The following is a 54,645-nucleotide window of genomic DNA, read 5'->3' on the forward strand; positions in this document are numbered from 1 at the left end:
GAAGCCGTGTCGCGCCTGTCGTGCCAGTCCATCGTGGCCGAGGCCGACCTCGTCGTCGAAATCCCGAAATACACGATCAACCAGGTCAGCGAAGGCAGCCACTAACATGAAATGGTCCGACATTCACGTGATCGCCGAGGCGCTGTACGATGCGCATCCGGACATCGATCCCCTGACCGTGCGTTTCACCGACCTGCACAACTGGGTGGTGGAACTGGACGGCTTTGACGATGACCACACGCGCGGCGGCGAAAAAGTGCTCGAAGCGATACAGATGGCGTGGATCGATGAAGCGCGCTAAGGGCGCGGCAGCCGCCGCCACCGCAGTCGCCGCGCCGAAAGACGTCATCACCGCCGCCAGCAACATGCCCGAGATCAAGGATGGCCAGTCGGTCGCCTTGCTGCAGGAATTGCACATCCTGACGCGCGACGGCAAGATGAACCAGGACAGCCGCCGCAAGCTCAAGCAGGTGTACCACCTGACGCAATTCATCGAGCCGCTGCTGCGCGAAGTGCAGCTCGATCACCCCGGCGTGTCGCTGGTCGACCACGGCGCCGGCAAGTCCTACCTGGGCTTCATCTTGTACGACCTGTTCTTCAAGAACGGCAACGACGGTTCGCACATCTATGGCATCGAGACGCGCGAAGAACTGGTGCAGCGTTCGCAGGAGCTGGCGAAGAAATTCAAGTTCCCCGGCATGTCGTTTTTACCGCTGTCCGTGGCCGAATCGACGGAATCGACCTTGCTGCCGCAGCAGATCGATATCGTCACGGCCTTGCACGCGTGCAATACGGCCACCGACGACGCCATCCATTTCGCCTTGAAGAAAAAGGCGAAATTCATGGTGCTGGTGCCATGTTGCCAGGCTGAAGTCGCCTCCGTATTGAAGAAGAACAAGGGCAAGAGCCTGGGCAAGAGTGTTTTGACGGAATTGTGGCGCCACCCGCTGCATACGCGCGAATTCGGCAGCCAGATCACCAACGTGCTGCGCTGTTTGCAGCTGGAAGCCCATGGCTACCAGGTCAGCGTGACGGAACTGGTGGGCTGGGAGCATTCGATGAAGAATGAACTGATCATCGCCAGCTACAAGAACTTGCCGCGTCAGCGTCCGACGGAACGCTTGCAGGAAGTGCTGCAAACCCTGGGCCTGGAAGAGATGGGCCACCGCTTCTTTGCCGAAGAGCTGGCCAAGGCGGGCGCGTAAAGTATCCGCAGGGCAAAGTATCCGCAAGGGCAAACGAGGGGAGGAGCGGGTCGGTTACAATACCGGCTTTCTCCTCCTCTTGCTTTTTGCGCCTCCTCCATGACCACACCTATTGAAATGCCCACCGTCCGCCTGGCCAAGCGCCTGTCTGAAGACGTGCCCTGTTCGCGCCGCGAGGCCGAGCTGTATATCGAGGGCGGCTGGGTGACGGTCGACGGCGTGCTGGTGGAAGAGTCGGGCGCGCGCGTGGCCGACAATCAAGCGGTGGTGCTGTTGCCGAACGCCACCCTGGAAGAAATGCCGCCCGTAACGATTCTGCTGCACAAGCCGGCCGGCATCAATGGCGGCATCGGCAGCGAAGGCAAGCCAGCCTTGAGCTGTTTGCGTCCCGAAGAGATATTCACGCCGGAAAACGTGGCGCCCAGTTCCGTCACGCGCTTCCTCAAGCGCCACCTGATCGGCCTGACGATCACCAATCCGCTCGACACCATGGCGTCCGGCTTGCTGGTATTCACGCAGGATTTCCGCGTCGCCCGCAAGCTGGTCGACGAAGCGAAAACGGTGGAGCAGGAATTCATCGTGGAAGTGGCCGGCGACATCATGGAAAACGGCCTGGCGCTGCTCAATCACGGCTTGCCCTTCAATGGCAAGCCTTTGCCGCCGATCAAGGTCAGCTGGCAAAATGAAACGCGTTTGCGTTTCGCCCTGAAAAACGTGCAGCCGGGCCAGATCGCCCATATGTGCAAGATGGTGGGACTGGACGTCGTCGCCATGAAGCGCTTGCGCATCGGCCGCATCCCGATGGGCGCCATGCCCGTGGGGCAATGGCGCTATCTGCAAGGCTACGAACGCTTCTAAAGCTGCGGCGCCACGATGGAATGGCTTTCTGCAAAGCTTTTCCATAGCCGTTCAGCAATATTCAAGGCGATGGTGTCGGCCTTCTCTTGCAAGGCCGCATTGCCCATGCTCTCGGTCGTGGCGAAGAACAGGGTCAGCCAGCGGCGGAACATGCAGGGCGTGAGGTGTTCCATTTGTGCGTGCTGGGCCAGCGGCTTGCCGTGGTAGCGCATGGTGCCGCGCAGCAAGCCTGACCAGAAATCGACCAGTGTGGCCAGGTGGGCGTCCCAATCCTTGACCTCGGCGGCAAAGATGGGACCCAGCATGGCGTCGTCGCGCGCGGCCGCATAAAAGGTGTGGACGAGATGCTTGACTTCGTCTTCGCTGCAGACTTCCTCGCGGTAGGGAGCGAAGCGTGTGTGGGGGAGGGGGGCGGTAGTATTCATGGCATGCCATGATCGCAGAGCCCCCGTGGCGCTTCAATGACCCAGGTCAAGCCGCGTAAAAACTCAGGCGGCGACTTTCTTCGGCTTCTTCGCCGGCGCTGGCAATTGCACGATGTGCGTGCCTGCCAGCTTGTCGTGCAGAAATTGTCCATTGCCCGTGAACAGGGCCGTGCTGGACCACGCCAGGATGCCGACACCGATGGCGCCCAGGGCCGTCCAGTGCTGCAAGTCCAGCAGATACGACACCAGCAGGGCTGGCAGCAGCCACATCCACGACAGCACATAGCGGTAGGCGGCCACGCGCAGCGGCACGTGGGCGTGGCCCGGCAGCACGACTTTCAGGCGCCACGTCTTCATGGCCAGGGTTTGCCCTTCGCGGCTCCATTGATGGATGAAATACGCACCCATGACGAGGAAGGCCAGGCACTGGCGCATGTGTTCCGTCAACGGCGTATGCGCGCCCTGCACGGCCAGCTCGAACAGCAGGAAGGGCAGGAACAGCACGGCCAGGGCCAGCAGCGACTCGTACACCATGGAAATCAGGCGGCGCTTGATCGTGGGATGGGAAGTGATGCTGGCGGCAGGCGTGCTATTTGGCATTGGTTGGCAGTGGGGCAGGCGTAACAGGTGGCGTGACGGGCACGGTGGCGGGGGCCGCGGCGGGATCGCTCGGCACGGCCGTTGCTGCGGGCGCGGGCGGCAGGACGGGCGCGGCGGCCGCAGGCGCTGCCGGCGTGGCGGGCAGCAGGATCGGGGCCGGCTTGCTCGTATTCGAATTGATCGCGGGCACTTTTTCCAGCGGCTTTTTCGGCACGAGTTCCGTCGCCAGCTTTTTCTTTTGATCTTCCGGCAATTGCTGGTACTGCTCCCATTGCGCGGTTTTTTGACCAGGATCAATCTTCTTCGTGCGCGTATAGTTTTCGCGCACGAGGCGGCGCTGTTCCGGCGTCAGCTTGATCCATTCGCGCATGCGTTCATGCACGCGCGTTTGCTCGTCCGGCGTCATGGAGGCGAAACGGCTGGCAATATCGAGCCATTTCTGCTTGCGCAAGGCTTCCAGCTTGTTCCATTCGCTTGCCAGCGGCTGCAGGGCTTCCTGCTGCGCGCGCGACAACTTGTTCCACGAGGGATTCTCGCCCGTCTTGGGCGGCGTGCCGCCCTTGCCGGCCGTGCGGGGCGAACCGGGCTTGGCTGTCGAGGCCGGCGCGGGCGCCACCACGGGTGCGGCTGCCACGGGAGGAGCGGCGGGCGCGGCATGTTGCTGCGCGCCAACCCAGGCGGCGCCGGCCAGGGCGCATGCACCCAGGCCGATGCCGCCGGCCAGCCAGCCTTTGCGTACGCTCGAGCGTGTCATTATTGCTCGCGTTTCGTCAGGTAGGCGTTGAAGCCATGGTCCATGTAGGCGGAAAGCGGCAATTCGTCCGACAGCACGGCAGCGTCGATTTCTGCCAGTTCGGCAATATGTTGTTCTTGCTCAAACTGATAGATGCCCACCATGCCGCCGACCAGCAGCAGCAGGGGGATGATGACGCTCATGCGGCCCAGCCACGACAGCGGCTCGACAAACAGGCTGCTGGCCACGCCGGCGAACACATTCTGGCGCACGGCGACGGCGGCGGGCGCGTCCGCCTTCTTGCGCGACAGGGCCAGCTTGCGTGCCGCTGCCAGGCGATCGGTGGCCGATGCGGGCAGGTCGTCGAGTTTTTCGTTCAGTGCATGGCGCACTTTGTAAGCGAAATTGAGATCGTCGGTGTTCATAATTTAATTCCCTTGGCTTTCAGCGATTCGGCGAGCGTGTGGGTAGCTCTAGAGCAATGTGTTTTCACGCTACCTTCGGAGCAACCCATCGCTTCCGCTGTTTCAGCCACATCCATGTCCTGCCAATAACGCATGAGGAAGGCTTCGCGTTGACGTGACGGCAGTTTTTGTACTTCTGCATCAATCAAATCAAGGATTTGCGCGCGCTCGACCTGGTCGGCCGAGGATTCGGCGGCGCTGGAGCCCTGTTCCGATTCATAAGTGTCAAGTATATCAAAATCCTCATGCTCGTCGCCCGAGGGCTTCATGCCGGAAAACAGGCTGACCCAGGTGTTGCGGACTTTTTCGCGGCGGAAATAGTCGAGGATGGTGTTTTGCAGGATGCGCTGGAACAGCATCGGCAGTTCGGCGGCCGGCTTGTCGCCGTATTTCTCGGCCAGCTTGATCATGGCGTCCTGCACGATGTCGAGTGCCGATTCTTCCTTGCGGACCGCGTAGGCGGCTTGCTTGAAGGCGCGCCGCTCGACATTTTCTAGAAAGTCGGATAATTCTTTGTCTGTTGCCATGCGGTATGGGGGATCTTAGCGGCTGCGGGTGCGGTGGGCGAAATGGGGGCGGGTATGCTTTTTGCAACCCCGTGCATGCTAGCAAAAAATGTGCGTTTCCGCAGAGTTTTTGCACTCCGTGCGCGCAAAATGGCCTTTCGGCTGACATTTTCCTTGACCATAATGGTGCGACGCGATACCGTATAGGACGCTTTGAACACCCCAAAGCCCTATGGTCAGGTCGCGACCGGCACACAAGGCCATCCGCGGCAAGACGCGCTTTCATTTGTAGGCAGTTTGTTCTAACCCGCGCCACAAGCGCGAGCGGTTCGTACAGGCGCCACAGAAACTCCGGCCAAACGAGTTGCGTTAAGCGTTGTTTTGTAAGGTATCTATGGGTGCCCAAAGAAATTGCGTGACCGCATGAAAAGGGAAGCAGGAGCACTGTCGCGCACAGCGAACTTCGTCAGGAAAGAACATCCGATCAATCTCCAATGGACCTTGAAAGGAATGTTTCATGAATACCGAAGCAGCAGCAGGACCAATTACGGGCGCAGAAATTGTCGTGCGCTGTCTGGCTGAAGAGGGCGTCGAGCACGTCTTTGGATACCCGGGCGGAGCCGTACTCTACATCTACGACGCCATCTTCCAGCAAAACAAATTCCAGCATATCCTGGTACGCCACGAGCAGGCCGCGATCCACGCCGCCGATGCCTATTCGCGCAGCTCGAACAAGGTCGGTGTCGCCATCGTCACGTCCGGTCCGGGCGTCACGAATGCCGTCACGGGCTTGTCCACCGCGTACATGGACTCGATTCCCATGGTGGTGATCTCCGGCCAGGTGCCGAGCCACGCCATCGGGCAGGATGCGTTCCAGGAATGCGACACGGTCGGCATCACGCGCCCCGTCGTCAAGCACAACTTCCTCGTCAAGGACGTCAAGGACCTGGCAGCGACGATCAAGAAAGCTTTCTTCATCGCCCGTACCGGCCGTCCGGGACCCGTGCTGGTCGATATCCCCAAGGATATCAGCATGCACAAATGCCATTTCGACTATCCGAAGGAAGTCGAGATGCGTTCCTACCGTCCCGTCGACAAGGGCCATTCGGGCCAGATCCGCAAGGCCGTGCAGCTGTTGCTGCAAGCCGAACGCCCGATGATCTACACGGGCGGCGGCGTGATCCTGGCGAACGCCTCGGCCGAGCTGAACAAGCTGGTCGACCGCCTGGGTTTCCCTTGCACCAACACCTTGATGGGTCTGGGCGGCTACCGCGCTTCGAGCGAGCAGTATGTCGGCATGCCCGGCATGCACGGCACCTATGAAGCGAACATGGCGATGCAGAATTGCGACGTCCTGATCGCCATCGGCGCCCGTTTCGACGACCGCGTGATCGGCAACCCGAAACATTTCGCCTCGCATCCGCGCAAGATCATCCACGTGGACATCGATCCCTCGTCGATTTCCAAGCGCGTCAAGGTCGATATTCCCATCGTCGGCAACGTCAAGGACGTGCTGATCGAATTCCTCGCGCAACTGGATGCGGCCGAAGCCAAGCCGAACGTCAATGCCTTGAGCAACTGGTGGAAGCAGATCGCCGAATGGCGCGGCCGCGAATGCCTGAAGTACCCGACTTCGGATCTCGTCATCAAGCCGCAATCGGTGGTGGAAAAGGTGTTCCAGATCACCAAGGGCGACGCCTTCATCACGTCCGACGTGGGCCAGCACCAGATGTGGGCCGCGCAATACTACGGTTTCGACAAGCCGCGCCGCTGGATCAATTCCGGCGGCCTGGGCACCATGGGTGTCGGCTTGCCGTACGCCATGGGCGTGCAGATGGCCAACCCGGACGCCACCGTTGCCTGCATCACGGGCGAAGGTTCGATCCAGATGTGCATCCAGGAATTGGCCACGTGCAAGCAGTACCACTTGACGCCAAAGATCATCATGCTCAACAACCGTTTCCTCGGCATGGTGCGCCAGTGGCAGGAAATCGATTACGGTTCGCGCTATTCCGAGTCGTACATGGATTCGCTGCCCGACTTCGAGAAGCTGGCCGAAGCGTACGGCCACGTGGGCATGAAAATTGAAAAACCGGGCGACGTCGACGGCGCCCTGAAAGAGGCGTTCGGCATGAAAGACAGGCTGGTATTCATGAACTTCATTACCGACCAGTCCGAAAACGTGTGGCCCATGGTGAAAGCCGGCAAAGGCCTGTCCGAAATGATGCTCGGCTCGGAGGACCTCTAATCATGCGCCATATTATTTCTGTCTTGCTGGAAAACGAAGCGGGCGCCCTGTCGCGCGTGGTGGGCCTGTTCTCGGCACGCGGTTACAACATCGAAACGTTGACCGTGGCGCCGACGGAAGACTCGACCCTGTCGCGCATGACCATCGTCACCAGCGGCTCGGACGACATCATCGAGCAGATCACCAAGCACTTGAACCGCCTCATCGAAGTGGTGAAGGTGGTGGACTTGACCGAAGGCCAGCATATCGAACGCGAGTTGATGCTGATCAAGGTTCGTGCCGTGGGCAAGGAGCGCGAGGAAATGAAGCGCACCGCCGATATCTTCCGTGGCCGCATCATCGATGTCACCGAAAAGACGTACACGATCGAACTGACCGGCAACAAGGTCAAGCTCGACGCGTTCATCGATTCGATCGACCGCGCCGCCATCCTGGAAACCGTCCGCACGGGTGGTTCCGGCATCGGCCGCGGCGAACGCATCCTCAAAGTATAAAAATACAAGCAGCTCTACGCGGCCCTGGCGCCGCATTTAAAACAACAACGCATCATCAAATTATAGGAAATACCATGAAAGTTTTTTACGACAAAGACGCTGACCTCTCCTTGATCAAAGGCAAAAACGTTGCCATCATCGGCTACGGTTCGCAAGGCCATGCACACGCACAAAACCTGAACGATTCGGGCGTCAACGTCACCGTCGGCCTGCGCAAGGGCGGCGCGTCGTGGACCAAGGTCGAGCAAGCCGGCTTGAAAGTGGCGGAAGTCAACGACGCCGTGAAAGCGGCCGACGTCATCATGATCCTGTTGCCGGATGAAAACATCGCCCAGGTCTACAACGAAAACATCGCCCCGTTCGCCAAGCAAGGCGCCGTACTGGCCTTCGCCCACGGCTTCAACGTGCATTACGGCCAAGTCGTGCCACGCGCCGACCTGGACGTGATCATGGTCGCGCCGAAAGCCCCGGGCCACACCGTGCGCGCCACCTATACCCAGGGCGGCGGCGTGCCCCACCTGATCGCCGTGTACCAGGATAAATCGGGCATCGCCCGCGATATCGCCCTGTCGTACGCGTCGGCCAACGGCGGCGGCCGTGCCGGCATCATCGAAACGAACTTCCGTGAAGAAACCGAAACGGATCTGTTCGGCGAACAAGCCGTGCTGTGCGGCGGCGCCGTGGAACTGATCAAGGCCGGCTTCGAAACCCTGACGGAAGCCGGTTACGCGCCTGAAATGGCGTACTTCGAGTGCTTGCACGAACTGAAGCTGATCGTCGACCTGATCTATGAAGGCGGCATCGCCAACATGAACTATTCGATCTCGAACAACGCCGAATACGGCGAATACGTGACCGGTCCTAAAGTCGTGACGTCGGCCACCAAGGATGCGATGCGTCAATGCCTGAAAGACATTCAAACGGGCGAATACGCGAAGAGCTTCATCCTGGAAAATAAGGCAGGCGCACCGACCCTGATCTCGCGCCGTCGTCTGACGTCCGAGCACCAGATCGAAGAAGTGGGCGCGAAACTGCGCGCCATGATGCCTTGGATCGCCAAGAACAAGATGGTCGACCAGTCGAAAAACTAAGCTTTTTTTGCTGATTCACCATAAAAAAGCCGGCGCAAGCCGGCTTTTTTATGTGCGCCGGCGCCTGGCAGGCAACATCCGTTACAATCAGGCCCATTCAACAATACCGTCAGCCTCATGCTTGTTTTTTCTAAAGTTTTTGTCGGGAATCTTCATGTGGTCAAGCGACCCGTCGCGGTTGCCGTCAGCTGCTGGTTTCTGGTCATCGGCTCGCTGTTGGCGCTGGTATCGGCTTTCCTCGGCCGCCACGACCCCGCCATGCTGGCCGCAATGGGGGACGGCGCGATTCCCGCCGAAGTGCAATACGCGATTTTGCTCTTCAGCCAGGGCATCACCCTGGTGGCGGCGCTGGCCATGCTGCAACGGCAGCGTGGCGCGCGCACGGTGTATCTGGTGTGGGGCGTGATCGACATTGCGCTCTGCCTGGCGACCTTGCCGGTCAAGATGAACGTCCTGCCTGGCGCGCTCATGTTCGCCGTCATCTGCGCCTTCCTGTACAGTCCGAAATCGAATGCCTGGTTTTCGCCACGCACGGCGGCCAATGATGCCTGCATGACGCCAGCCTGAGCACGGATATTTCCCTGCGCACGCCGTCGCGGCGTTTGCGCTACAATTCCGCCCTTCCTTTGCAGTTTCATATAGCTGCATCTGTTTCGGTATCTGCCGACCGCAACGCGCATTACCGCTATTTGATAGCACGCCAGGCTCGTTGAAGCGCTGCCTGCGCAACCCGAGGTACCCACATGACTGACCGTATGACCGCCGCCGTGCCTGTTTCAGGCACTGCCGGCACTGCCATTTCCCGACGCTTTCCGCTGGCCGCCTTGCTGGCGCTGGCGATGACCAGCTTTATCGCCATCCTGGCCGAAACCTTGCCTGCCGGCCTGTTGCCGCAGATTTCGCAGGGTCTCGGCATTTCCGAAGTCATGACGGGCCAGCTCGTCACGGTGTTTGCGATCGGCTCCATCCTGACCGCCATCCCCCTGACCGCCATGACCAGCGGCTGGCGCCGCCGCAAGGTGCTGCTGCTGGCCGTCGGCGGCTTCCTGGTCTTCAATACCATGACGGCGCTGGCGCCCAATTACATGGTGGCGCTGGCTTCGCGCTTCCTGGCCGGCATGGCGGCCGGGCTGGCCTGGGGCTTGATGGCCGGCTATGCGCGCCGCATGGTCAGCGTGGAGCTGCAGGGCAGGGCGATGGCCATCGCCATGATCGGCACGCCGCTGGCCCTGTCGCTGGGCGTGCCGCTGGGCACCCTGATGGGCGGCGTGCTGGGCTGGCGCAGCATCTTCGGCATCATGTCCGGCCTGGCCGTGGTGCTGGTCGCCTGGATACTGGTGGCCGTGCCCGATTATCCGGGGCAAAGGAATGGCGAACGCCTGTCGATCCGCCAGGTGTTCATGACGCCGGGCGTGCGGCCGATCCTGGCGGTGATCGTCGCCTGGATGCTGGCGCATAACATTCTGTATACCTATATCGCGCCGTTCCTGGCGCCGTCCGGCTTGCGTCCCCGCATCGACCTGGTGCTGCTCGTGTATGGCGTGGGCTCGCTGGCCGGCATCTGGCTGGTCAGCCAGCTGATCGACCGCTGGCTGCGCCCGCTCGTGCTGGGCTGCCTCGCCGCGTTGGCCTGCGTGGTGGTGGCGCTGGGCCTGGCGATGAACTCGCCGGCCGTGATCTATGTCAGCATGGCCATCTGGGGCGTCACCTTTGGCGGCGCCGGCACCTTGCTGCAGACGGCGTCAGCGGACGCGGCCGGCGACGGCATGGATGTGGCGCAGGCGATGGTGGCGACCATCTGGAACGTGGCCATCGCGGGCGGCGGCCTGGCGGGCGGCGTGCTGCTGGACGGCTATGGCGCGGCCTCGTTCCCCTGGGCCATGCTGGCCTTGCTGCTGGTGGCGCTGACCATCGCCTGGCGCGCGCGGCGTTACAGTTTCAAGCCGGGCCGGCGCAGCGGCGGTCCGGTGGCGGGTCACTAATAACATTGTTATTTTGAATGACAGTGTGTTGAAATGTGAGCAGATGTGACTGGCAAGCACATTTTGTGACGATTTGTTAATTTGCGCCACAGGAATGAATGAGGCGTTAGAATCTACACAGTTTGACAAGTTTCTCAAGCGAAAGAGGTGGCAACAGCCACCCCTTTCGCGGGCTGTCAGCCATATTAACTACCTAGGAGTACCCCATGACCGTGATGAAATCCGTCCTTGTTGCCGCCGCAGCCACCGTTGCCCTGAGCGCACAAGCCCAATCCCTGCCGACCAACGGCACCCTGGTGGTCGTACCCGCGTTTGGCGAAGTCAAGCATGTCAATGACCAGGTGGTCGCTACCCTGGCCGTCGAAGAACAGGACAAGGACAAGGCTGCCGCCGCGTCGCGAGTCAACCAGAAGATGAACAAGGGCATCGCCATCGTCAAGCAGGCCGATCCTTCTGCCGCGCTGAAATCGTATGGCTATTACACCTATCCCGTGTATCCGGAAGAGCGCCCATTGCCAGCCGGCGCCGTGGCCAAGCCACGTTTGCCGACGGCCTGGCGCGTGGGCCAGTACCTGGAAGTGACGACGGCCAATCTGGCAACCCTGCCAAAGACCGTGTCGGCGGCGCAAGGCGTGCTGACCCTGAATGGCTTGAATTTCGGCCTGAAGCCGGAAACCATCCGCCTGCTGGACGACCAGCGCATCGCCGCCACGTATAAGAACCTGAACGAACGCGTGGCCGCCATCGCCAAGGCCATGGGCCGCAACGTTGCCGACGCCGTGCTCGATACGGTGGACTTCGAAGGTTCGGGCAACTATGTCACCGAAAACCGTGCTGCCGCCGCACCGATGATGATGCGCAGCGCCAAGATGGCTGAAGACAGCACCGTCGCCGAACCGAGCTTCGAGCCGGGCGAAACGACGCTCGACATGCGTGTCGTCGGCAAGGTCAAGTTCAAGTAAGTGCATTAGCGTGGAAACAATTCCGCGTTAGACTGTTTTAAAAATCATGGGGCTGTTGGCCCCATGGTCGTTTTTGCCCCATTATTTTTCAGGAGAACACCATGACCGTCATGAAAACCATGCTGGCCGCCGCTGTCGTTACCGCCGCCGCTACCGTTGCCCTGTCCGCCCAAGCGCAAAGCCTGCCCACCTCCGGCACCCTCGTGGTGGTGCCCGCCAACGGCGAAGTCGTGCATGCGAATGACCAGGTGACCGTCACCCTGGCCATCGAAGAGCAGGACAAGGACAAGGCCGCCGCCGCCTCGCGCGTGAACCAGAAGATGAACCAGGGTGCCGCCATCGTCAAGAAGGCCGATCCGCAAGCCGTGCTGAAGACCCAGGGCTACTACACGTATGCCGTGTACCCGGAAACGGCGCCGCTGCCGCCAGGCGTCGCCGCCAAGCCGCGCGTGCCGACGGGCTGGAGAGTGGGCCAATACCTGCAGGTCACGACGACCAACCTGGCCGCCTTGCCGAAAACCGTTTCCGCAGCGCAAGGCGTGCTGACCCTGAACCGCCTGAACTTCGGCCTGGCGCCCGCCACCATCCGCAAGCTCGACGACCAGCGCATCGCCGCCGCCTACAAGAACCTGAACGAACGCGTGGCCGCCATCGCCGGCGCCATGGGCCGCAACGTCAATGACGCCGTGATCGACACCATCGATTTCGAAGGCTCGGGCAATTACGCGCAGCGCGTCAGCGTGGCCGGCGCGCGCAACATGAGTGCAGACGCCATGGGCTATGGCGGCAACCAGGTGGCCGAGCCGAGCTTCGAGCCAGGCGAAACGACCCTCAACATGGGCCTGGTGGCGAAGGTCAAGTTCAAATAAGGCTAGCTTCGGGATCAATATTGTCAGCTTGACGCCGCCACGCTTTTCTTTGGCGGTAGCTCCTCTATAATGGCAATATCGGCGGGCGCATGGCGAGACAGTCATGCGCCTGCCATCTGGCACCGATTCCCCCGCAGTACACAAGATATGGAACAACATGGCAAACTTCCCCCGTCGTAGAGGCAAGAACGGCACCCCCGCAGCATCCAAAGCGTCCCGCTTCAGCAAATTCGTGCGCCAGCCGGTGACCGATGGCACTGGCAAGAAAACCTTGCGCCGCCGCGGCATCTATCTGTTGCCGAACGCCTTCACGACGGCAGCCCTGTTTTGCGGTTTCTACGCCATCGTCATGGCCATGAACCAGAAATTCGAACACGCGGCCTGGGCCATCTTCATCGCCATGATCCTCGACGGCCTCGACGGCCGCATCGCGCGCCTGACGAATACGCAGAGCGAATTCGGCGCCCAGTACGACAGCCTGTCCGACATGGTGTCGTTCGGCGCCGCGCCCGCGCTGGTGATCTACGAATGGTCGCTGCGCGGCATGGGCAAGCTGGGCTGGCTGGCCGCCTTCGTGTATTGCGCCGGCGCGGCCTTGCGCCTTGCCCGTTTCAACACGAATATCGCCGTGGTCGACAAGCGCTTCTTCCAGGGCTTGCCCAGCCCGGCGGCGGCCGCCATGGTGGCCGGCTTCATCCTGTTGATGAACGACCTGGAATTTGCCGGCAACCAGCTGGCCTGGGTGTCGTGGGCGATCGCCCTGTTTTCCGGCCTGACGATGGTCACCAACGTGCCGTTCTACAGCTTCAAGGATGTGAATTTCCGCAAGTCCGTGCCGTTCATCGTGGTATTCCTGCTGGCATTGTTCTTTGCGCTCATCTCCATCGACCCGCCGAAAGTGCTGTTCCCGATTTTCGTCGCCTATGGCCTGTCCGGCTACGCCGTGTTCTTCTGGCGCATGGCGAAGGGCAAGCCCGTCAGCATTATCCAGACCGACCCCGAGCATTGATGCGCCGAGTCGGTAGCGTCGCCAGTCTTCAGCCAGCCAGGAGCAGCCATGAGCACCAGCAACCGACTCATCATTTTTGACACCACCTTGCGCGACGGCGAGCAATCGCCGGGCGCCTCCATGACGCGCGAGGAAAAGCTGCGCATCGCCAAGCAGCTCGAGCGTCTGAAGGTCGACGTGATCGAAGCGGGCTTCGCCGCCGCCTCGCAAGGCGACTTCGAGTCGATACGGGCGATAGCCGGCGCCGTGCGCGAATCGACCATCTGCTCGCTGTCGCGCGCCAACGACCGCGACATCGCCCGCGCCGCCGAAGCGCTGGCGCCGGCCGAGCGCAAGCGCATCCACACTTTCATTGCCACGTCGCCCCTGCACATGCAGATGAAGCTGCGCATGACGCCCGAGGAAGTCTTGCTGCAAGCGCAAAACGCCGTGCGCTACGCGCGCCAGTTCACGGACGACATCGAATTCAGCCCCGAAGACGGCAGCCGCTCCGACGAGGATTTCCTGTGCCGCGTGCTCGAAGGCGTGATCGCCGAGGGCGCCACCACCATCAATTTCCCCGATACGGTGGGCTATGCCGTGCCGGAAATCTTTGGCGCCACCATCAAACGCTTGCGCGAACGCATCCCGAACGCCGATAAAGCCATCTGGTCTGTCCATTGTCATAACGACCTGGGCCTGGCTGTGGCCAATTCCCTGGCCGGCGTCATGATAGGCGGCGCGCGGCAAATCGAATGCACGATCAATGGCCTGGGCGAGCGGGCCGGCAACACGGCGCTGGAAGAAGTGGTGATGGCGCTGCGCACGCGCGCCGCCTATTACAACTTGACGGTGGGTATCGACACGACGCAAATCGTGGCGGCATCCAAGATGGTGTCGCAAATCACGGGCTTTGCCGTGCAGCCGAACAAGGCCGTCGTCGGCGCGAACGCCTTTGCGCACGCGTCCGGCATCCACCAGGACGGCATCTTGAAGGCGCGCGAGACGTATGAAATCATGCGCGCCGAAGACGTGGGCTGGACGGCCAACAAGATCGTGCTGGGAAAATTGTCGGGCCGCAACGCCTTCAAGCAGCGGCTGCACGAGCTGGGCATCGCGCTGGAATCGGAAGCGGACATCAATGCCGCCTTCATCCGCTTCAAGGAGCTGGCAGACCGGAAATCCGAGATTTTCGACGAAGACATCATGGCCCTCGTCAGCGAGGAACAGCAGGCGCAGGAGAGTGAGCACTACCGTTTCATTTCACTGACGCAGCAGTCGACGACGGGCATCGTGCCGCATGCGCGCGTGGAATTCCTCGTCGGCGGCAAGCAGCTCAGTTGCGAAGGGCGGGGCGACGGTCCCGTCGACGCCACCGTCAACGCCATCGAAAGCGCGGCCGCCAGCGGCGCGGAGCTGGTCTTGTTCTCCGTCAATGCCATCAGCACGGGCACGCAGTCGCAGGGCGAAGTCACCATGCGCCTGTCGCGCGACGGGCGCATCGTCAACGGCGTGGGCGCCGACCCGGACATCATCGTGGCGTCGGCCAAGGCGTATCTGTCGGCGCTGAACAAATTACACGCCAAGGATGAGCGCATCGACCCGCAGCCGTAGGGAAGACGCCTGATTAAACCTACTGCGCGTCGATATAGGTGGCCTGCGATGCTCACCGTACCAGAGTACGGTTGCGCTTCTTAGCCACCTCTCTCTTCCGCTCGCTACGGTGTTATCAGGCGTTGTTGCACAGGTAATGAATCACCAGAAAAACCGCCGCTCTTCCTTGGCCGGATCGGGGCCGTTCATCATCATGCGCACGATGCCGTCGTGGTCGAAGTGCACGTGCATCATGGAATCCCACACGCCCGATTCCTTGTAGCGGTAAGACCAGACGTGCAGTTTCGGCAGCGACAGGTACGAGGTTTCCGTCGGGCGGCCCAGGGTGTACAGCACGTCTTGCTGGGTCGATACGCCCACCTTGATGCGGGCAAAGCCCGGCGTATCGAGCACTTGCTCGTAGGAAATGAGCTTGTCGTCGGGGCCGAAGCGGGCCATGTACGTGTACTGGCCGTAGGGGCCCGTCGCGTATTCCAGTTCCGCGCCCGTGGGCAGTTGGTAGATGTTGCTTGGCCGGCCCAAGCGCGCTTCCACGGCGGCGCGCGGCTCGCCCGGCTGCGGCGGCGGGACGTTCCAACTGGCGCAGCCGGCCAGGACGGCAAACAGCATGGGTGTTGCTAATTTGAGCAGATTTTTCATGTTTGACCTCCTGAAATGCAGGAAAACCCTATCATGCACCGAGAAAAGCGCGCACGGCAGGATACAGGCGGGCATTTTTCCGATATACTTGCGCGTCTGGTTGGCAGCATAGGCCAGTATTTTAATAATCGTAGTTCACGGTGGATAGGGTTCAGACTCTGTGCACCGCATGTGAAAGGTTTATCATGACAGTAGAAAACATCAACAAAGCCGCTATCATCGCGGACAACGCACGTGGTCAAAACGACACCGGCTCCCCTGAAGTGCAAGTTGCACTGCTGACAGCTCGCATCAACGAACTGAACGGCCACTTCAAAGCCCACTCGAAAGATCACCACTCCCGCCGCGGCCTGATCATGATGGTCAACCGTCGTAAGAGCCTGTTGTCCTACCTGAAGGCTAAAGACGCTACCCGTTATCGCGACCTGATCGCTAAACTTGGTCTGCGCAAGTAATTTTTGCCGTACAAGGTTTATACAGAAATGCCTGCGCCAGTTCGCTGACGCGGGCATTTTGTCATTTGAATTCCGGATTTATGTCGAGAAGTACAGTATTCTCTACCGATATCATGTTTTAAAAGTAAAGTAGTAAAGGTGGCAACAAGTAAAGGCAGCATTTTTACGCCGCCTGTGGTGAGGTGAACGACAGCCCCTGAAAATCTGTCGGCAATTAGAAAAGGGATACCCCATGTTTAACAAAGTTACGAAAACCTTCCAGTACGGTCAACATCAAGTGACCCTGGAAACCGGCGAAATCGCACGTCAGGCATCCGGCGCAGTGCTGGTGTCGATCGAAGATACCGTCGTTCTGGCAACGGTGGTGGCACGCAAAGATGCCAAGCCAGGCCAGGATTTCTTCCCTTTGACGGTTGATTATGTTGAAAAAACCTATGCTGCCGGTAAAATCCCGGGCGGTTTTTTCAAGCGCGAAGGCCGTCCTTCCGAAAAAGAAACACTGACATCCCGTTTGATCGACCGTCCTATCCGTCCGCTGTTCCCGGAAGGCTACCTGAATGAAGTGCAAGTCATCATTCACGTGTTGTCGGTCAACCCTGAAATCGATCCGGACATCGCCGCCATGATCGGCGCCTCGGCTGCCCTGTGCGTATCGGGCGTGCCTTTCAACGGTCCTATCGGCGCCGCGCGCGTCGGTTACGCCAATGGCCAGTACATCCTGAACCCGACCGTCCAGCAACTGAAAACGTCGGAAATGGACCTGGTGGTCGCCGGTACCGAAACGGCCGTGCTGATGGTCGAATCGGAAGCGAAACAACTGTCCGAAGAAATCATGCTGGGCGCCGTGGTCTTCGGCCACGACCAGATGAAAGTCGTCATCGACGCGATTCACGACCTGGTGCGTGACGGCGGCAAGCCGGAAGTGGAATGGGCGCCTGCGCCGAAAAACGAAGCACTGATCGCCCGCGTCGCGCATTTCGCCAACGCCAAGATCAATGACGCGTATCAAACCAAGGACAAGCAAGAGCGTACGGCCAAGCTGAAAGCAGCGACGTCGGAAGTGATCGCCGACCTGTCGGCCGAAGCGGCTGCCGCCGGCGGCGCATCGATCGACAGCGCTGAAGTCAACAACATCCTGTTCGACATCGAAGCGAAGATCGTGCGTACGCAAATCCTGGACGGCGAGCCACGCATCGACGGCCGCGACACGCGCACCGTGCGTCCGATCTCGATCCGCACCAGTGTGCTGCCACGCACCCACGGTTCGGCCCTGTTCACGCGCGGCGAAACGCAAGCGCTGGTCGTCGCTACCCTGGGCACCGCCCGCGACAGCCAGAAGATCGATGCGCTGATGGGCGAGTTCACCGATTCGTTCATGCTGCATTACAACATGCCTCCGTTCGCCACCGGCGAAACGGGCCGTGTCGGTACGCCAAAACGCCGCGAAATCGGCCACGGCCGCCTGGCCAAGCGCGCGCTGATCGCCGCCCTGCCAGCAGCTGAAGAGTTCAGCTACTCGGTGCGCCTGGTCTCGGAAATCACGGAATCGAACGGTTCCTCGTCGATGGCTTCCGTGTGCGGCGGCTGCCTGGCACTGATGGACGCCGGCGTGCCGATGAAAGAGCACGTGGCCGGTATCGCCATGGGCCTGATCAAGGAAGGCGGCAAGTTTGCCGTGCTGTCCGACATCCTGGGCGACGAAGATCACCTGGGCGACATGGACTTCAAGGTAGCCGGTACCCGCAACGGTATCACGGCGCTGCAGATGGACATCAAGATCATGGGCATCACCAAGGAAATCATGCAAGTGGCACTGGCGCAAGCCAAGGAAGGCCGCGAGCACATCCTGGGCGAAATGCAAAAAGCCATGCCGCACGTCAAAACCGAACTGTCCGATTTCGCACCGCGTCTGATCACGATCAAGATCAACCCGGAAAAAATCCGTGACGTGATCGGCAAGGGCGGCGCCGTGATCCGCGCGCTGACCGAAGAGACGGGCACCCAGATCGACATCAGCGACGAAGGCGTGGTCACCATCGCTTCCGTCGACGCCGCTGCCGGCCAGGAAGCCAAGCGCCGCATCGAAGAACTGACCGCTTCCGTCGAAGTGGGCAAGACCTACGAAGGCACCGTGCTGAAACTGCTGGACTTCGGCGCCATCGTGCAAGTCATGCCAGGCAAGGACGGCTTGCTGCACATCTCGCAGATCGCCAACGAGCGCGTCAACGCCGTGGCCGATTACCTGAAAGAAGGCCAGCTGGTCCGCGTCAAAGTGCTGGAAACGGACGACCGCGGCCGCCTGAAACTGTCGATGAAAGCTGCCGAAGGCAACGAAGCGCCAGCCGCTTGATGTCCTTCAGGTTCGCCTGAGTGCGGCTTCGGCCGCATGCTCAAAAACCGCCGGCGCGCAAGCCCTGGCGGTTTTTTTATGCGCCGCGTTTGCGCTGTATCGAAGGCGTGTGCCGCGTTGCCCGCCTGTCTGCACCGGCCTTGATCCAGCGCGTATCGGCCGCCGCTGCTCTCTGTAGATTCGGCATGGGATCTTCCCCTGAACGAGTCTTCCAAGGAGATGCAGCATGCGCACATACTGCGGGCTGGCCGCCGCCTTTCTGCTTGCCTTCGCGCCCGGTGTCCGGGCGCAGCTGGACAGCGCACCGACGCCGGTGCCGTTGCCCATCCCTATCGCCGCCGCGTCCGCGGCCATGCCGGCGCAAGACCTCGACGCCTTGCGCGCCGTGCATGCGCGCGAAATCAATGACCTCAGCACCTTCAGGACGGCGGGCTTGCAGCGGGAAGCCATCGATCCCTACCTGGACAGCGCGCCGGGCCAGCAATTCCTGCGCGAACTGCGCGCCGCCGATCCTGCCGCCCCGGCCGAGACGATTTACGCGCGCGCGGTCGAGCAGCTCGCGTCCGGCAGCACCTTGCCCGATGTACAAGCCATGTCGGCCGCGCTGGTGAAGATCGTGCCGCATGGCCAGAATGTGTCGCCGTACTCGCCGTATTTCACCACCAGCGCGCAATTGCAGCTGGCTTCGGGCCAGTGCGCCAGCCTGGCCGACTGTTTCGGCTTGCCCTTGAAGAGCGAGGCGCCGCTGTATGATGTGTATCAGGTCATGCCCAAGGGTACTGTCAGCGTGTTCGTCAGCCAGGTGGCGCCGACGGAAGAGCTAGGCGGGCTGGTGCGGCGCCGTGGCGGGGCGCAGCAGTATTTGCTGCCCAACCGCAGCCTGTGGTCGGCCCCCGTGCTGATCGGCACGATCAAGAATTGAGGAGAGATGATGGATCAACCGCGCCTGCAAGCCCATGCCGCCGAACTGGAACAGTTGCTGACGCGCCTGGCGCCCGCCGATGGGGAAGTGGCCGACCTGCGCAGCGCGCTGGAGCCGCTGCTGGCCCTGGCGGGCAGCGGCGCCTTGACGACGCCCCTGCCGTGGGGCGACATCCCCGGCGGGCGTTATTTCACGGAAGGCGGCTTGCGCCGTTACCCCGAGCTGGAGCAGGCATTTGCCCGTTTCCGCATCGAGGCGACGGGTGGCGAATCGCCGGCCCTGCGCAAGCTGCGCGGCGAGATCTGATTAATATATGGTATCAATTGTTGTTTATGGGTAATTGACTGTCAGTATTGCTTGACGACAAAATCTTATTCCCTGACCATGGCGCATCCCTCCCGATTTTCTCTTTTTTATTGGATGCACCATGTTGTCCTCCCTTAAGGCGCGGCTGATCGCCATCGCCGTTTCCATCGTCGTGCTGGCCATGCTGGCCGTCGCCATCGCCAACTTCTTCACTACCCGCTCCAGCACCCTGGCCGCGCTCGACACGCAGATGCTGCAGTTGTCGCACAGCCATGCCGCGGCCATCGCCGAATGGCTGCGTTCCAAGCAAGCCGTCGTGGGCTCGCTCAAGCAGGGCGCCACGGCGGCCGATCCGCTGCCGGCCCTGAAGGCGGCCGAGCAGGCCGGCACCTTCGACATGGCGTATATCGGCTTTGCCGACAAGCACGCCGTCTTTTCGCAGGAGCGCAAGCGCGCCGCCGACTACGATCCCACGGCGCGGCCCTGGTACAAGCTGGCGTCCGAAGTGGGCGGCCCCATCATCACGGCGCCCTACATCGGCGCCAGCACGGGCAAGCTGGTGGTGACGTTTGCCGAGCCGCTGGGCGGCAAGGGCAGCGTGACGGGCGTGATGGCGGCCGACGTGATGATGGATGCGGTGGTGCAAAACGTCGCCTCGATCAAGCCGACGGCGTCCAGCTATGCCTTCCTCGTCGATGGCGGCGGCAAGATCATCGCCCACCCGGACGGCAAGCTGACCCTGAAGCCGCTGGCCGAGCTGGACCCGGGCCTCAGTGCGCAGGCGCTGGCCGATATCGAAAAGAGCGGCGACGGCGCCGCCATCCGCCTGGGCGAACGCAATGGCATTTTGCATGTGAGTAAGGTGCCGGGCAGCGACTGGCTGCTGGCGACCGTGCTCGACCGTGCAGAAGCGACGCAAGCCTTGAGCTCCATGCTGCGCGCCTCGGCCCTGACGGCCTTGCTGGTGCTGGCCCTGGCCGCCACGGTCTTGAGCGTGCTGGTGGCGCGCGCCTTGCGCCGCCTGGGCCTGGTGCGCGACGCGATGGAAGCGATCGCCACGGGCGACGGCGACCTGACCAGCCGCCTCGACGCGGAAGGCACGGACGAGCTGGCGCAGATCGCCAAGGCGTTCAACTTGTTCGTCGAAAAGATCGCCACCGTGCTGGTGCAGATCCGCAGCATCAGCACCCTGGTGCGCAGCGAGTCGGCCGATATCGCCGCAGGCAACGCCGACCTGTCTTCGCGCACGGAAGCGCAGGCGGGCGCGCTGGAAGAAACGGCCAGTTCGATGGATGAACTGACGTCGACCGTCAAGCAGAATGCGGAAAACGCGCATGCGGCCAATGAGCTGGCCGTGTCCGCCTCGGAAGTGGCGGCCAAGGGCGGCCGCGTGGTGCAGCAAGTGGTCGGCACCATGGCCGGCATCCAGGAAAGCTCGCGCAAGATCGTCGACATCATCGGCGTGATCGACGGCATCGCCTTCCAGACGAATATCCTGGCCCTGAACGCGGCCGTCGAGGCGGCGCGCGCGGGCGAGCAGGGCAGGGGCTTTGCCGTGGTGGCGTCCGAAGTGCGCAACCTGGCGCAGCGGTCTGCCGGCGCGGCGAAGGAAATCAAGGAATTGATCGGCGATTCGGTGGAGAAGGTGGATGCGGGCGGGCGCCTCGTCGATGAGGCGGGTCAGACCATGGACCAGGTGGTGGCGTCGGTGCAGCAATTGACGACCATCATGAGCGAGATCACGGTGGCCAGCCGTGAACAGAGCGCCGGCATCGGCGAGATCAATACGGCCGTCACGCACATGGATACCATGACGCAGCAAAACGCGGCCCTCGTCGAGCAAGCCGCCGCTGCCGCGGAAAGCCTGCAGGAGCAGGCTGTGGACCTGGCGCAAGCCGTCGGCATGTTCCGCCTCGGCGATGCGAGTCCTGCCGCCGCGCCTGCGTCCGTGACCCGCCTCAAGGCGAAGCCGGCCGTTCGTGCTCCCGCGCCGCGCGCGCCAGCCCGCGCACTGTCGCCGGCCAAGCCCGTCAAGGCGGCCAAGTCCGGCGCCGACGAGTGGGAAGAGTTTTAAGCGTGCAGCAGTAAATCGACGTTCATCCGCGTTTTTGTCAGGCCAGCCTGCCAAAAGCGCAGTTCGTCGCAATCGGCGTGTCCGCCGGGAGCGGTATGGCTATAGTGACACCATACCGCAAGCCCACTGCCAGACACCCGAGGAGATTCAAATGAACGTCGCTAAAAACATGGAAGTCATCGCCGTTGCCGCCGCCATCCTGCTCGGCGCCAGCTGCTACGCCATCGCCCCGGCCTCCCCGGCCCTGCAAGTGGCCAGTTCCACGGTCACCCTGGCCGCGCCCGCGAACAAGGCGGCCATGCAAGTGGTGGTGGTCAAGGCCAAGCGCTTGACCGCCTTGGAAAAAGCCCGTTTTGCATAATTGATTGTCAGCAATTTTTGCTGCTGCTACAGTGGCAGCCAGCGGCGATGCGCGCGAGTCCCACGAGGGCGCCGCGACACATAAAAACAAGATACCGAGGATGCACTACATGAAAAAGACACTGCAATTGGCGCTGCTGTTCCTGGCGACTCTGGGCCTGGTGCGCGGCGCGGCCGCCGAGACCCGCTTGCTGGAAATGCGCAACATCGACGCCCGCGTGGTGCGCGTCAAGCTCGATGGCGTGATGGAAGTGCGCATTCGCCAGGGCAACGTGCCTTCGCTGAGCATCACGGCCGACAAGCGCTACATCGCCGACGTCAGCACGGCGCAAAGCGGCGATACCCTGCACATCGAAACGGAAGTGCGCGGCTTCAAGATCGGCCCTTCGTCGATACGCGCCGACCTGGTCTTGCCGAATTTGCGCGAGCTGAGCTCGGAAGGCTTCGGCAGCACGGACATCACGGGTTTCAAGGGCGAGGAACTGACCCTGTCGCTGGAAGGGGCGGGCAGCATCAAGCTGGTGGGCGACTACCGCAAGCTCAATGCCAGCCTGGGCGGCGTGGGCAGCATGCAGATATGGATCGGTAACAATGAGCGGGCTGAGCTGGACTTGCAGGGTGCGGGCTCTGTCGTGCTGGGCGGACGCGGACGACTCTTGAAAGCCAGCCTGGGCGGCCTGGGCAGCCTGAATGCGCAGCAATTCGAAGCCGATGCCGTGAACCTGGAATTGAGCGGCCTCGGCAACGCCACGGTGAATGCCCATACGAATGCCAAGCTGAACTTGAGCGGGCTCGGTTCGGTGGTGGTGTACGGCAAGCCGGTCAACCGCGATGTCAGCGTCGAGGGCCTGGGCAAAGTTAGCTGGAAGTAAAAGCATCCTGCCGCAGGCCTTTTGGCAGGACAAGAATAAGTAGTCAGACCACATCCCATTCCGATGAAAAAACTGATCATTACATTACTCATGCTGTTGACGATACAGCTACCCGCGCGGGCTGGCTTCGCCGAAGGCGCCAGTGCCTACAACAACAAGAATTACGCCTTGGCCTACAAGGAAATATTGCCCCTTGCCAAGACTGGCAACGCCGATGCCCAGCATTTGCTGGGCTTGATGTATTACATGGGGCGGGGCTTGCCGCAGGATTACAAGCAAGCCATGTTCTGGCACCGCAAGGCGGCCGAGCAGGGCAAGGCCGACGCCCAGTATGTGGTGGGTGCCATGTATTACACGGGCAACGCCGTGCTGCAGGATCACAAGCAAGCCGTCGGCTGGTTCCGCAAGGCGGCCGAGCAGAACCATGCCGAGGCGCAGCAGGTGCTGGGCCTGATGTACCGCTACCACATGGGCGGCGTGCAGCAGGACAACGTCATCGCCTACATGCTGTGGAACCTAGCGGCCGCGAATGGCAACGCGAATGCGGCCGACCAGCGCGCCGCCGTGGTGCGCAAGATGACGCATGAGCAAGTCGAAGAGGGGCAAGCCCTGTCGGCGAAATGGAAGCCGGGCACGCCCTTGCCGCGCCAGTCGAAAACGGGCGCCGGTTAAGACGGGGCGGTGGTCTGCAGGGGAGGGCGGCTTGGCGTACAATCGCCGTTTTCCCTTGAGAGAGTTCCGCCATGCGTGCAGTTGCCATCAGCCAGCCAGGTCCCGCCGACGTTTTGCAGATCGCGGAACGTCCCATGCCGCAATATAAGGCGGGCGAACTGCTGATCAAGGTGCACGCGGCCGGCATCAACCGCCCCGACGTGCTGCAGCGCCTGGGCAAGTACGCGCCGCCCGCCGGCGCGTCCGACTTGCCGGGCCTGGAAGTGGCGGGCGAAGTCGTCGATGGCGACTTTACTAACACCGGATTCAAGAAGGGCGACCTGGTCTGCGCGCTGGTGCAGGGCGGCGGCTATGCCGAATACTGCGCCGCCCCAAGCGGCCAGTGCCTGCCCTTGCCGCAAGGCTTGACGGCGCTGGAAGGCGCGTCCCTGCCGGAAAACTTCTTTACCGTCTGGAGCAATGTCTTCGACCGCTGCGCGCTGCTTGACGGCGAAACGTTACTGGTGCAGGGCGGCACGTCCGGCATCGGCGTGACGGCCATCCAGCTGGCGGCCGCCCTGGGGCATCGCGTGTTCGCCACGGCGGGCAGCGACGAGAAGGCGCGCGCCTGCGAGGCGCTGGGCGCCGAACGGGGCATCAACTACCGCACGGAAGATTTCGTCGCCGTCGTCAAGGAATTGACCGGTGGCAAAGGCGTCGACGTCATTCTCGACATGGTGGGCGGCGACTACCTGCCGCGCGAAATCGATTGCCTGGCCGACGATGGCCGCATCGGCCTGATCGCCGTGCAGGGCGGCACCAAGGCGGAACTGGACCTGGGTAGCTTGCTGCGCCGCCGCCTGACGGTGACGGGTTCCACCCTGCGTCCCCGTTCCGTCGCCTTCAAGGCGGCTATCGCCAGCCATTTGCGCGCGACCGTCTGGCCGCTGATCGAGGCGGGCAAGATCAAGCCCGTGATCTATCAAACTTTCCCGTTGGAAAAAGCCAACGAGGCGCATGCCTTGATGGAGGCGAGCACGCACGTGGGCAAGATCATGTTGCAAGTTGCCTGAAACGGGGCACTGCCTGTTTGACCGGCATCGGTGCCGGAGTTAGAATGACGGGTTATTAGAATTTAGGCTACTATGCGTCGCAAACTCGTCGTCGGAAATTGGAAAATGAACGGCAGTCGCACCTCGAACGCGGTGTTATTGTCTGAAATAGTTGCTGGCCTGGCTGCCTCTGGCGCCGCCAGCGCCGTCTGTGTGCCTGCGCCGTATCTGGCGCAGTGCCAGGCGCAATTGGCAGGCACGGCTCTGGGCTGGGGCGCGCAGGATGTGTCCGCGCACGCCAGCGGCGCCTACACGGGAGAAATCTCGGCCGCCATGCTGCAGGATTTCGGTTGCGGCTATGTGGTGATCGGGCATTCCGAGCGCCGCGCCTACCATGGCGAGAGCGATGCGCAGGTGGCGGCCAAGACGGTTGCGGCGCTGGCGGCGGGCATCACGCCTATCGTCTGCATCGGCGAAACCCTGGCGCAGCGCGAAGCGGGCCAGACCAATGCCGTGGTGGCGCAGCAACTGGGCGCCGTGCTGGCGGCGATTTCCGCCGACGACGTGGCGAAACTGGTGCTGGCCTATGAGCCGGTCTGGGCCATCGGCACGGGCAAGACCGCCACGCCGCAAATGGCGCAGGACGTGCATCAGGTATTGCGCGCCCAGTTGGTGGCAAAGAATGCGGTAGCGGCCGCCGGCGTGCAAATCCTGTACGGCGGCAGCATGAAGCCGGAGAACGCGAAAGAATTGATGGCGATGCCGGATATCGATGGCGGTCTGATCGGTGGAGCAGCATTGAAGGCGGCGGATTTCCTGGCGATTATTCACGCCGCTGATTGAATTACTTTAAACTAAGAATGGAATTGCAATGAACATGATGTTCAATCTGGTAGTGGTAGTACAGGTTATTTCGGCTTTGTCGATTATCGCGCTGGTGTTGTTGCAGCACGGTAAGGGCGCCGACATGGGCGCCGCCTTCGGTTCGGGCGCCTCGGGCAGCCTGTTCGGTGCGACGGGTTCGTCGAACTTCATGTCGAAATCGACGGGCGTTGCCGCCGCGATCTTCTTCGGCGCCACCCTGGCCCTGTCGCTGATGGCGAATCAGCGCGCCACCACGGTCGGCGGCGGCGTGATGGATAAAGTCGTCAAGCCAGTGCCAGTCACCGGCGCGGGCGCGATCCCGACGACGGTGCCAGCAGCAGCTCCGGCTGCCAGCGCTCCGGCAGCGGCGGCTCCGGTTGCCAGCACCCCGGCCGGCGCGATTCCGAAGTAATTCTGTATCCGCTCGATACCTCATCGAGAGTAATTCTCATTACGGGCAGATTATTGCTCAATGTTTTAGCAGTGCGGCAGGAAAAAATCGTGGCGCGCTGGAAGATGTAAAAATTTATCGTTTTTATCTGTGTTTTGATGCATTTGTGCATTAACTTTAGCGGCAAAGCAGAGTAGAATACGGGCCTTACCGCCGACGTGGTGAAATTGGTAGACACGCTATCTTGAGGGGGTAGTGGCGAAAGCTGTACGAGTTCGAGTCTCGTCGTCGGCACCAGAAATCAGAAGCCAGCAACGGCGCACGAGCCATGGCTCGTACAAAGTTGCTGGCTTTTTTTACGAGGATGTGTCGTTCGATCCTGGTCTTAGCTTTGATTGGGGTCGTGCGTTAGATACGCTGCAAATGATCGCAGCGTCCTCATTTAACCGATCGTTCAATATAAGCTCATCAATCGTGAACCTCGAAAATTACTTCCCCGTCCTGCTGTTCATTATTATCGGCCTTGGTGTCGGTATCGCTCCCCAGCTCCTGGGGCGCCTGTTAGGCCCTAACAAGCCTGACGCAGCAAAACTCTCCCCGTACGAATGTGGCTTTGAAGCATTCGAAGACGCGCGCATGAAATTTGATGTGCGCTACTATCTGGTCGCAATCCTGTTTATTTTGTTCGATCTGGAAACGGCATTCTTTTTCCCATGGGGCGTTGCAATGCGCGACCTGGGCTGGGCCGGTTTCGTCACGATGATGGTGTTCATCGCTGAATTCGTGGTCGGATTTTGGTACATTTGGAAGAAAGGTGCCCTTGACTGGGAATAAGCCATGGCTATTGAAGGCGTATTAAGCGAAGGTTTCATCACCACCTCGGCCGACAAGCTGATCAACTGGGCGCGCACCGGGTCTATGTTCCCGATGACGTTCGGTCTGGCCTGCTGTGCGGTCGAAATGATGCATGTGGGCGCAGCCCGCTACGATATGGACCGTTTCGGCGTCGTGTTTCGTCCGTCGCCGCGTCAGTCCGACGTCATGATCGTTGCCGGCACCCTGTGCAACAAGATGGCGCCGGCCCTGCGCAAGGTCTACGACCAGATGGCAGAGCCACGCTGGGTCATCTCGATGGGTTCCTGCGCCAATGGCGGCGGGTACTACCATTACTCCTATTCCGTGGTGCGCGGTTGCGACCGCATCGTGCCCGTCGACGTGTATGTGCCTGGCTGTCCTCCGACCGCTGAAGCCTTGCTGTACGGCATCATGCAGTTGCAGAACAAGATCAAGCGTACCAGCACGATCGCACGCTAACGGGGCCGCTTCAGATTATGACAACACATTTAGAAGTATTGCAAAACGCCCTCGGCACTGCCCTGGGCGATCGCGTTAGCACGACGGTTGCGCTGGGGGAAGTCACCCTGGTCGTCAAGGCCGAGGACTACCTGGCCGTGATGCTGACCCTGCGCGACGATCCGACCCTGCATTTCGAGCAATTGCTCGACCTGTGCGGCGTCGACTACTCGACCTATGGCGACGGTAGCTGGGATGGCCTGCGCTTCGCGGCCGTGTCGCACTTGCTGTCGGTCAAGCACAACTGGCGCGTGCGCGTGCGCGTGTTCGCGCCGGACGACGACATGCCGCTGCTGCCCTCCGTGGTCGGCATCTGGCGCGCCGTCAACTGGTACGAGCGCGAAGCATTCGACCTGCTGGGCATCCTCTTCGAAGGCCACAACGACTTGCGCCGCCTGCTGACCGACTACGGTTTCATCGGCCATCCGTTCCGCAAGGATTTCCCCGTCTCCGGCTATGTCGAGATGCGCTACGATCCGGAACAAAAGCGCGTGATTTACCAGCCCGTGACGATCGAGCCGCGGGAAAACGTGCCGCGCGTGATCCGCGAAGAACATTACGGGATGAAATAATGGCTGAGATTAAGAACTACACCCTGAACTTTGGGCCGCAGCATCCGGCCGCGCACGGTGTGCTGCGCCTGGTGCTGGAGATGGATGGCGAAGTCATCCAGCGCGCCGACCCGCATATCGGCCTGCTGCACCGCGCCACCGAAAAGCTGGCTGAACAGAAGACCTACCTGCAATCCGTGCCGTACATGGACCGTCTCGACTATGTGTCGATGATGTGCAATGAACATGCATACGTGATGGCCATCGAAAAGATGCTGGGCCTGGAAGTGCCGCTGCGCGCGCAATACATCCGCGTCATGTTCGACGAGATGACGCGCATCCTGAATCACCTGATGTGGCTCGGCACCCACGCGCTGGACGTCGGCGCCATGGGCCCGTTCCTGTATTGCTTCCGCGACCGCGAAGACTTGTTCGACGCCTACGAGGCGGTATCGGGCGCGCGCATGCACGCGGCCTACTACCGTCCGGGCGGCGTGTACCGCGACTTGCCGGATGCGATGCCGCAGCACAAGGCGTCGATCATCCGCAACGCCAAGGCCATCGGCAAGCTGAACGAAAACCGCCAGGGCTCGCTGCTGGACTTCATCGAAGACTTCGCGCGCCGTTTCCCGAACTCGGTGGACGAGTACGAAACCTTGCTGACCGACAACCGTATCTGGAAACAGCGTACCGTCGGCATCGGCGTAGTCTCGCCGGAAGATGCGCTGGCCATGGGCTTCACGGGCGCCATGCTGCGCGGCTCGGGCGTGCAGTGGGATTTGCGCAAGAAACAGCCGTACGAAGTGTACGACTTGATGGATTTCGACATTCCTATCGGCACCAACGGCGATTGCTACGACCGCTACCTGGTCCGCGTGGAAGAGCTGCGCCAGTCGAACCGCATCATCAAGCAATGCGTGGAGTGGCTGCGCAACAATGAAGGTCCTGTCATGACCAGCAACCGCAAGGTGGCGCCTCCGGGCCGCGTCGACATGAAGACCAACATGGAATCGCTGATTCACCACTTCAAGCTGTTCACGGAAGGTTTCCACGTGCCGCCAGGCGAGGCCTACAGCGCCGTGGAACATCCGAAGGGCGAGTTCGGCGTGTACTTGGTGTCCGATGGCGCCAACAAGCCGTACCGCATGAAACTGCGTGCGCCAGACTACGCCCACTTGCAGTCGCTCGACGAGATGGCGCGTGGGCACATGCTTGCCGACGCCGTGACCATCATCGGGACGCAAGATATCGTGTTCGGCAGTATTGACCGCTAAGAGGCAAAAAGTATGTTGTTATCAGAGCAATGCTATAAGAAAATTGACCGCGAGCTGGCCAAGTACCCGGCCGACCAGCGTCAGTCGGCCGTCATGGCCGCGCTGGCCCATGCCCAGGATGAACTGGGCTGGCTGGCGCCGGAAACCATGAAGGAACTGGCCGATTACATCGGCATGCCGGCGATTGCCGTGCAGGAAGTGGCCACGTTCTACAATATGTATAACGTGAAACCCGTGGGCAAGCACAAGATCACCGTGTGCACCAACCTGCCATGCGCCCTGTCGGGCGGCGTGCGCGCTGCAGACTACCTGAAGCAGAAACTGGGTATCGATTTCCGCGAAACCACCGCAGACGGCCAGTTCACCCTGGTTGAAGGCGAGTGCATGGGTGCTTGCGGCGATGCGCCTGTCTTGCTGGTCAGTAATAAAACCATGTGCAGCTGGATGTCGAACGAGAAAATCGACGCCATGCTGGAGGAACTCAAGAAATGACGTCACTCCACAACCGCCATATCGATCCATTGATCCTGAAGGATCTGGATGGCAAGAACTGGCATTTGCAAGATTATGTGAACCGCGGCGGCTATAGCGCCCTGCGGCGTATCCTGGAAGAGAAAATCACGCCGGAACAGATCATCGCCGACCTTAAGGCTTCGTCCTTGCGCGGCCGTGGCGGCGCGGGTTTCCCTACCGGCTTGAAGTGGAGCTTCATGCCGCGCCAGTTCCCGGGTCAAAAATACCTCGTCTGCAATACAGATGAAGGCGAACCGGGCACTTTCAAGGACCGCGACATCATTCGTTACAATCCCCATGCGCTGATCGAAGGCATGGCCATTGGCGCTTATGCGATGGGCATCACCGTCGGCTATAACTATATCCACGGTGAAATCTTCCAGGAATACCTGCGTTTCGAAGAAGCGCTGGAAGAGGCGCGCGCCGCCGGTTTCCTGGGTGACAAGATCATGGGCAGCGAGTTCTCGTTCCAGTTGCATGCGCACCATGGTTATGGCGCCTACATCTGCGGCGAAGAAACGGCCCTGCTGGAGTCGCTGGAAGGCAAGAAAGGCCAGCCGCGCTTCAAGCCGCCTTTCCCAGCCTCGTTTGGCCTGTACGGCAAGCCGACGACGATCAACAACACGGAAACCTTCGCGGCCGTGCCATTCGTGCTGAACATTGGTCCAGAGAAATACCTGGCGATGGGCAAGCCGAACAACGGCGGTTCGAAGATCTTCTCGATCTCGGGCGACGTGGAAAAACCGGGCAACTACGAAGTGCCGCTCGGCACCCCGTTTGCGACCCTGCTGGAACTGGCAGGCGGCATGCGCGGTGGCAAAAAGATCAAGGCCGTGATCCCTGGCGGTTCGTCCGCTCCGGTGATCCGCGGCGACATCATGATGCAGACCGACCTGGACTATGACTCGATCGCGAAAGCCGGTTCGATGTTGGGTTCGGGCGCCGTCATCGTGATGGACGAAACACGCTGCATGGTAAAGGCGCTGGAACGCCTGTCCTACTTCTACTTTGAAGAATCGTGCGGCCAGTGTACGCCTTGCCGTGAAGGCACAGGCTGGATGTACCGCATGGTGCACCGCATCGAGCAGGGGCAGGGTCGTCCAGACGACCTGGACATGCTCAACTCGATCGCCGACAACATCCAGGGCCGCACCATTTGCGCGCTGGGCGATGCGGCTGCCATGCCGGTACGGGCCTTCATTAAGAATTTCCGTGAAGAATTTGAATATCATATCGAGCACAAGCATTGCTTAGTGCCCGCATATATCTAAGCTGCGTCAGGTAACGATCACCATGGTTGAAATCGAAATAGACGGCAAAAAAGTCGAAGTCCCTGCTGGTAGCATGGTGATGGACGCCGCCAACAAATTGGGAACCTACATTCCGCACTTCTGCTATCACAAGAAATTGTCGATCGCAGCGAACTGCCGCATGTGCCTGGTCGAAGTGGAAAAGGCGCCCAAGCCTTTGCCCGCTTGTGCGACCCCGGTCAGTGCCGGCATGATCGTGCGCTCCGCCAGCGATAAAGCTGTGCAGGCGCAAAAGTCGGTCATGGAATTCTTGCTGATTAACCACCCGCTCGATTGCCCTATCTGCGATCAGGGCGGCGAATGCCAGTTGCAAGACTTGGCAGTGGGTTACGGCAAGAGCGAATCGCGCTACAAGGAAGACAAGCGCGTCGTGCAGCCGAAGGAAGCCGGTCCGCTGGTGTCCATGCAGGAAATGTCGCGCTGCATCCAGTGCACCCGTTGCGTACGCTTTGGCCAGGAAGTGGCCGGCGTGATGGAACTGGGCATGATCGGCCGCGGCGAGCACTCGGAAATCGTGTCCTTCGTGGGCCAGACGGTCGACTCCGAACTGTCGGGCAACATGATCGACCTGTGCCCGGTCGGCGCACTGACCTCGAAGCCGTTCCGCTACAGCGCCCGTACGTGGGAACTGTCGCGCCGCAAATCGGTCAGCCCGCATGACGGCCTGGGCGCGAACCTGATCGTGCAAGTGAAAGCTGGCAAGGTCAAGCGCGTATTGCCGCTGGAAAACGAAGCCGTCAACGAGTGCTGGATCTCGGACAAGGACCGTTTCTCGTACGAAGCGCTGGACAGCGCCGAACGCCTGACGTCCCCGATGCTGAAACAAGGCAACGAGTGGAAAGAAGTCGATTGGCAAACGGCACTGGAATACGTGGCGCACGGTTTGAAAAATATCAAGCACGAGCATGGCGCCGACACCATCGCCGCGCTGGCAACGCCGCATTCGACGGTCGAAGAGCTGGTCCTGCTGCAAAAAGTGGCCAACGGTCTCGGTTCCGAGCACGTCGACTTCCGCCTGCGCCAGACCGACTTCGCGCTCGACGCGTCCGTCAAACCTTGGCTGGGCATGCCGATCAACGAATTTGGCCAGATCAAGCGCGCCTTCGTCATCGGCTCGTTCCTGCGCAAGGACCACCCGCTGCTGGCCACGCGTCTGCGCGCGTCCGTCAAGGGCGGCGCCAAGCTGTCGATCCTGCACGCGTCCGACGATGATCAATTGATCACCATCGCCAACAAGATGATCGTTGCGCCTGGCGATTGGCTGGCGGCCTTGTCGGAAGTGGTCGTTGCTGTTGCTAAAGCGAAAGAAATCGCCGCGCCAGCCGGTTTCGAAGCGGTTGTCGCTTCGGACGTGGCCGTCGCGATTGCCGCCAGCCTGATGGCCGGCGACAACGGCGCCGTGCTGCTGGGTAACGCGGCAACGCAACACCCGCAAGCGTCGCAACTGCACGCTGCCGCGCAATGGATCGCCGAACAGACGGGCGCCAAGCTCGGTTACCTGACGGAAGCGGCCAACACGGTTGGCGCGCACCTGGTCGCCAAGCCGCGCGCCAATGTGCAAGCAGCCTTTGCCGTGCCGAAAAAAGCCTACGTGCTGCTGCACGCCGAGCCGGAACTCGATGCCGCCAATCCACAAGCGGCCCGCGCCGCCCTGGATGGCGCCGACATGGTCGTGGCCATGTCCGCCTTCAAGCACGGCATGGATTACGCCGACGTCTTGCTGCCGATCGCCCCGTTCGCTGAAACTTCGGGCACCTTCGTCAATTGCGAAGGCCGCGCGCAAAGCTTCAACGGTACCGTGAAACCGCTGGCCGATACCCGTCCAGCCTGGAAAGTGCTGCGCGTCCTGGGCAACATCCTGGGTCTGGCCGGTTTCGACTACGACACCTCCGAAGCGATCCGCGACGAAGCGTTTGGCGCCGGCGTGACCGATCTGTCGGCACAGCTGAACAACATCGCCAAGAACGCCCCGGAAGCGGCCTCGTATGCGCCGGCTTCGCCAGCGCTGCAACGCATCGCCGACGTGCCGATCTACTTCGCCGACGCGCTGGTACGCCGCTCCGAACCGCTGCTGCGCACGGTCGATGGCGCCGCGCCGCAAGCCCATCTGTCGCCAGCATTGGCCGAGAAGCTGGGCATCAAGGCGGGCGACAAGGTCAAAGTGGCGCAAGGCTCCGGCAGCGCCATCCTGGTGGCGGCACTCCATGCCGGCCTGCCAGCCAATGTGGTGAAAGTGTCGGCGGCGCATGCCTCGACGGCTAGCCTGGGCGGCATGTTCGGTGACATCACAGTTGAAACAGCAGAGGGGAAAATCTGATGGCTCTGCCTGAATTTGTAAACGTCATCAACAGCAGCGGCCAGGATTTGCTGGGCGGCTCCTGGCCGTTCTTCTGGACCCTGATCAAGATCCTGTGCGTGCTGCTGCCGCTGATGGGCCTGGTTGCCTACCTGACCTTGTGGGAACGCAAGCTGATCGGCTGGATCCAGATCCGCGTCGGCCCGAACCGCGTGGGTCCCCTGGGCTTGCTGCAACCGATCGCCGATGCGCTGAAACTCTTGTTCAAAGAGATCATCATCCCGTCCAAGGCCGCCAAGGGCCTGTTCGTGATCGGCCCGATCATGACCATCATGCCGGCTCTGGCCGCCTGGTCGGTCGTGCCGTTCGGCCCGCAAGCCGTACTGGCCAACGTCAACGCAGGCTTGCTGATGCTGCTGGCGATTACCTCGATGGAAGTCTACGGCATCATCATCGCCGGCTGGGCCTCGAACTCGAAGTACTCGTTCATGGGCGCCATGCGCGCTTCGGCACAGATGATTTCGTATGAAATCCCGATGGGCTTCGTGATGGTCATCGTGCTGATGGTCTCGGGCAGCCTGAACTTCATCGACATCGTTGGCGGCCAGCAAATCGGCTTCTTCGCCGACAAGGGCGTGAACTTCCTGTCGTGGAACTGGTTGCCGCTGCTGCCGATGTTCGTCATCTACCTGGTGTCGGGCCTGGCTGAAGCCAACCGTCACCCGTTCGACGTCGTCGAAGGCGAGTCGGAAATCGTGGCCGGCCACATGGTCGAGTACTCGGGCATGGCCTACGCCATGTTCATGCTGGCCGAATACGCCAACATGATCCTGATCGGCGCCCTGGCTTCGATCATGTTCCTCGGTGGCTGGTCCGCACCATTTGCTTTCCTTGAGTTCTGGGGTGGTTTCGGCGGCTTCTTCTGGTTGTTCGCCAAGACCTTCTTCATCGTGTCGGTGTTCATCTGGGTACGCGGTACTTTCCCACGCTACCGTTATGACCAGATCATGCGCCTCGGCTGGAAAGTGTTTATCCCGTTGACGCTGGTCTACCTGGTCTTCGTCGCTGCCTGGATGCAGACATCCTGGAATATTTGGAAGTAAGAGAGTGCATACGAATGGATAAGGTAAAAGATTTCTTCAGCAGCCTCTTGTTAGGCGAGCTGATCAAGGGCATGGCGTTGACAGGCAAGTACATGTTTTCGCGCAAGATCACGGTGCAATTCCCGGAAGAGAAGACACCGATCTCGCCGCGCTTCCGTGGCTTGCACGCGCTGCGCCGCTACCCGAACGGCGAGGAACGTTGCATCGCCTGCAAACTGTGCGAAGCGGTTTGCCCGGCGATGGCCATCACGATCGAATCGGAACAGCGTGACGACGGCTCGCGCCGCACCACGCGTTACGATATTGACTTGACCAAGTGCATCTTCTGCGGTTTCTGCGAAGAGTCCTGCCCGGTCGATTCGATCGTCGAGACGCAAATCCTGGAATACCACGGCGAGAAACGCGGGGATTTGTATTACACGAAAGAGATGTTGCTGGCCGTAGGTGATCGTTATGAAAATGACATCGCCGCTGCGCGCGCCGCCGACGCACCTTATCGCTGATGGATGCGCCGCAGCTGACCAGCTGCGGCGCGCCCCTCGTTCATCTGTACGTCTATTGGGTTTTTTATGGACTTTAAAACAATTTTGTTTTACGCCTTCGCGCTGATCTTGATTCTGGCAGCGACGCGCGTCATCACGGCCCGTAATCCGGTCCACGCAGTACTGTTCCTGGTACTGTCCTTCTTTTCCGCAGCGGGCATCTGGATGCTGCTGCAAGCTGAATTCCTGGCCATCGTGCTGGTATTGGTGTATGTCGGCGCCGTGATGGTGCTGTTCCTCTTCGTGGTCATGATGCTCGATATCAATATCGACCGCATGCGCGAAGGCTTCTGGGGCTATCTGCCTTTGTCGGTGACGGTGGGCGTGATCATCGTGCTGGAAATGGCCGCCGTCCTGTGGCATGGTTTCCGCAACTTTGCGCCTAGCATCGCTCCGGTGAACGTCAACCTGGGCGGCACCAAGGAACTGGGCCTGCTGATCTACACGAAATATGTGTTCGCCTTCGAAATCGCCGCCGTCGTGCTGCTGGTGGCCATCGTTGCCGCGGTCGCACTGACTTTGCGCAAACGCAAGGACACCAAGCATTTTGCTCCAGGCGATGCGGTACGCGTCAAGCGCAACGACCGCCTGAAGATCATCAAGATGGACGCGGTCGTCGAGCGTCCTGCGGCTGAGCCGGAAGTTAAGGAGGCACCATGACATTATCGCTCACACATTTTCTGGTCCTGGGCGCGATCCTGTTCGCAATCTCGATCGTCGGTATTTTCCTGAACCGCAAGAACATCATCGTATTGCTGATGGCAATCGAATTGATGCTGCTGGCGGTGAATATGAATTTCATCGCGTTCTCCCATTTCATGGGCGACGCGGCCGGTCAGATCTTCGTTTTCTTCATCCTGACGGTTGCCGCCGCTGAGTCGGCTATCGGTCTGGCTATTCTGGTGGTGATGTTCCGTAATCTGGATACCATCAACGTCGAAGACCTGGACAGCCTCAAAGGCTGATGTTTTTCAGACTCGATCTCTCGAATAATAACGATTAAGGTTCATCATGGCGGGGCAACTCCTCAACCCTAACCTCCTTCTTGCCGTACCGCTGGCGCCGCTGGCCGGTGCCGCGATTGCAGGCTTGCTTGGCACCCAGTTCCTGGGTAATTTGGTCGGACGCAAGACGTCGCATACCGCGACGATCCTGGGCGTACTGATTGCGTTCATCCTGTCCGTGCAGACATTGCTGGCAGTGATGGATGGCGCGACATTCAATGGCACGATCTATAACTGGATGACGATCGGCACCCTGAAGATGGAAGTGGGCTTCCAGATCGATTCGCTGTCGGCGATGATGATGTGCGTGGTCACCTTCGTCTCCCTGATGGTGCACATTTACACGATCGGCTACATGAAGGATGACGAAGGCTACAACCGCTTCTTCGCCTACATCTCGCTGTTCACGTTCTCGATGTTGATGCTGGTCATGGCCAACAACTTCCTGCAACTGTTCTTCGGTTGGGAAGCAGTGGGCCTGGTCTCTTACCTGCTGATCGGTTTCTGGTACCAGCGTCCGACGGCCATCGTGGCCAACATGAAGGCTTTCCTCGTCAACCGCGTGGGCGACTTCGGCTTCATCCTGGGCATCGGCCTGCTGCTGGCCTACGCCGGCACCATGAACTACCAGGAAGTGTTCGCCAAGAAAGACGAACTGGCACTGCTGAGCTTGCCAGGTACCGACTGGGCCCTGCTGACCGTTGCCTGCATCTGCCTGTTCATCGGCGCGATGGGCAAGTCGGCGCAGTTCCCGCTGCACGTGTGGCTGCCTGACTCGATGGAAGGTCCTACCCCGATCTCGGCACTGATTCACGCCGCGACGATGGTGACGGCCGGTATCTTCATGGTTTCGCGCATGTCGCCGCTGTTCGAACTGTCCGACACGGCACTGTCCTTCATCCTGGTGATCGGCTCCATCACGGCGCTGTTCATGGGCTTCCTGGGCATCATCCAGAACGACATCAAGCGCGTCGTCGCTTACTCGACCCTGTCGCAGCTCGGCTACATGACCGTGGCGCTGGGTTCGTCCGCGTACTCCGTGGCCGTGTTCCACCTGATGACGCACGCATTCTTCAAGGCACTGCTGTTCCTGGGCGCCGGTTCCGTCATCATCGGCATGCACCATGACCAGGACATCCGCAACATGGGCGGCCTGCGCAAATACATGCCAATCACCTGGATCACTTCCCTGGTCGGTTCGCTGGCCTTGATCGGCACGCCGCTGTTCTCCGGTTTCTACTCGAAAGACAGCATCATCGAAGCCGTCGAAGCGACGCACATCTGGGGCGCTGGCTTTGCCCAGTTCGCCGTGCTGGCTGGCGTGTTCGTTACCGCCTTCTACTCGTTCCGCATGTATTTCCTCGTCTTCCACGGCAAGGAACGTTTCGGCCAGCCGCATGCGCACGGCCATGACGACCATCACGCACCGAAAGCGGCCCATGGCGCGCACGGCGATGCACATGACGACCACCACGAAGAAGAGGAAGACGACCACGGCCACCACGGCCTGGAACCTGGCCAGAAGCCGCATGAATCGCCGTTCGTCGTGTGGTTCCCGCTGGTGATGCTGGCGATTCCATCGCTGATCATCGGCTACCTGACGATCGGCCCGATGCTGCATGGCGATTTCTTCAAGGGCGTGATCTTCGTCGGCGAAAACCATCCAGCAATGGAAGAGTTGTCGCATGAATTCCACGGCGCAATGGCGATGGCGATCCACGGCCTGTCGACGGCACCGTTCTGGCTGGCATTGTCCGGCGTGGTGGCAGCCTACTACTGCTACATGGTCAACCCGCGTGTGCCGGCCTGGTTCTTTGCCAAGTTCCACGCGATCCACACCCTGCTGGACAACAAGTACTACATGGACAAGTTCAATGAAGTCGTGTTCGCCGGCGGTGCCCGCTTGCTGGGTAATGGCCTGTGGAACTTCGGTGACAAGAAGCTGATCGATGGCCTGCTGGTCAACGGTAGCGCCAAGGTCGTCGCCTGGCTGTCCTCGCTGTCGCGAGTGTTGCAGACCGGCTACATCTATCACTATGCATTCGTGATGATCCTGGGCGTGCTGGGCTTCCTGATCTATTTCCTGCCATTCTGGCCCGCTAAGTAAGCTGACCTGATAAAAGAATACTGAGAACCATGATGCAGTCTACGATTTCTACACTACCTCCTTACCTGAGTCTGTCGATCTGGGTGCCGATCATTTGCGGCGTCCTGGTCCTGGCTCTCGGCCGTGACAGCAAAGCGGGCTTTACCCGCTGGCTGTCGCTGGCCGGCGCGGTGCTCAGCATGCTGTGCACCTGGCCCCTGATCCAGCATTTCGACAACGCCGCACACGGCATGCAATTCGTCGAAAAAGCACCGTGGATTGAAACCTTCAATATCTGGTACTCGCTGGGTATCGACGGCCTGTCGCTGTGGTTCGTGCCACTGACAGCCTTCATCACCGTCATCGTCGTCATTTCCGCTTGGCAAGTGATCGAGAAGCGCATCGCCCAGTACATGGGCTCGTTCCTGATCCTGTCGGGCCTGATGATCGGCGTGTTCTGCGCGCTGGACGGCTTGCTGTTCTACTTCTTCTTTGAAGCAACCCTGATCCCGATGTTCATCATCATCGGTATCTGGGGCGGTTCGAACCGCGTGTACGCGTCGTTCAAGTTCTTCCTGTACACCTTCTTCGGTTCGCTGCTGACCCTGGTTGCCATCATTTACCTGCGCAATGTGTCGGGTACCTTCGACATCCTGGCCTGGCATGCGTTCAAGCTGACGATGAATGAACAGATCTTCATCTTCCTGGCCTTCCTGATGGCGTTTGCCGTCAAGGTGCCGATGTTCCCCGTGCATACGTGGTTGCCGGACGTCCACGTGGAAGCGCCTACGGGCGGTTCCGCCGTGCTGGCCGCCATCATGCTGAAACTGGGCGCCTACGGCTTCCTGCGTTTCTCGCTGCCGATCACGCCGGACGCCAGCCACTACCTGTCGGGTTTCATGATCGCCTTGTCGCTGATCGCCGTCATCTACATCGGTCTGGTTGCCTTGGTGCAAACCGACATGAAAAAACTGGTCGCCTATTCGTCGATCGCGCACATGGGTTTCGTCACCCTGGGCTTCTTCATGTTCAACGACATCTCGGTGCAGGGCGGTATCGTGCAGATGGTCTCGCACGGCTTCATCTCCGGCGCCATGTTCCTGTGCATCGGCGTGCTGTATGACCGCATGCATACCCGCAACATCGCCGACTACGGCGGCGTCGTGAACCGCATGCCGAAATTTGCCGCCTTCTTCGTGCTGTTCTCGATGGCCAACTGCGGTCTGCCAGCGACGTCCGGCTTCGTCGGCGAGTTCATGGTGATCCTGGGCGCGGTGAAATTCAACTTCTGGATTGGTTTGCTGGCTGCAACGGCACTGATCTGGGGCGCGGCGTACTCGCTGTGGATGGCCAAGCGCGTGGTGTTCGGCAAGATCAAGAACAAGCATGTGGCCGAATTGACCGACATCAACAAACGTGAATTCTTCATGCTTGCTGTGCTGGCCATCGCCGTGCTCGTGATGGGTCTGTACCCAGCCCCGTTCACCGACACGATGCAAACTTCGGTTGCCGACCTGCTGCAGCATGTCGCCATCAGCAAGTTGCCTTAAATAGAAGACCGATAACATGACTAATGCACCTAATCTGGTACCGCTGTACGCGGAAATCTTTCTGCTGATCGCCACGTCGGCGCTCTTGCTGATCGATATGTTCTTGCCTGCGGCGAAGCGTTCGATCACTTACGTGCTGGCCTTGCTGACCCTGGCCGGCTGCGCCTTGCTGACCGTGGGCGACTTCAACGCGGGCACCACCGTCTACACGTTCAATAACATGTTCGTGTCGGACCCGATGTCGCAGTTGCTGAAACTGTTCTCCTACGGCGCCGTGGCGCTGACCCTGATCTACTCGCGTGCCTACGCCACCGACCGCAGCATGCTGTCGGGTAACCTGGGCGGCGAGTTCTACGTGCTGGCCCTGTTTGCACTGCTGGGCCAGATGATCATGATCTCGGCCAACAACTTCCTGATCATCTACCTGGGTCTGGAACTGATGTCGCTGTCGCTGTACGCACTGATCGCCTTGCGCCGTGACAATGCCAAGGCCACGGAAGCGGCCATGAAATACTTCATCCTGGGCGCACTGGCTTCCGGTTTCATGTTGTACGGTATCTCGATGCTGTACGGCGCCTCCGGTACCCTGGACCTTGGCGAACTGCGCGTGGCGCTGGAAAACGGCAAGACCAACGGCACCATCATGGTCTTCGGCCTGGTGTTCCTGGTAGCCGGCCTGGCCTTCAAACTGGGCGTCGTGCCATTCCACATGTGGGTGCCTGACGTGTATCAAGGTTCGCCGACGGCAGTGACCCTGCTGCTGGGCGCGGCGCCGAAACTGGCCGCCTTCGCCATCACCCTGCGCCTGCTGGCCGAAGGCTTGCTGCCGATGGCGCATGACTGGCAGCAAATGCTGCTGGTGCTGGCCGTGATGTCGCTGGCGATCGGTAACTTCACCGCCATCGCGCAAACGAATTTGAAGCGCATGTTGGCGTACTCGACCATCGCACAAATGGGCTTCGTTCTGCTGGGCCTGCTGTCCGGTACCGTGGATGCACCGAACAACACCCTGAACGCGGCTGGCGCAGCCACCGCCTACGGCGCGTCGATGTACTACGTCATCACCTATGTGTTCACCACCCTGGGCACCTTTGGCGTGATCATGTTGTTGGCACGTAATGGTTTCGAAGCAGACGAACTGGCCGACTTCAAGGGCCTGGGCAAACGCAGCCCGATCTTCGCGCTGGTGATGACCCTGTTCATGTTCTCGCTGGCCGGCGTGCCGCCGCTGATGGGCTTCATGGCCAAGTACTCGGTGCTGGCATCGGTATTGGCCACGGGCCAGCTGTGGCTGACCATCGCCGCCGTGCTGTTCTCGCTGATCGGCGCCTTCTACTACCTGCGCGTCGTGAAGATGATGTGGTTCGACGAGCCGACCGACAGCAATGCGCTGGTCGTGCATGGCGACATGCGCGTCGTGCTGGCCCTGAACGGCGTGTTCGTCCTGGCGCTGGGTGCGATGCCTAACAGCATCCTGGCTGCCTGCGCGACCGCCATCACCAAGACCCTGGCGTCCTGACCGATGGATGTCACCGTCTCGAGCTGGCTGGTGATCGCCCTGGGCATCCTGGGCGCCAACCTGCCTTTCCTGAACGAGAAACTGTTTGCCGCCGTGCCCTTGAAAAAGACGGCGCAAGCAGACGGGGGCAAAAGCTGGCGCAAGCCGCTGGCGCTGCGCCTGCTGGAGATGGTGATTCTGTACTTCATCGTCGGCGCCGTGGCGTTCGCGCTCGAAGCGCGCATCGGCAACGGTTTCCCGCAGACATGGGAGTTCTATGCCATCACGGGATGTCTGTTCCTGGTGCTGGCTTTCCCAGGCTTTGTCACCCGCTACCTGCGCAAACGACATTAGCCCCATCGACCGAAAGCGGCGCCTCTGGCGCCGTTTTTTTTATTGAGCATAATCAAGGTATGGATACTGAACGCATGGATATGAATTTAACTGAGACCAAGGTAGACGGCGAGCTCGTCTACCAGGGCGGCTTCCTGCGCGTGCAGCGCGACCGGGTTGCGCTGCCGGACGGCAAGATCACGGCGCGCGAATTCGTCCTGCATCCGGGCGCCGTCGTCATCCTGCCGCTGCTCGACGATGGCACGGTGCTGATGGAACGCCAGTACCGCTATCCGCTGGACCGGGTCTTCATTGAATTCCCCGCCGGCAAGATCGATGCGGGCGAATCGCACCTGGCTTGCGCCCAGCGCGAGTTGCTGGAAGAAACGGGCTATACGGCCAGCGACTGGCAATTCGTCTCCACCATCCATAACGCCATCGCGTATTCGGACGAGCACCTGGAACTGTTCCTGGCGCGCGGCCTGGTAGCGGGCGAACGCCAGCTCGATGAAGGCGAATTCCTCGAAACGTTCACGGCCACCGTGCCGCAGCTGCTCGACTGGGTCAAGGATGGCACGATCACGGACGTGAAAACCGTCATCGGCATCTTCTGGCTCGACAAGATTACCAGCGGCGCCTGGCAGCCGGCTTGATCCTGCGCATGCGCACGGCGATCTTCCTGTTGCTGGCGTCGGCCAGCCTGGGCGCCCACGGGGCGGCGCGCACGCCGTTCCAGGTGCGCTGCGAAGACACGATCAGCAAGACGGTGTCCGTGCTGACGGCGCAGCAGAACGGCTACAGCATCGACACGCATCTGCCGTACAAGGCCCTGACGGTGATGAAGGGCACGGCGCGCGCCAATACCTGGGTGCTGGGCTTGACGAAGACCGAGTCGCGCGTGGCCATCGCCCTGGCCGGCCCCATGCTGCAAGACCCGGCCAGCGGCTACGAATGCGTGGCGCCGCAGATTACCGTCACCCTCACGTATGCGCCCGTGGTGATCTATATCGGCCGCGAATTTGCCCCCGGCACTTGCGCGTATGATGAGATACTGGCGCATGAACTGCGGCACATGAAAACCTATATGGACCACTTGCCGCGCGTGGAAAAGACCGTGCGCGCCGCGCTGGCGAAGCGCTTCGAGGCGCGGCCCCTGTATGCGCCCAGCGGCACGGCCAAGGCGGCGCTGGCGCGCGAGATCGACACGGGCTGGTTGCCGTACGTCAAGGCCGAAATGCGCAAGGTGGAGACCTTGCAGGCGGCCATCGATTCTCCGCAGGAATATGCGCGCCTGGGCAAGGCGTGCAATGGTGAGATCCAGAATATCCTGGCGGGAAAGACAGCGCCCGCCAACTAGACAAGGAATGGCATGACAGCAGCACCGAATCGCCCCCGTTATTTTGCCCTGATCCCCGCCGCCGGCGTGGGCGCGCGCATGGAAGCGGGCAGTCCCAAGCAATATTTACCTATCGCCGGCAAGCCCATGCTGCGCCACGCGCTCGACGCCTTTCTCGCCAGCCCCCTGATCGCGCATACCTATGTCGTCGTCAGCGCCGAGGATGGCCAGATCGACGCCGTCGTGCCGGGGCAGGGCGCAGCCTCAGGCGTCACTGTGCTGCGCTGCGGCGGCGCCACGCGCATGGAAACGATACTGAATGCCCTGCAGGCCCTGCACGGCAGCATAGCCGCCCACGACCAGGTGCTGGTGCACGACGCGGCGCGTCCTGGCCTGACGCCGGCGCTGATCGCAACACTCATCGCCGAAGTCGCTGACCATCCGGCCGGAGGCTTGCTGGCCTTGCCCGTGGTCGATACCGTCAAGCGGGCAGGGCAGAACAGCCTGTCGGCGCAGACGGTGCCGCGCGACCATTTATGGCTGGCGCAGACGCCGCAGATGTTCAGCTATGCGCTGCTGCACCGGGCCCTGTCGCAAGCGCCCGATCCGCAAGCGATCACGGACGACGCCAGCGCCGTCGAAGCGCTGGGCCTGGCGCCCAGGCTGGTCGAAGGCCACCCGCGCAACCTGAAGGTGACCTTGCCGCGCGACATACACACGGCCGAACTGTATTTGGCCAACCCTTGAATTCCAGAGAGACCCGCATGAACACAACGACTCCCGTACTGCCTTTCCGCATCGGCCAGGGCTATGACTGCCACGCGCTGGTGGAAAACCGCGACCTGATCATCGGCGGCGTGAAAATCCCCCATCACCTGGGCTTGCTTGGCCATTCCGACGCGGACGTATTGCTGCACGCGATTACGGACGCGCTCTTCGGCGCCGCCGCGCTGGGCGACATCGGCCGCCATTTCCCCGACACGGATGCGCAATTCAAGGGCGCCGATTCGCGCACCCTGCTGCGCGAAGCCGTGCGCCGCGTGCAGGCGACCGGTTATATCATCGGCAACATCGACGCCACCATCATCGCCCAGCGCCCGAAAATGGCGCCGCATATCGCCGCCATGTGCGTCAACGTGGCCGAAGACCTGGGCGTGAGTGTGGGCCAGGTCAATATCAAGGCCAAGACGAATGAAAAACTGGGCTACCTGGGCCGCGAAGAGGGTATCGCGGCCGAAGCCGTGGCCTTGCTGCTGCGCGTCTGATACGCCACCGACCATCGACCACTGACAGGAGAGAGCATGTTCCAGCTACGCCGTACCAGCATCCTGCTTGCATGGGCACTGGCCGCCGCGCCAGCGGCCCACGCCGAACTGCAAGCCACGGGCGAACCGCCCGCCGCGAAACAGCCGTGGAAGGCCGTTACCATGGCCGAAGGCGTGCGCCAGCCGTGGGGCATCGCCTGGCTGGGCGAGGGACGCGCGCTCGTCACCAGCAAGCAGGGCACCTTGCATTTGCTCAATGGAAAGACTTTTACCGACGTGGCGCTGGAAGGCATGCCCAAGGTATTCACGGGCGGGCAGGGCGGCTTGCTCGATATCGTCCTGCACCCGCAGGATGCGGGCAAGGCGCAGCAGCGCGTCTACATGACGGTGTCGACTGGCAACAATGACGCCAACCGCACGACCCTCGTGCGCGGCGTGTTCGACGGCAAGAAGGTGACGGGCATCCAGACCCTGTTCAAGGTGGCCACGGACAAGAGCGGCGGCCAGCACTTCGGCTCGCGCCTGCTGTGGCTGCCGGACGGCACTTTGCTGATGAGCGTGGCCGATGGCGGCAACCCGCCGCTGCGCGTCAAAGACCGCCTGGCGCGCGAGCAGGCACAGAATCTGGCCACGCACCAGGGTTCCATCCTGCGCCTGACGGAAGACGGCAAGCCGGCGCCCGGCAATCCGCTGGCGGCCAAGGGCGCCTTGCCGGAAATCTGGTCGTATGGCCACCGCAACGTGCAGGGCCTGGCGCTCGACCCCGTTTCCGGCCGCGTATGGGCCACGGAGCACGGTCCGTACGGCGGCGACGAGCTGAACCTGGTGGTGGCGGGCGGCAACTATGGCTGGCCCCTGCAAAGCTATGGCGCCGACTATACGACGCATGAACCCGTCGGCAAGCACGAAGTGGCCGGCATGCTCAACCCGAGCGTGGCCTGGGTGCCGTCGCCGGCTCCCTCGGGCCTGGCCGTCTACACGGGCGACAAGATTGCCGCCTGGCGCGGCAGCATCTTCAGCGGCGGCCTGGCGGCCAAGGATATCCGCCGCATCGCCGTCGATGCCAGCGGCAAGGTGACGGGGCAGGACCGCCTAGCCATCGGCGCGCGCGTGCGCGACGTGCGCCAGGGGCCGGATGGCTACCTGTACGCGCTGACGGATGAAGACAACGGCCGCCTGTTGCGCATCGTGCCGCAGTAGCACGGCAGGCGCCCACTTCGCTTAAGATGGCGCCTTTACTTCATTCAAGGTGGCGGCATGGCCCGTGATACTTATGCATACCGGCACGTCGCCGTCGAATCGCGCGCGATTAATGGCCGCGTGGAAATCCGGCCCGTGCCGGGCCAGGCCTTTTCGCCGGAGCTGGCCGTGCAGTGCTCGCGCCGCCTGGCCGACCTGCAGCGCCATCCGCTGGGCAGCCGCTTTCTGCTCTTTGCCAAGCTGACGGACCGCCTGGGCGGCACGCCCTTCCTGTATGCGTATCACGGCGACGCGGATGTGGTGATGACGCCGGCCGAAGTGACGAAATTCCTCGGAGAATTCCGCCGCGGCCGCATCTGATTCCTACGAGGCGATGCAGGCCGCGCCGGCCTTGGCGCCGGCCTGCGGCTTGCCGAAGATGGCGATCGTCAAGCCGCAGCCGAGGGCGAACAAGCCGCCGACCACCATCGCGCTGGACACGCCCAGCCGGTCGACGGCCACGCCTCCCAGCAAGGCGCCGGACGCCAGCGACACTTGCACGATGGCAACGAAGAGCGCGCTGCTGCCTTCCATCAGCTCCGGCGCCGCCTTGAACATCCACGTCTGCACGGCGATCGGCATGGCGCCGAAACCGAAACCCCACACGGCCACCAGCAGCATGGCGGTAAGCGAATGGCTGCCGAACGCGGCCAGGGCCAGGGTGGACACGCCCAGCACGGCGCCCGTCGCCATCAGCGCGGCCCGTTCATAGCGGCCGGCGGCCCAGCCGCCCGCGAGGTTGCCGATGAAGCCGGAAGCGCCGTACACGAGCAGCATGGCGCTGACCGTGCCGGCCGCCAGGTGCGAGATTTGCGTGAGGAAAGGCGCGATATACGTGTAGGCGGCGAACTGGCCCGTGAAGAGCATGGCCGTGGCGATCAGGCCCAGCCTGGCCTTGCGGATGCCGAAAATCATCGGCAACTGGCGCAGGCGGATGGCCTGTGTCGGCGGCAGCTTGGGCAGCAGCAACAGCTGGCCGAGGAAGACCAGCACGGCAATGGCGCTGGCCGCGCCGAACGCGACCCGCCAGCCCACCAGATCGCCCACCAGCGCGCCGGCCGGCACGCCCGCCACCGTGCCCAGCGAGACGCCGGCGAAGATGATGGACATGGCGCGCGAGGCATGCTGCGGCGCCACCAGGCGCGGGCCGATGGCGCTGCCGATGGCCCAGAAGCCGCCCACGCCCACGCCCAGCATGGCGCGGCCCAGCAGTATCCACGCATACGAAGGGGCCAGCGCCACCAGCAGGTTCGAGGCCACCAGCAGGGCCGTCAGGGCCAGCAGCACGATGCGGCGGTCCAGGCGGCCCGAGCCGACGGTGACGAAGATGGCGGCAAAGGCGGCAACGATGCCGGGCGTGGTGATCATCAAGCCCGCCTGGCCCTTGCTGATGGCCAGTTCGGCGGCCATGGCGGGCAGCAGGCCGACGGGCAGGAATTCGGACGTGACGAGGGCGAAGGCGCCGATGCCGACGGATAAGACGGCCAGCCACGGCGCCACGGTGGTATCGTCGTCAGTCGCGTTGGAAAGTGTATGCATGAGAGGTTCCTGAAAAGCCGAGAGGTTTTTAACCGGTCGGTATATAATCAGGGCAGGTGGACATTGTTGTCAATAATTTTTTACCGAACGGTATGAAACAAGATAAAAAAGAAGAGGCGGTCAAGGCGAAAACGGGGCGGCCACGCACGTTCGACGCGGACGAGGCGCTCGATTGCGCCATGAAAGTATTCTGGGAAAAAGGCTATGAAGGCAGTTCCTTGCCGGAATTGACGAAAGCCATGGGCATGAACCGGCCCAGCCTGTATGCCGTCTTCGGCAACAAGGAGCAATTGTTCCACAAGGCGCTGGAACGCTACAGCGATACGCGCATGCGGTTTTTCGATGCGGCGCTGGAACAGCCGACGGCGCGCCAGGTGGTGGAAGCCTTGCTGACGCAATATGTCGACGCGCAAACGATGCCGGACGGCCCGCACGGCTGCATGGGTGTCAATGCGGCGCTCGCCTGCAGCGACGATGCCTTGCCGATCCGCGATGAATTGTTCGCGCGCCGGCTGCGCGGTGAAATCAAGCTGCGCGACCGCTTGCGGCGCGCGAAGGAAGAGGGGGATTTGCCGCCCGATTCCTGCCCGGAGCAGCAGGCGCGCTTCGTCGTGACCCTGTCGCAGGGCATGGCCATCCAGGCGGCGGCCGGAGTCTCTCGCGAGCAATTGCAGCAGATGGTGGGCTTGCTGCTGCGCAATTGGCCGATGTAACTACTCCGTCGGGGCGATGGTCTTGGCCAGGTCGCTGGGCGCCTTGCGCCGCCAGGCAGCCGTCAGGGCGGCGGCCAGCATGTCCAGCTCGGCATCCGCCAGGCGTACCGTGATGCCGGCCAGGCGTTCGCCCCACCACAGCTTCTCGCAGCCGGACGGCGTGATGACGGTGGCGATATGCGCCGCTTCCGCGTCGAGCAGCACATTGATGTGCTCGTCATCGGGCAGGGTGGCGAAGATCTTCCCGCCCACGCGGAAGGCCGGACGGTCGTGGTGTTCTTCCTCGGTGGCGTCGGGAAACGACAGTGCCAGATAGCGTAGTTCTTCCAGGTCGACCATTCCTCTTTCCCCCAGTTCGGATAGATAGCAGCGTGACTACATTTTGCCATGCTGTTTCGCCGCGTGGTGCAGCGGCATGCGAAAAGAAATGCGCAAGATGCGACACTGGCGCGCGCGCTTGTGGCGCTTGCGCGACAGGTCCGGCCAGCGCGCCAGGGGTAAAATGCCCATCCCGGCAGGCTTGTTCAGCCTGTTTCAAGGTGCTTGTCATATAAATATCTTACATGGCTAAAAGAAAAATACTTTTCTTCTAGGGAATTTAAGATAGAATAGATTCAACGTTTCACCTGACCCGTCAATTGTCTGGTTTTGTCCCGGGAACCCGAACCCTTTCCAGGACGCTTGCAGTGCCGCCATGGTACGCCGCAAGTCCGCGAAGTTTTGCGGAAGCCACGCCCCCGACCGCTCATTCTTGCAATTCTTGCGCTATGCCGACACGCCTCAATGCAGCGTGTATTCAGCTCAAGCGCCTTCACGCCTGTTGCGCCCGTTGAATACTTACTGACTGGATACCCATCATGAAAAACTTGCCTAAAATCGCTTTGTCCCTGATCGCCGTTGGTGTGTTTGCCCACGCGAACGCCAGCACCATCACCGTCTCTACCGGCTACTCGAATGCCGGCGCGCAAGCGTCCGCCGCCGCTTACCAGTCCGTCGTGAATGCCGCCGTGGCCACGCCGGGTGCCGGCTATGGCACGACGACGATTGCCAGCTACAACAATGTCACGAATAGCAGCCTGTTCGGCAGCGGTTCGAATATCGCCTTCAAGTCGGTGATCAACTTTGGCGTCAGCGCGGCTGATGCGGGCGCCTGGAGCTTCCGCAGCGGCGTCGATTTCGGCAAGGGCGGCGCCCTGTTCCTTGACGGCGTGGCGCTGGACTTCAAGAGCAGCGACCTGTGGTGGGCCGGTAACTACAATAGCAGCAGCCAGTTCCTCGCCGGTTCGGGCACTTTGGCTGCAGGCAACCATACCTTGAGCATCTTCGGCCTGGAAGGCTGCTGCGATGGCGGCCAGCAAGTCCAGTTCAAGGCGGGCAACAACAATTTCGCCAGCTTTTCCAGCACCGACGGCCTGGTCTCGGCCGTGCCGGAACCAAGCACCTATGCCATGCTGCTGATCGGCCTGGGCTTGCTGGGCTTCACGGCGCGCCGCAAGCAGGAAGACAAGTTTTAAGCGCGTCCCGAGCGCACGTAAAAAAGCCCGCCGCTCCGTCAGGATGCGGCGGGCTTTTTGCTTGATAGCGGTTCAGTCGCCGCTGTCTTCGTCTTCGTCGGCGCCCTTGGCCGCCTGGCCGCGCTCGGCATCGACGGCGCGCTGCAGACTGGCCGCGTCGCGGAAGAAGGCGTCCGTCGTGTGATCCGGGCTCAGGCGCAAGGCTGGCGGGTAGATCACGGCCATGTAGGCTTCGTCGGCCAGGCGGCCGCTGGCCTGCAGGTTGCTCAGCAGGATCAGGGTCGAGCCGACGATGGCCAGCACGACGGCGACGAGGCCGAAACGGCGCGGATGCTGCGGCTTGATCGTGCACAAATGGTAATAGATCATCGCGCATACAATGACGATGAACATATGCCGTCCGTAGCGCGTCAGCACTTCCAGCGACAGCGCATACGCCGTCACATTGCTGCCCAGTTCCCACACTTCCATGGCCAGCAAGCCGCAGCCGATGATGAACAGGTGGCGGCCGAAACGCGCCCCATGGCCAAACAGGCGGTTTGCCACGGCCCAGATCGACGCCCACACGAGGCCGCCGGCCAGCGCGTAGGCGATGATCATCAGGTAGGAAATTGGCTCGAAGGCGTCCGCATCGCTCAGCCAGTTGCTGAAGGCTGCCGAGGCGCCGATCATGGCCAGGCCGGCGATGGCGGGGCGCAAGCCTTCCCAGTCGTGCCGGGTCGTGTCGCCCAGTTCGGGCGCCACCGGGTGGTCGCTGGCGCGCACGCGCAGGCGCGTGTGGCCCAGGCGCACGATGCTGTTGCCCGTCATGGCCACCTGCAGTTGCCGCTGGCCCCGGTGGATCACGCCATTCTGGCTGCCCAGGTCGCGCAGCAGCAGGCCGCCTGCGCCGTCGTCTTCGACGATGGCGTGCGCGGCGGCCGTATGCGCGTCGTCGAGGATGAAGTCGTTGTCGTAGCCGCGCCCGATGCGGATCGGCAAGGTGGCTATGCGCTGGCGTTGCCGCACCTCGCCATTGTCGGCGAGGATTTCGATGAAGTATGGTGCTTTCATGGCTTGCGGCGGCTTTCCCGCGACAGCGCTTCGAGGAAGGTGCGCGTGACGCGCATGCCGTTGGCGTAGGACACGCCGCGCGCGTCGATGCGGCTTTGCAGGCTCATGAGTGGCTCATCGGTGCTGGCGGCCAGCAGGGCAAAGTCGTACAGGCCGGTAAACTTGCGGTAGGCGCGCACGCACAGGACGGCGCGCAGGGGCAGGGTGGTGTTCTTGACGAACTGTTCGGTGCATTGCGGGCCCGTCAGGCTGGCGCTCTTGTAGCTGCCGAAACTTTCATTCTTGAACGAAGCGCTGGCCAGTTCGGAAAAGCGCAGGGCGCCCAGACCGCTGCTGCGCAAAAATTCGTGGCGCATCGACACTTGCCCCGTCTGCAGGGCGCCGGAGATGAAGATGGCCGATTCCATGGCGCAGCTGGTGTTGTCGAGCATGTAGGGCTTGTCGGACTTGACGTTGGAGCGGCCCCAGCAGCGCATCTGGTCGGACTCGCGCACGGGCACGCGGTACGGGCCCATTGCTTTCAGGCTCAATGGCGTGTCGAGCAGGCGCGCCAGCATGACTTCCTGGTGCGCCAGCAGTTGCGCCGTCACCAGCGGCTTGAAGTCCTTCGGCGCCTTGCCCTGCTGCGCCACCTTGGCCAGCAATTGTTGGGCATAGCGGGCAGGCACGAGAAAACTGACGAGTTCGCCATCGAGGCGTTTCGACACATTCACGCCGGCCACGTCGCCATTCGCCGTGACGCTGGGGCCGCCGCTCATGCCGGAATTGATCGGTCCCGTAAACATCAGCTGATCGTAGAAGCTTCGTGTGACGACGCCATTATAGGAACCTTCCGAAATGGCGAAACCCAGGTCCAGCGGATTGCCCATCGAATACAGGTATTGCCCCTGCGTCAAGGGCGCCAGCCCTACCGGCATCTTGAAGAAACCCGTGCCATGGCGGTTCACACGCAGCACGGCCAGGTCGTGCAGCACGTCGACGGCCAGCAATTCCACATTGCCGCGCTGGCCGCTCGTGTCGACCCATTCGCCCACGTAGGTATCGGGGTCGAGCGCGAATTGGGAGACCACGTGATAGTTGCTCACCACCAGGTCGCCCGTGCCGATCAAAAAGCCGGAACCCACGGACGACTGCGTACGGCCGTTTTTCAGCAGCACGCGCACTTGCAGGATGTCGGCGCGCGCCGCCGTGTACAGCTTTTGCGCGGCCGACGAGGGCGGCGGCAGGGCCGCATGTTCGGTGGCGGCGGGCGCGGCGGTGGCCGGCGGCGGCTTGATGGGGGGAGTCGAAGCGGTGGTGGCCGCGGCAGGCGCGGCAGGTACAGGCGCCGCGGCCGCGTGGGCGCCTGCGGCAGCGCACAGGCTGGCCAGCAAGCAGGCGTAGTTAGATAATTTCATGCATCCTTTGTGCGTGAGCAGGAGCGCGGCTGGCGCGGCGCGGTATCGCGCACGCGTCGGCCCGGGGGACTACAGGGCGCCGTCTTCCAGCGCCGGCGCCGTTTGCGGCGTCATCATGTGACCGAGCTTGCTTTGCTTGGTATTCAGGTAGTGCTGGTTGAAGGCGTTGCGGTTGACCAGCAGCGGCACCCGTTCGGCCACCGTGATGCCCAGCGCTTCCATGGCGGCGATCTTGCGCGGGTTGTTCGTCATCAAGCGCAGGCTGTGGATGCCGAATTGCGCAAACATGGGCTTGCACAGGGTGTAGTTGCGCGCGTCGGCCTTGAAGCCCAGCTGTTCATTCGCCTGCACCGTGTCGGCGCCCGCTTCCTGCAGGCGGTAGGCGCGGATCTTGTTGATCAAGCCGATGCCGCGTCCTTCCTGGCGCAGGTACAGCAAGATGCCGCGGCCTTCTTCGGCGATGCGTTTCAAGGCGCCCTCGAGCTGGGCGCCGCAGTCGCAGCGCTGCGAAAACAGCACGTCGCCCGTCAGGCACTCGGAATGCACGCGCGCCAGCACCGGTTCGCCGTTGCCGATATCGCCCAGCACCATGGCCAGGTGTTCTTTACCAGTGGCGTGCTCGACAAAGGCGTGCAGGGTGAACTGTGCCCACGGCGTCGGCAGTGCGCAGGAAGTCGTGTAATCCAATTCGCCTGTCGCCAGGAGGTCTGCGCCGCTTTGCATGGTTGTGCTCATATAGGTAATTATCAAAAATAAAAGGCGCGCGACACCACTCCGGTGCCGGCGCGCCCTGTCATCATACCAAAAAGCAGGGGAAGCCATTTCCCCTGGCTGAGATTTGAAAGCTGGAATGCCTGGAGATATTGCTCTAATTGCGGCCGGATCAGCCTTTTACAAGACGGCCGGCCTTGCCGAAGCCCCGCTCCACCAGCAACAGCATGCCGCCGAAGATGGACAGGTTCTTCAGGAAGTTCGTCAGCTGGTCCTGGAAGTGGGCCGCGTCCGCGCTCCAGAAGGCGTGGAAGATCACGGTGGTGGGAATCAGGAACAGCGCCAGGGCCAGCGCCGCCCAGCGCGCCTGCCAGCCCGTGATCAGCAGCAAGCCGCCGCCCACTTCCAGGACGATCACGCCCACCAGCAAAATATTGGCGATTGGCAAGCCTTGGCTGGCCATGTAGCCGGCCACCCCCGCGAAGGCGCCGATTTTCAGCAAGCCCGAGACAAAGAACAGCACGCCAAGGGCGGCACGGCCGAGGGGCAGCAGCAGATCAGTGTTATTTTTCATAGTAATCCAATTGTTTTTATCAAGATTTGAGGTTGACTTGCGGTGCCTGGCAAAACCGTAGCGAGCGGCAGTGATTTGTGGCTAAGAAGCGCAACCGTACTTTGTACGGGGGCGCCGAGCCGGTGAGCATCGCAGGCCGCAAAGCGCGACGCGCAGTAGGTTTGGCCAGGTGCCATCATTTAGGCAGGTCGAAGAGGAGGAATTCCGCGTCTTCAGGCTGGGTGATTGTCACGGCCGCTTCCTGCGTCAGTTTCAACGCATCGCCCGCTTTCAAGGGCGTGCCGTTGACCACCAGGCTGCCGCGGATCAGGTGCACATAGGCGAGGCGGCCTTCTTGCAGCGCGTGTTCGGCCTGTTCGCCTTCCTGCAGGATGCTGGCGTAGATGGCCGCATCCTGGTGGATCAGCACGGAACCCTGGCGGCCGTCCGAGGAAGCGATCAGGCGCAGCTTGCCCCGTTTGCTGTCCGGCGCGAAGTGTTTCTCTTCATAGCTGGGCGGAATGCCCGTCACGTTCGGCTGGATCCAGATCTGCAGGAAGTGCAAGCCATCCGTTGCCGAGTGATTGAACTCGCTGTGGCGCACGCCGCTGCCGGCGCTCATGCGCTGCACGTCGCCGTAGTGCAGGACGGAACCGGTGCCCATGCTGTCCTTGTGTTCGAGCGCGCCGTCGAGCACATACGAAATGATTTCCATGTCGCGGTGGCCGTGCGTGCCGAAACCCTGGCCGGGCGTGACCCGGTCTTCATTGATCACCAGCAGGGGGCCAAAGCCCATGTGCAGCGGATCGTGGTAGCTGCCGAAGGAAAAGCTGTGGTGGGAATTGAGCCAGCCGTGGTTGGCGGCGCCGCGTTCTTCGCTGTGACGAATCTGTAACATGGTGGACTCCGTTTCTATAAGTTAATGTGCGATAATTTCGAAGGACCGTTGCCTGGCGCTACGCCGCGGCTCTTTTCTGCCCTTCGCTGTACGATGGAGAAAGTATAGGCCCCTGTGTCGGGAAAGAAAAACGGAAAATCTTGCGACCTATGATCGAAAAAATCGAATGTTAAGACTGAGCCTGGAAGCCCTGCAAATCGTCGACGCCATCGACCGCCGCGGATCGTTCTCGTCGGCCGGCAAGGAGTTGCACAAAGTTCCGTCCACCATTTCCTATACGGTGGCCAAGCTGGAAGACGACCTCGGCGTGCAAGTGTTCCAGCGCAACGGCCCGAAAGTCATGCTGACGGCGGCCGGCCAGGAATTGCTGAAAGAGGGCCGCTACCTGCTGAAGGCGGCGCAAGACCTCGAACACCGCGTGCGCCGGGTGGCGTCCGGCTGGGAAACGGAATTGTCCATCGGCATCGATTCCATGTTTTCCGCCGTGGCCCTGGCTGACGACGTGCGCGCCTTCTATGACGTGGCGCAGCAGACGCGCTTGCGCCTGTCGCAAGACACGCTGTCGGGCACGTGGGAAGCGCTGCTGGACCGGCGGGCCGACTTGCTGGTGGGCGCGCCTGGCGACGGGCCGGCGGGCGGCGGCTATATCGCGCAGCCGATCGGCATGCTCGACTTCGTGTTTGCCGTGGCGCCCACGCATCCGCTGGCGCAGGTGCAGGAGCCCTTGTCGCGTGGCCACCTGCAGCAGCACCGGGCCGTGGTGGTGGCCGATTCGGCGCGCCAGATGGCGCCGCGCACGGTGGGTCTGCTGCTGGGGCAGGATGCCTTGAGCGTGCCGAACATGCAGGTCAAGTTCGACTACCAGGTGCTGGGTCTGGGCTTTGGCTTCCTGCCGGGACCGTGTGCCCGCGCCGCCATCGCGCGTGGCTTGCTGGTGGAAAAGGCCGTGGAAGAGCCGAAACCGTCGGAAACGTTTTACCTGGCCTGGAGAGTGGGCGAGGATGGCGCGGCGCTGCGCTGGTGGATGGCGCGCATGCGC

61 protein-coding genes and 1 tRNA gene (2 of these 62 only partly in view) are annotated in these 54,645 nt (G+C 61.6%); 49 read left to right on the plus strand and 13 right to left on the minus strand.

Features of this window, described 5'->3' with window-relative positions; all coding sequences use genetic code 11:
* The 4 genes from fdx to NCG91_RS23470 all read left to right on the plus strand — a co-directional run.
* Positions 1-105, plus strand: partial view of an ISC system 2Fe-2S type ferredoxin gene (fdx, locus tag NCG91_RS23455; protein ID WP_034750070.1) — the 3' end only. It extends 237 nt beyond the left edge of the window; the window shows 105 of its 342 coding nt (coding positions 238-342); the start codon falls outside the window, past its left edge; its stop codon occupies positions 103-105.
* Position 106: 1 nt separating this feature from the next.
* Positions 107-301 carry a Fe-S cluster assembly protein IscX gene (iscX, locus tag NCG91_RS23460; protein ID WP_071322763.1) on the plus strand — a complete coding sequence of 65 codons (195 nt, stop codon included), beginning with the start codon at positions 107-109 and terminating at the stop codon, positions 299-301.
* Positions 288-1,205 (plus strand): class I SAM-dependent methyltransferase, encoded by a 918-nt coding sequence (locus NCG91_RS23465; RefSeq protein WP_251351407.1) that lies wholly within the window; start codon positions 288-290, stop codon positions 1,203-1,205. The genes iscX and NCG91_RS23465 overlap by 14 nt, the downstream gene beginning before the upstream one ends.
* Positions 1,206-1,304: 99 nt before the next feature.
* Entirely contained in the window at positions 1,305-2,063 is a 759-nt protein-coding gene (locus tag NCG91_RS23470; protein WP_251351408.1) for an rRNA pseudouridine synthase, read from the plus strand.
* Here NCG91_RS23470 and NCG91_RS23475 read toward each other — a convergent pair.
* From NCG91_RS23475 to NCG91_RS23495, 5 genes are all read right to left on the minus strand, one after another.
* A complete protein-coding gene (locus NCG91_RS23475) occupies positions 2,060-2,488 on the minus strand; it encodes a group III truncated hemoglobin (RefSeq protein WP_099667144.1) in 429 nt (142 codons plus the stop codon). The genes NCG91_RS23470 and NCG91_RS23475 overlap by 4 nt on opposite strands.
* Positions 2,489-2,551: 63 nt before the next feature.
* Positions 2,552-3,088: an RDD family protein gene (locus NCG91_RS23480; protein WP_099667145.1), complete on the minus strand. Its 537-nt coding sequence runs from the start codon at positions 3,086-3,088 to the stop codon at positions 2,552-2,554.
* The gene (locus tag NCG91_RS23485) at positions 3,078-3,842 is read right to left on the minus strand and encodes a DUF3106 domain-containing protein (RefSeq protein ID WP_251351410.1); all 765 of its coding nucleotides are present in this window, start codon (positions 3,840-3,842) and stop codon (positions 3,078-3,080) included. The genes NCG91_RS23480 and NCG91_RS23485 overlap by 11 nt, the downstream gene beginning before the upstream one ends.
* The gene (locus NCG91_RS23490) at positions 3,842-4,246 is read right to left on the minus strand and encodes a DUF3619 family protein (RefSeq protein ID WP_099667147.1); all 405 of its coding nucleotides are present in this window, start codon (positions 4,244-4,246) and stop codon (positions 3,842-3,844) included. The genes NCG91_RS23485 and NCG91_RS23490 overlap by 1 nt, the downstream gene beginning before the upstream one ends.
* Positions 4,243-4,812 (minus strand): RNA polymerase sigma factor, encoded by a 570-nt coding sequence (locus tag NCG91_RS23495; protein WP_034779551.1) that lies wholly within the window; start codon positions 4,810-4,812, stop codon positions 4,243-4,245. The genes NCG91_RS23490 and NCG91_RS23495 overlap by 4 nt, the downstream gene beginning before the upstream one ends.
* Before the next feature lie 496 nt (positions 4,813-5,308).
* On the opposite strand from NCG91_RS23495, the gene NCG91_RS23500 reads away from it, so the two are divergent.
* From NCG91_RS23500 to NCG91_RS23540, 9 genes are all read left to right on the plus strand, one after another.
* Positions 5,309-7,039, plus strand: a complete 1,731-nt coding sequence (locus NCG91_RS23500) for an acetolactate synthase 3 catalytic subunit (protein ID WP_099667148.1) — start codon at positions 5,309-5,311, stop codon at positions 7,037-7,039.
* Positions 7,040-7,041: 2 nt separating this feature from the next.
* A complete protein-coding gene (gene ilvN, locus NCG91_RS23505) occupies positions 7,042-7,533 on the plus strand; it encodes an acetolactate synthase small subunit (protein WP_010399754.1) in 492 nt (163 codons plus the stop codon).
* Between the two features lie 74 nt (positions 7,534-7,607).
* On the plus strand, positions 7,608-8,624 hold the full coding sequence (ilvC, locus tag NCG91_RS23510) for a ketol-acid reductoisomerase (RefSeq protein WP_034750044.1): 1,017 nt from the start codon (positions 7,608-7,610) through the stop codon (positions 8,622-8,624).
* Positions 8,625-8,780: 156 nt separating this feature from the next.
* The gene (locus tag NCG91_RS23515) at positions 8,781-9,191 is read left to right on the plus strand and encodes a hypothetical protein (RefSeq protein WP_251351411.1); all 411 of its coding nucleotides are present in this window, start codon (positions 8,781-8,783) and stop codon (positions 9,189-9,191) included.
* Positions 9,192-9,367: 176 nt separating this feature from the next.
* Positions 9,368-10,606, plus strand: coding sequence for an MFS transporter (locus tag NCG91_RS23520; RefSeq protein WP_251351413.1), 1,239 nt, complete (start codon positions 9,368-9,370; stop codon positions 10,604-10,606).
* 206 nt (positions 10,607-10,812) lie between these two features.
* Positions 10,813-11,568, plus strand: coding sequence for an SIMPL domain-containing protein (locus NCG91_RS23525; RefSeq protein WP_251351414.1), 756 nt, complete (start codon positions 10,813-10,815; stop codon positions 11,566-11,568).
* A 101-nt stretch (positions 11,569-11,669) separates the two neighbouring features.
* The gene (locus tag NCG91_RS23530; protein ID WP_251351416.1) at positions 11,670-12,437 is read left to right on the plus strand and encodes an SIMPL domain-containing protein; all 768 of its coding nucleotides are present in this window, start codon (positions 11,670-11,672) and stop codon (positions 12,435-12,437) included.
* Positions 12,438-12,594: 157 nt separating this feature from the next.
* Positions 12,595-13,446, plus strand: a complete 852-nt coding sequence (gene pssA, locus NCG91_RS23535) for a CDP-diacylglycerol--serine O-phosphatidyltransferase (protein WP_077407095.1) — start codon at positions 12,595-12,597, stop codon at positions 13,444-13,446.
* A 48-nt stretch (positions 13,447-13,494) separates the two neighbouring features.
* Positions 13,495-15,039: a 2-isopropylmalate synthase gene (locus NCG91_RS23540; RefSeq protein WP_251351418.1), complete on the plus strand. Its 1,545-nt coding sequence runs from the start codon at positions 13,495-13,497 to the stop codon at positions 15,037-15,039.
* Between the two features lie 141 nt (positions 15,040-15,180).
* On the opposite strand, the gene bamE is transcribed toward NCG91_RS23540, so the two are convergent.
* Positions 15,181-15,678, minus strand: a complete 498-nt coding sequence (gene bamE / locus NCG91_RS23545; RefSeq protein WP_251351419.1) for an outer membrane protein assembly factor BamE domain-containing protein — start codon at positions 15,676-15,678, stop codon at positions 15,181-15,183.
* 185 nt (positions 15,679-15,863) lie between these two features.
* Between bamE and rpsO the strand changes: the two genes are divergently transcribed.
* The 33 genes from rpsO (at position 15,864) to NCG91_RS23710 (ending at position 45,549) form a co-directional block, all read left to right on the plus strand.
* Positions 15,864-16,133 carry a 30S ribosomal protein S15 gene (gene rpsO, locus NCG91_RS23550; RefSeq protein ID WP_010399743.1) on the plus strand — a complete coding sequence of 90 codons (270 nt, stop codon included), beginning with the start codon at positions 15,864-15,866 and terminating at the stop codon, positions 16,131-16,133.
* Between the two features lie 232 nt (positions 16,134-16,365).
* On the plus strand, positions 16,366-18,483 hold the full coding sequence (gene pnp, locus NCG91_RS23555; protein WP_010399742.1) for a polyribonucleotide nucleotidyltransferase: 2,118 nt from the start codon (positions 16,366-16,368) through the stop codon (positions 18,481-18,483).
* Between the two features lie 226 nt (positions 18,484-18,709).
* Complete coding sequence (locus NCG91_RS23560; protein WP_251351420.1) at positions 18,710-19,405, plus strand: hypothetical protein; 696 nt, start codon at positions 18,710-18,712, stop codon at positions 19,403-19,405.
* A 9-nt stretch (positions 19,406-19,414) separates the two neighbouring features.
* On the plus strand, positions 19,415-19,711 hold the full coding sequence (locus tag NCG91_RS23565) for a hypothetical protein (RefSeq protein WP_251351421.1): 297 nt from the start codon (positions 19,415-19,417) through the stop codon (positions 19,709-19,711).
* A gap of 121 nt (positions 19,712-19,832) precedes the next feature.
* Positions 19,833-21,785, plus strand: a complete 1,953-nt coding sequence (locus NCG91_RS23570) for a methyl-accepting chemotaxis protein (RefSeq protein ID WP_251351422.1) — start codon at positions 19,833-19,835, stop codon at positions 21,783-21,785.
* A gap of 151 nt (positions 21,786-21,936) precedes the next feature.
* Entirely contained in the window at positions 21,937-22,146 is a 210-nt protein-coding gene (locus NCG91_RS23575) for a hypothetical protein (RefSeq protein ID WP_251351423.1), read from the plus strand.
* 109 nt (positions 22,147-22,255) lie between these two features.
* Complete coding sequence (locus NCG91_RS23580) at positions 22,256-23,017, plus strand: GIN domain-containing protein (protein WP_099388387.1); 762 nt, start codon at positions 22,256-22,258, stop codon at positions 23,015-23,017.
* Positions 23,018-23,080: 63 nt separating this feature from the next.
* On the plus strand, positions 23,081-23,689 hold the full coding sequence (locus tag NCG91_RS23585) for a tetratricopeptide repeat protein (RefSeq protein WP_077407077.1): 609 nt from the start codon (positions 23,081-23,083) through the stop codon (positions 23,687-23,689).
* Positions 23,690-23,760: 71 nt separating this feature from the next.
* The gene (locus NCG91_RS23590; protein WP_251351424.1) at positions 23,761-24,741 is read left to right on the plus strand and encodes an NAD(P)H-quinone oxidoreductase; all 981 of its coding nucleotides are present in this window, start codon (positions 23,761-23,763) and stop codon (positions 24,739-24,741) included.
* 72 nt (positions 24,742-24,813) lie between these two features.
* Complete coding sequence (gene tpiA, locus NCG91_RS23595) at positions 24,814-25,563, plus strand: triose-phosphate isomerase (RefSeq protein WP_251351426.1); 750 nt, start codon at positions 24,814-24,816, stop codon at positions 25,561-25,563.
* A 28-nt stretch (positions 25,564-25,591) separates the two neighbouring features.
* Positions 25,592-25,996 carry a preprotein translocase subunit SecG gene (gene secG / locus NCG91_RS23600; RefSeq protein ID WP_034749996.1) on the plus strand — a complete coding sequence of 135 codons (405 nt, stop codon included), beginning with the start codon at positions 25,592-25,594 and terminating at the stop codon, positions 25,994-25,996.
* Between the two features lie 191 nt (positions 25,997-26,187).
* A tRNA-Leu gene (locus tag NCG91_RS23605) sits at positions 26,188-26,272 on the plus strand.
* Between the two features lie 177 nt (positions 26,273-26,449).
* Positions 26,450-26,809 (plus strand): NADH-quinone oxidoreductase subunit A, encoded by a 360-nt coding sequence (locus NCG91_RS23610; RefSeq protein ID WP_010399734.1) that lies wholly within the window; start codon positions 26,450-26,452, stop codon positions 26,807-26,809.
* 3 nt (positions 26,810-26,812) lie between these two features.
* Entirely contained in the window at positions 26,813-27,289 is a 477-nt protein-coding gene (locus tag NCG91_RS23615; protein ID WP_010399733.1) for a NuoB/complex I 20 kDa subunit family protein, read from the plus strand.
* A gap of 17 nt (positions 27,290-27,306) precedes the next feature.
* A complete protein-coding gene (locus NCG91_RS23620; RefSeq protein ID WP_251351428.1) occupies positions 27,307-27,900 on the plus strand; it encodes an NADH-quinone oxidoreductase subunit C in 594 nt (197 codons plus the stop codon).
* Positions 27,900-29,153, plus strand: a complete 1,254-nt coding sequence (locus NCG91_RS23625; RefSeq protein WP_034749992.1) for an NADH-quinone oxidoreductase subunit D — start codon at positions 27,900-27,902, stop codon at positions 29,151-29,153. Before NCG91_RS23620 ends, NCG91_RS23625 begins: the two co-directional genes overlap by 1 nt.
* Positions 29,154-29,165: 12 nt before the next feature.
* A complete protein-coding gene (nuoE, locus tag NCG91_RS23630) occupies positions 29,166-29,645 on the plus strand; it encodes an NADH-quinone oxidoreductase subunit NuoE (protein WP_034749989.1) in 480 nt (159 codons plus the stop codon).
* A complete protein-coding gene (gene nuoF, locus NCG91_RS23635; protein ID WP_010399729.1) occupies positions 29,642-30,937 on the plus strand; it encodes an NADH-quinone oxidoreductase subunit NuoF in 1,296 nt (431 codons plus the stop codon). The genes nuoE and nuoF overlap by 4 nt, the downstream gene beginning before the upstream one ends.
* 22 nt (positions 30,938-30,959) lie before the next feature.
* Positions 30,960-33,293: an NADH-quinone oxidoreductase subunit NuoG gene (gene nuoG / locus NCG91_RS23640; protein ID WP_251351429.1), complete on the plus strand. Its 2,334-nt coding sequence runs from the start codon at positions 30,960-30,962 to the stop codon at positions 33,291-33,293.
* Positions 33,293-34,375, plus strand: coding sequence for an NADH-quinone oxidoreductase subunit NuoH (gene nuoH, locus NCG91_RS23645; protein WP_071076363.1), 1,083 nt, complete (start codon positions 33,293-33,295; stop codon positions 34,373-34,375). The genes nuoG and nuoH overlap by 1 nt, the downstream gene beginning before the upstream one ends.
* A gap of 14 nt (positions 34,376-34,389) precedes the next feature.
* Positions 34,390-34,878, plus strand: coding sequence for an NADH-quinone oxidoreductase subunit NuoI (gene nuoI / locus NCG91_RS23650; RefSeq protein ID WP_010399726.1), 489 nt, complete (start codon positions 34,390-34,392; stop codon positions 34,876-34,878).
* Positions 34,879-34,944: 66 nt separating this feature from the next.
* A complete protein-coding gene (locus NCG91_RS23655; protein ID WP_034779507.1) occupies positions 34,945-35,577 on the plus strand; it encodes an NADH-quinone oxidoreductase subunit J in 633 nt (210 codons plus the stop codon).
* Positions 35,574-35,882 (plus strand): NADH-quinone oxidoreductase subunit NuoK, encoded by a 309-nt coding sequence (gene nuoK / locus NCG91_RS23660; protein WP_010399724.1) that lies wholly within the window; start codon positions 35,574-35,576, stop codon positions 35,880-35,882. The genes NCG91_RS23655 and nuoK overlap by 4 nt, the downstream gene beginning before the upstream one ends.
* 46 nt (positions 35,883-35,928) lie before the next feature.
* Positions 35,929-38,028, plus strand: coding sequence for an NADH-quinone oxidoreductase subunit L (gene nuoL / locus NCG91_RS23665; RefSeq protein WP_251351430.1), 2,100 nt, complete (start codon positions 35,929-35,931; stop codon positions 38,026-38,028).
* A gap of 29 nt (positions 38,029-38,057) precedes the next feature.
* Positions 38,058-39,557, plus strand: coding sequence for an NADH-quinone oxidoreductase subunit M (locus NCG91_RS23670; RefSeq protein WP_251351432.1), 1,500 nt, complete (start codon positions 38,058-38,060; stop codon positions 39,555-39,557).
* Between the two features lie 16 nt (positions 39,558-39,573).
* Entirely contained in the window at positions 39,574-41,076 is a 1,503-nt protein-coding gene (gene nuoN, locus NCG91_RS23675) for an NADH-quinone oxidoreductase subunit NuoN (RefSeq protein WP_099667163.1), read from the plus strand.
* A 3-nt stretch (positions 41,077-41,079) separates the two neighbouring features.
* Entirely contained in the window at positions 41,080-41,409 is a 330-nt protein-coding gene (locus tag NCG91_RS23680) for a DUF2818 family protein (protein ID WP_251351433.1), read from the plus strand.
* 74 nt (positions 41,410-41,483) lie between these two features.
* Positions 41,484-42,041, plus strand: coding sequence for an NUDIX domain-containing protein (locus NCG91_RS23685; protein ID WP_070255807.1), 558 nt, complete (start codon positions 41,484-41,486; stop codon positions 42,039-42,041).
* An 8-nt stretch (positions 42,042-42,049) separates the two neighbouring features.
* Complete coding sequence (locus tag NCG91_RS23690; RefSeq protein WP_251351434.1) at positions 42,050-42,745, plus strand: hypothetical protein; 696 nt, start codon at positions 42,050-42,052, stop codon at positions 42,743-42,745.
* A 12-nt stretch (positions 42,746-42,757) separates the two neighbouring features.
* The gene (gene ispD, locus NCG91_RS23695) at positions 42,758-43,471 is read left to right on the plus strand and encodes a 2-C-methyl-D-erythritol 4-phosphate cytidylyltransferase (protein WP_251351436.1); all 714 of its coding nucleotides are present in this window, start codon (positions 42,758-42,760) and stop codon (positions 43,469-43,471) included.
* Positions 43,472-43,488: 17 nt separating this feature from the next.
* Positions 43,489-43,989 (plus strand): 2-C-methyl-D-erythritol 2,4-cyclodiphosphate synthase, encoded by a 501-nt coding sequence (gene ispF, locus NCG91_RS23700; protein WP_251351437.1) that lies wholly within the window; start codon positions 43,489-43,491, stop codon positions 43,987-43,989.
* Between the two features lie 36 nt (positions 43,990-44,025).
* Complete coding sequence (locus NCG91_RS23705) at positions 44,026-45,189, plus strand: PQQ-dependent sugar dehydrogenase (protein WP_251351439.1); 1,164 nt, start codon at positions 44,026-44,028, stop codon at positions 45,187-45,189.
* Positions 45,190-45,246: 57 nt separating this feature from the next.
* Positions 45,247-45,549 carry a hypothetical protein gene (locus NCG91_RS23710; RefSeq protein WP_251351441.1) on the plus strand — a complete coding sequence of 101 codons (303 nt, stop codon included), beginning with the start codon at positions 45,247-45,249 and terminating at the stop codon, positions 45,547-45,549.
* A gap of 3 nt (positions 45,550-45,552) precedes the next feature.
* Here the strand turns inward: NCG91_RS23710 and NCG91_RS23715 are convergent, their stop codons facing one another.
* Positions 45,553-46,767 carry an MFS transporter gene (locus tag NCG91_RS23715; protein ID WP_099667170.1) on the minus strand — a complete coding sequence of 405 codons (1,215 nt, stop codon included), beginning with the start codon at positions 46,765-46,767 and terminating at the stop codon, positions 45,553-45,555.
* 92 nt (positions 46,768-46,859) lie between these two features.
* Between NCG91_RS23715 and NCG91_RS23720 the strand changes: the two genes are divergently transcribed.
* Positions 46,860-47,480 (plus strand): TetR/AcrR family transcriptional regulator, encoded by a 621-nt coding sequence (locus NCG91_RS23720; RefSeq protein ID WP_077407037.1) that lies wholly within the window; start codon positions 46,860-46,862, stop codon positions 47,478-47,480.
* On the opposite strand, the gene NCG91_RS23725 is transcribed toward NCG91_RS23720, so the two are convergent.
* On the minus strand, positions 47,481-47,819 hold the full coding sequence (locus tag NCG91_RS23725; RefSeq protein ID WP_099667171.1) for an MmcQ/YjbR family DNA-binding protein: 339 nt from the start codon (positions 47,817-47,819) through the stop codon (positions 47,481-47,483).
* A gap of 518 nt (positions 47,820-48,337) precedes the next feature.
* Here NCG91_RS23725 and NCG91_RS23730 point away from each other — a divergent pair.
* Complete coding sequence (locus NCG91_RS23730) at positions 48,338-48,994, plus strand: CCXG family PEP-CTERM protein (RefSeq protein WP_251351443.1); 657 nt, start codon at positions 48,338-48,340, stop codon at positions 48,992-48,994.
* A 72-nt stretch (positions 48,995-49,066) separates the two neighbouring features.
* On the opposite strand, the gene NCG91_RS23735 is transcribed toward NCG91_RS23730, so the two are convergent.
* From NCG91_RS23735 to NCG91_RS23755, 5 genes are all read right to left on the minus strand, one after another.
* The gene (locus NCG91_RS23735; RefSeq protein WP_099667173.1) at positions 49,067-50,047 is read right to left on the minus strand and encodes an FHA domain-containing protein; all 981 of its coding nucleotides are present in this window, start codon (positions 50,045-50,047) and stop codon (positions 49,067-49,069) included.
* Positions 50,044-51,444, minus strand: coding sequence for a S1 family peptidase (locus NCG91_RS23740; RefSeq protein WP_251351445.1), 1,401 nt, complete (start codon positions 51,442-51,444; stop codon positions 50,044-50,046). The genes NCG91_RS23735 and NCG91_RS23740 overlap by 4 nt, the downstream gene beginning before the upstream one ends.
* Positions 51,445-51,513: 69 nt before the next feature.
* Positions 51,514-52,167, minus strand: coding sequence for a GTP cyclohydrolase II (gene ribA, locus NCG91_RS23745; RefSeq protein WP_077407024.1), 654 nt, complete (start codon positions 52,165-52,167; stop codon positions 51,514-51,516).
* A 160-nt stretch (positions 52,168-52,327) separates the two neighbouring features.
* The gene (locus NCG91_RS23750; RefSeq protein ID WP_251351447.1) at positions 52,328-52,729 is read right to left on the minus strand and encodes a DoxX family protein; all 402 of its coding nucleotides are present in this window, start codon (positions 52,727-52,729) and stop codon (positions 52,328-52,330) included.
* Positions 52,730-52,904: 175 nt separating this feature from the next.
* Positions 52,905-53,606 carry a pirin family protein gene (locus NCG91_RS23755; RefSeq protein ID WP_251351449.1) on the minus strand — a complete coding sequence of 234 codons (702 nt, stop codon included), beginning with the start codon at positions 53,604-53,606 and terminating at the stop codon, positions 52,905-52,907.
* 166 nt (positions 53,607-53,772) lie between these two features.
* Here NCG91_RS23755 and NCG91_RS23760 point away from each other — a divergent pair, with 166 nt between their 5' ends.
* Positions 53,773-54,645, plus strand: partial view of a LysR family transcriptional regulator gene (locus tag NCG91_RS23760; protein ID WP_251351450.1) — the 5' portion only. It continues 54 nt past the right edge of the window; the window shows 873 of its 927 coding nt (coding positions 1-873); the start codon lies at positions 53,773-53,775; the stop codon falls past the right edge of the window.

Origin of the sequence: Janthinobacterium kumbetense (assembly GCF_023703445.1) — a bacterium.
GTDB classification, from domain to species: domain Bacteria; phylum Pseudomonadota; class Gammaproteobacteria; order Burkholderiales; family Burkholderiaceae_D; genus Janthinobacterium; species Janthinobacterium kumbetense.

What these genes read in the sequence shown, in the direction of transcription:
- NCG91_RS23715 (WP_099667170.1), bottom strand. Translation starts at nt 46,767, where the DNA reads ATGCATACACTTTCCAACGCGACTGACGACGATACCACCGTGGCGCCG.
- nuoG (WP_251351429.1), top strand. Translation starts at nt 30,960, where the DNA reads ATGGTTGAAATCGAAATAGACGGCAAAAAAGTCGAAGTCCCTGCTGGT.
- NCG91_RS23710 (WP_251351441.1), top strand. Translation starts at nt 45,247, where the DNA reads ATGGCCCGTGATACTTATGCATACCGGCACGTCGCCGTCGAATCGCGC.
- NCG91_RS23755 (WP_251351449.1), bottom strand. Translation starts at nt 53,606, where the DNA reads ATGTTACAGATTCGTCACAGCGAAGAACGCGGCGCCGCCAACCACGGC.
- NCG91_RS23480 (WP_099667145.1), bottom strand. Translation starts at nt 3,088, where the DNA reads ATGCCAAATAGCACGCCTGCCGCCAGCATCACTTCCCATCCCACGATC.
- nuoK (WP_010399724.1), top strand. Translation starts at nt 35,574, where the DNA reads ATGACATTATCGCTCACACATTTTCTGGTCCTGGGCGCGATCCTGTTC.
- nuoL (WP_251351430.1), top strand. Translation starts at nt 35,929, where the DNA reads ATGGCGGGGCAACTCCTCAACCCTAACCTCCTTCTTGCCGTACCGCTG.
- tpiA (WP_251351426.1), top strand. Translation starts at nt 24,814, where the DNA reads ATGCGTCGCAAACTCGTCGTCGGAAATTGGAAAATGAACGGCAGTCGC.
- nuoF (WP_010399729.1), top strand. Translation starts at nt 29,642, where the DNA reads ATGACGTCACTCCACAACCGCCATATCGATCCATTGATCCTGAAGGAT.
- ispF (WP_251351437.1), top strand. Translation starts at nt 43,489, where the DNA reads ATGAACACAACGACTCCCGTACTGCCTTTCCGCATCGGCCAGGGCTAT.
- NCG91_RS23520 (WP_251351413.1), top strand. Translation starts at nt 9,368, where the DNA reads ATGACTGACCGTATGACCGCCGCCGTGCCTGTTTCAGGCACTGCCGGC.
- secG (WP_034749996.1), top strand. Translation starts at nt 25,592, where the DNA reads ATGAACATGATGTTCAATCTGGTAGTGGTAGTACAGGTTATTTCGGCT.
- NCG91_RS23540 (WP_251351418.1), top strand. Translation starts at nt 13,495, where the DNA reads ATGAGCACCAGCAACCGACTCATCATTTTTGACACCACCTTGCGCGAC.
- NCG91_RS23580 (WP_099388387.1), top strand. Translation starts at nt 22,256, where the DNA reads ATGAAAAAGACACTGCAATTGGCGCTGCTGTTCCTGGCGACTCTGGGC.
- iscX (WP_071322763.1), top strand. Translation starts at nt 107, where the DNA reads ATGAAATGGTCCGACATTCACGTGATCGCCGAGGCGCTGTACGATGCG.
- NCG91_RS23625 (WP_034749992.1), top strand. Translation starts at nt 27,900, where the DNA reads ATGGCTGAGATTAAGAACTACACCCTGAACTTTGGGCCGCAGCATCCG.
- NCG91_RS23570 (WP_251351422.1), top strand. Translation starts at nt 19,833, where the DNA reads ATGTTGTCCTCCCTTAAGGCGCGGCTGATCGCCATCGCCGTTTCCATC.
- ribA (WP_077407024.1), bottom strand. Translation starts at nt 52,167, where the DNA reads ATGCAAAGCGGCGCAGACCTCCTGGCGACAGGCGAATTGGATTACACG.
- bamE (WP_251351419.1), bottom strand. Translation starts at nt 15,678, where the DNA reads ATGAAAAATCTGCTCAAATTAGCAACACCCATGCTGTTTGCCGTCCTG.
- NCG91_RS23680 (WP_251351433.1), top strand. Translation starts at nt 41,080, where the DNA reads ATGGATGTCACCGTCTCGAGCTGGCTGGTGATCGCCCTGGGCATCCTG.
- NCG91_RS23705 (WP_251351439.1), top strand. Translation starts at nt 44,026, where the DNA reads ATGTTCCAGCTACGCCGTACCAGCATCCTGCTTGCATGGGCACTGGCC.
- NCG91_RS23585 (WP_077407077.1), top strand. Translation starts at nt 23,081, where the DNA reads ATGAAAAAACTGATCATTACATTACTCATGCTGTTGACGATACAGCTA.
- nuoH (WP_071076363.1), top strand. Translation starts at nt 33,293, where the DNA reads ATGGCTCTGCCTGAATTTGTAAACGTCATCAACAGCAGCGGCCAGGAT.
- nuoN (WP_099667163.1), top strand. Translation starts at nt 39,574, where the DNA reads ATGACTAATGCACCTAATCTGGTACCGCTGTACGCGGAAATCTTTCTG.
- rpsO (WP_010399743.1), top strand. Translation starts at nt 15,864, where the DNA reads ATGACAGTAGAAAACATCAACAAAGCCGCTATCATCGCGGACAACGCA.
- NCG91_RS23750 (WP_251351447.1), bottom strand. Translation starts at nt 52,729, where the DNA reads ATGAAAAATAACACTGATCTGCTGCTGCCCCTCGGCCGTGCCGCCCTT.
- NCG91_RS23720 (WP_077407037.1), top strand. Translation starts at nt 46,860, where the DNA reads ATGAAACAAGATAAAAAAGAAGAGGCGGTCAAGGCGAAAACGGGGCGG.
- NCG91_RS23485 (WP_251351410.1), bottom strand. Translation starts at nt 3,842, where the DNA reads ATGACACGCTCGAGCGTACGCAAAGGCTGGCTGGCCGGCGGCATCGGC.
- NCG91_RS23490 (WP_099667147.1), bottom strand. Translation starts at nt 4,246, where the DNA reads ATGAACACCGACGATCTCAATTTCGCTTACAAAGTGCGCCATGCACTG.
- nuoI (WP_010399726.1), top strand. Translation starts at nt 34,390, where the DNA reads ATGGATAAGGTAAAAGATTTCTTCAGCAGCCTCTTGTTAGGCGAGCTG.
- NCG91_RS23525 (WP_251351414.1), top strand. Translation starts at nt 10,813, where the DNA reads ATGACCGTGATGAAATCCGTCCTTGTTGCCGCCGCAGCCACCGTTGCC.
- NCG91_RS23615 (WP_010399733.1), top strand. Translation starts at nt 26,813, where the DNA reads ATGGCTATTGAAGGCGTATTAAGCGAAGGTTTCATCACCACCTCGGCC.
- NCG91_RS23495 (WP_034779551.1), bottom strand. Translation starts at nt 4,812, where the DNA reads ATGGCAACAGACAAAGAATTATCCGACTTTCTAGAAAATGTCGAGCGG.
- NCG91_RS23530 (WP_251351416.1), top strand. Translation starts at nt 11,670, where the DNA reads ATGACCGTCATGAAAACCATGCTGGCCGCCGCTGTCGTTACCGCCGCC.
- ispD (WP_251351436.1), top strand. Translation starts at nt 42,758, where the DNA reads ATGACAGCAGCACCGAATCGCCCCCGTTATTTTGCCCTGATCCCCGCC.
- nuoE (WP_034749989.1), top strand. Translation starts at nt 29,166, where the DNA reads ATGTTGTTATCAGAGCAATGCTATAAGAAAATTGACCGCGAGCTGGCC.
- NCG91_RS23470 (WP_251351408.1), top strand. Translation starts at nt 1,305, where the DNA reads ATGACCACACCTATTGAAATGCCCACCGTCCGCCTGGCCAAGCGCCTG.
- NCG91_RS23565 (WP_251351421.1), top strand. Translation starts at nt 19,415, where the DNA reads ATGGATCAACCGCGCCTGCAAGCCCATGCCGCCGAACTGGAACAGTTG.
- NCG91_RS23500 (WP_099667148.1), top strand. Translation starts at nt 5,309, where the DNA reads ATGAATACCGAAGCAGCAGCAGGACCAATTACGGGCGCAGAAATTGTC.
- NCG91_RS23725 (WP_099667171.1), bottom strand. Translation starts at nt 47,819, where the DNA reads ATGGTCGACCTGGAAGAACTACGCTATCTGGCACTGTCGTTTCCCGAC.
- NCG91_RS23670 (WP_251351432.1), top strand. Translation starts at nt 38,058, where the DNA reads ATGATGCAGTCTACGATTTCTACACTACCTCCTTACCTGAGTCTGTCG.
- NCG91_RS23475 (WP_099667144.1), bottom strand. Translation starts at nt 2,488, where the DNA reads ATGAATACTACCGCCCCCCTCCCCCACACACGCTTCGCTCCCTACCGC.
- NCG91_RS23560 (WP_251351420.1), top strand. Translation starts at nt 18,710, where the DNA reads ATGCGCACATACTGCGGGCTGGCCGCCGCCTTTCTGCTTGCCTTCGCG.
- NCG91_RS23590 (WP_251351424.1), top strand. Translation starts at nt 23,761, where the DNA reads ATGCGTGCAGTTGCCATCAGCCAGCCAGGTCCCGCCGACGTTTTGCAG.
- ilvC (WP_034750044.1), top strand. Translation starts at nt 7,608, where the DNA reads ATGAAAGTTTTTTACGACAAAGACGCTGACCTCTCCTTGATCAAAGGC.
- NCG91_RS23735 (WP_099667173.1), bottom strand. Translation starts at nt 50,047, where the DNA reads ATGAAAGCACCATACTTCATCGAAATCCTCGCCGACAATGGCGAGGTG.
- NCG91_RS23620 (WP_251351428.1), top strand. Translation starts at nt 27,307, where the DNA reads ATGACAACACATTTAGAAGTATTGCAAAACGCCCTCGGCACTGCCCTG.
- NCG91_RS23465 (WP_251351407.1), top strand. Translation starts at nt 288, where the DNA reads ATGAAGCGCGCTAAGGGCGCGGCAGCCGCCGCCACCGCAGTCGCCGCG.
- NCG91_RS23655 (WP_034779507.1), top strand. Translation starts at nt 34,945, where the DNA reads ATGGACTTTAAAACAATTTTGTTTTACGCCTTCGCGCTGATCTTGATT.
- ilvN (WP_010399754.1), top strand. Translation starts at nt 7,042, where the DNA reads ATGCGCCATATTATTTCTGTCTTGCTGGAAAACGAAGCGGGCGCCCTG.
- NCG91_RS23740 (WP_251351445.1), bottom strand. Translation starts at nt 51,444, where the DNA reads ATGAAATTATCTAACTACGCCTGCTTGCTGGCCAGCCTGTGCGCTGCC.
- NCG91_RS23685 (WP_070255807.1), top strand. Translation starts at nt 41,484, where the DNA reads ATGGATATGAATTTAACTGAGACCAAGGTAGACGGCGAGCTCGTCTAC.
- NCG91_RS23575 (WP_251351423.1), top strand. Translation starts at nt 21,937, where the DNA reads ATGAACGTCGCTAAAAACATGGAAGTCATCGCCGTTGCCGCCGCCATC.
- pnp (WP_010399742.1), top strand. Translation starts at nt 16,366, where the DNA reads ATGTTTAACAAAGTTACGAAAACCTTCCAGTACGGTCAACATCAAGTG.
- NCG91_RS23730 (WP_251351443.1), top strand. Translation starts at nt 48,338, where the DNA reads ATGAAAAACTTGCCTAAAATCGCTTTGTCCCTGATCGCCGTTGGTGTG.
- pssA (WP_077407095.1), top strand. Translation starts at nt 12,595, where the DNA reads ATGGCAAACTTCCCCCGTCGTAGAGGCAAGAACGGCACCCCCGCAGCA.
- NCG91_RS23690 (WP_251351434.1), top strand. Translation starts at nt 42,050, where the DNA reads ATGCGCACGGCGATCTTCCTGTTGCTGGCGTCGGCCAGCCTGGGCGCC.